This window comes from Pseudoflavonifractor sp. (assembly GCF_050943825.1).
GTDB lineage: Bacteria > Bacillota > Clostridia > Oscillospirales > Oscillospiraceae > Pseudoflavonifractor.
The window spans coordinates 284,413-342,083 of record NZ_JBMNPX010000002.1 but is presented as its reverse complement, the minus strand read 5'-3'; the positions used below and the strand labels follow the sequence as shown (position 1 = coordinate 342,083).

Sequence of the window (57,671 nt, the reverse complement as noted above, 5' to 3'; positions counted from 1 at the left end):
CGGTCATGCCCACGTCGCCGATCCACAGCACTGCGTCAATGCCGTAGTCGTCCACAAAGTCCAGCTGGAGGCTGTTGGAGGAGTTGAGGAGCACCACGATCTTCTTGAACACGCCCTGCTCCTTCAAGGCCTCCAGATTCTCAAACATCTCCACCTCTTCCTTGCACAGCCGGAGGTAGTCGCCGTCGGTCATATAGGGCTCCAGTTCGGGCAGGCCGCTGGGCAGGTCAGCGCCCTCGCCGCCGGAGCGGGCCAGCACCACAAGAGCCACATCGCCGTAGTTGGACCAAGTGGCCTGGAGGGCATCGGAGTACTCGCTCCAGGGCACCTCGTTGATCCGGTACTGAGTCTGATTGCCGCCGGTGGTGTCGGCATTCACCCGCTGATAGCCGCAGGTGGCATAGAACTTCCACTGGTCAGGGTTGACGGAGTCCTCGCCGAACGCCCTGTCCAGGGCGGCCTTCAGAGATACCGCGTCATTGGCGGACACCTGGCCGGAGCCGGTACCGCCGTACAGCAGATTGAAGCTGGACTGAGAAAAGGGGGTGAACTTCGTGCCCTCGGCCAGAGGCAGAGTATTGTCCCGGTTCACCAGGAGAGCAGCTCCCTCCTCCTCGATCTGCTCGCACAGTTCCTTCTCGTAGGCCACCAGGTCCTCTTCGCTCTCGTAATCGCTCCAAAAGTAAATGGTTGCGTTGGGGTCAGGTACAATTTCCTGGGTCTTAGCGTTCAATGCCACGTTGATCGCCGTGGCAAAAGCTGATGTCACGGGAATAGCAATGATGCAGACCACAAGAAGAGCAGCTGTGATCGCGGTCATCACCGCCCACAGCTTACTGCCTTTCTTTCGCTTCATGGAAAACTTCCTTTCTGAACAAGGAGCTCCGGACAGGTCTGTTTGCCCGGAGCTCCCTCTTCGCTGTTAAAATCTTTCAGGGATTAGCGACCACGCTTAGCCTGCCTTGGTGGCGGTGTTGCCGTCGATGGTCCAGGTCTCGCCGCCCATGGCGGACCAGATCTGGCTGAAGGCACCCAGCTCATCCTCGCCCGGGGCGGTGACCGTCAGGGTGTTTCCGTCCAGCACATAGGTAAAGCCGTCGCGCTCCATATCATACTCAGGGAACTTGACCTTCATATTGGTGTCGTCCAGGAGCACCAGCACCAGGCCGCCGGCATCATAGGAGGCAATGCCCTCGGCCTCAGTCTCACCGCCCTCGGAACCGGTTTCGCCCGCCGCAGGGGCAGAGAGCGCAGTCACGTCTTCGCAGACAAAGGTATAGGTAGTGCTGTATCCCTCAGCCATAGAATAGTCATAGGAGAAGGTGGCCTTATTGCCGTCGGCAGTTACATTGACTGCCGCGTCATTGATCGTAACAGTCAGAGCGCCGTTCTCCACGTTCCAGGTCCCCTGAGCCACGTTGTTGTAACCGGCATAGATCAGCAGGGTGCCGTCGGGCTGCAGGTAGGCGGTGCCGCCATTCGCCTCATCGGTCAGAGCAGCCACGTTCTCCGGGGCCACAAACTCCGCCTTAAATGCCTGGATAAAGGCGTTGGCATCCTCATAGGTCTTGCCCTCAGTGCCCTCCATGGTCGCAGTACGGGTATAGGACATGCCGGGCACCACGGGGAAGGTCATATCAAAGGAGTACACACCGGCCACATCATAGGCATAGGCGGTCTGACCATTGGACTCGTTGCCTGCCTCATCCACATAGGCCAGCTTGATCTGCAGGCAGGCCACACCGTCCCGCTCAGCCTCTTTCCAGGTGCCGGACATATAGCTGGCGGTGTAGGTGGGGTTGGTGGCGGCATCGGAGTCGTCGTAGTTGTCGAACATATAGCGGTCGGCCACGGCAGTGCCGTCCTCGTTCAGGTTCAGCAGGAAGGCGGCGTTGAGCATGGAAGCATTGGCGCTATCCTCCTCATATTTGCCAGTGAACTGATAAGTCTTGGACCCGGTATTGTTCTCCTCCCCGGCTGTGGCAGAAGGAGAAGGGGTCGAGTCAGCGGCATCGTTGCCGCAGGCCGCCAAGGTCAGGGCCATGACCAGAGCAAGGCCCAGAGCAAGGAACTTATTCCGTTTCATCATGTTTTCCTCCAGACTTTTTTATTGCCGCCCGGCATCCGGCCGGGCTGCGGACATAAGTAATGGCTCAACTGTGGTGGGCCATGAAGGCAGAGACTACGTTGAGCAGTGCCACCACGCCGAAAACCACTGAGAAAACAATCGCCAGCACAGGATCGCCGCCAAAAAATGGCACTCCGGTCAGCACATCGGCCAGAGGATAAGCGGTCTCGACCAGGTGATTGGCCAATGCGACGGAGAAGCAGGCTCCGCCCAGAATGGGGGTGAAAGGCAGGCGGAGAAACTCACCACCCGCAGTGATCACAGCGCCCCCAATCATCAGGCCGAAGGTGAGCCAGGAAAACACCCGGTCCACCTCTTCTGCGGCAGTGGCCATATAGACAGCCACATATACCACAGCGCCCACGAGAGCAAGAACAGCCGCGGCCATGCTCAGCCAGAGGCCAGCCTTTGCATTTTTGAACAGGGACATCTCACTTGCCCCCCTTTCTGGACTTCACCTCAGAGAGGATATACAGCACAGCAGTGCCTGCGGCCAGGACGCCCAAAGCCGCATTCAGCCCGATCATTGCGGGCTTCCACCAGGGGGTGAAGTTCTCCACTGCAACTTCCTCGCTCAAGCCGTTCACCAGGTTGGTGCGGCTCATGGTGTAGAAATAGTACTTGGCCAGCTCTCGGACCTTACCCCAGATAAGGCCATCCCGGTCCTTGACCAGCAGGTTCGACACTTCGGGCACGCGGCCGGGGTCGTTGTTGAATTGGGTGGTGCCGGCCTGGATAGCATCGGCGGTGCCCATGTAGCTAGCGGAGTCCTTGGACGAGTCGGTCATATTGATGCCGGTGAAGCCCCACTCCTCCCGCAGGACGGTGGTCATGGTGGCATAGTCGCTGGCGGTAGGCACACAGCCGATGCGGTTGTAGGCAGTCATGGTGCCCAGGCTGTGATCCTTCTGCAGGCCGCCCTCAAATCCCTTCAAGCACACCTCGCGGTAGGTCTGCTCGGTCATAAAGGTGGCCACGCCGTGGCGGTTGGTCTCCTGATCATTGCCGCAGAAGTGCTTGAACATTCCCGCCACGCCCTTCTCCGCCATCGCCTTGGTCTGGATCTCACCGCAGATGTAGCTGAGGATTGCATCTTCGGAGTAGTACTCGAAGTTACGACCGGAGTAGGGGGTACGGTGAATGTTCCCACCAGGGGCGTAGATCTGACGGAAGCCTATCCAGTAGCTCTCCTCACCGAGGTAGTAGCCCCGCAGCCGCAGCATCTCTTTGCTGAAGGTGGAGGCGCAGAGCATCTCCGCATTGAAAAGGGTGCCGCCCTGATGGCCGTCCGGACCGTCGCCGCCGGAATAGGCCGGGAAGTTCACCGCGGGGATGGCATCCATGCTCATCTTGTCGCCGGTAATCTGGGCCAGCTCGGTGGCGCTGAGCTGATCGATGAACTGCTCCCACTTGGGGTCGTCGAAGGGCACGTCCTTCATTTCGATGAAGGAGATGCCGTTATCCTGGTTGTAGTTATAGGTGGAGATATCGGGGGCATCCGCCGGCTTTTCGTACTGGAAGTTCTCCATCAGGTCCTGGATCTCCGGCGTGGCGGTCAGCGTAACCACCGTGTCGGGGAAGGTATTCCAGTCCGCGCGGGTCATATAGGTCACCGTGCCGGGGATGAAGTAGTTGATATCCCGGTCCTCAAACAGATTGGAGACCACCACGCCGGTATAGGGAGAGACGGCATAGGTGGTGTTGTCCAGACTGTCCAAGGTGTCTTTGCACGCCTTTGCCGCATCACCGTCCACCGGATTGCCTTCGGCGTCGAACATACCGGTCACGCCCCGGGCCGCCAGGACGTTGTTCAGGGCGTCATGAGCGTCGTCGCCGATGGCGAAGTAATAGTCGCCTGCGTCAAAGACGTAACAGCCGGTCTTGGTGCTGTCCGCGCCGTTGACCGCATTCTGGTCGTAGGTGGCAAAGATGTAATCGGAAAACTCCAGGGTCACTGTCTCGCTCTCACCTGCGGCCAGGTCGCCGGTCTTGGCGAAGTCCACCAGCTGGATAGCGCTCTTTTCGGCCTGTCCGGTCTCCCAGGGCAGCTGGACATAGAGCTGGACCACATCCTTGCTCACGCCGCTGTAAGTAGGCGATCCGTTGTTCGTGACCTTTACCTCCGCCGTGACGGTGTGAGAGGACTTATCCCAGTTCACACTCAGCAACTCCTGGGTAAAGTCGGCATAGGATATGCCTGCACCGAACGTAAAGACCATCTCGTCGGCATAGTCCCAGCTGCCGTTCTCGCTGGCATAGACACCCTTGGCGCCGGCGGCATTGTTGATCCCAAGCACCTGATCCTGATAGCGGGTCTCATAGTACTTATAGCCCACATAGATGCCCTCGGCGTACACCAGGTACTTGTTCTTATACAGGCCGGTCAGGTTGTCAAAGGTGAAGTCGCCAGCGTTCTGCATGGCGGCGGAGCTGAGAGAGTCGGTGGCGTAGGTGATCACGTTGCGGCCGGAGGGGTCGGCGTGGCCCAGAAGGGCCTGGGCCACGCCGGTCATGCCGTAGTTGCCCGGATAGCCAACCCACAGGCAGGCATCCACACCATAGTCGCCCAGCCAGCCCAGGTCCATGGCATAGCCGGAGTTAATCACCACGATAATATTGTCGAAGGCACCGGAATCCCGGATCATGTTGAGCGTGTCAATCTCCTCCTGATGGAGGCTCAGCTCGTGCACGCCAACCGGGCCCTCCTGCCAGTCGCCCTGAAGGCCATGGTTCAGGTCGCCCTCTTCGCCTCCGAAACGGCTCATGACATAGATGGCCGCATCGCCGTAGCTGCTGAAGGAGCTTTCCGTTCCGGCATAGGCACTGGCCGGGATCTCGCCGATCAGGCCGGTCTTGGTCCGGTTGCCGCCGGCAGCCACGATGGCGTCGTAAACCGTCTGGTTGACCTGGGCGCCCTCCTCTTTCAACGCGTCAAAGAGGTTAATACCGGTATTGGGAGGGCCGCCAGAGCCGCCGTGGTATACCGGAGTAGCCGCAGCGTAGCCGAACAGAGTCACACTGGCACCGGCTGCCAGGGGCAAAGCATTGTTTTCATTGCGCAACAGTACGCTGCCCTCGATCTGGCTCTGGATCAGATAGTCCTTCTGGTCCGCGCGCATCTCCTCCATAGTGGCGTAATCCGACTTGTAGTAAGTAGTGTCGTCAGTGGCCTGAATGGTGGGCGGCGTGGTGCCCAGGAAGAGGTTGATGTCACCCTCGCGGGTGAAGGCTAGGCTCTGGCCAAACATGGTCAGGGAAAACACCAGTACCATGGTAGCGCAGAGACCCCGCCAGAGGTTTTTCTTTTTCATACCAAGCCTTCCTCCTCAATACCCAGGATTAACCCTGGACGAGGAAGCCAGGCGTGAAATCAAAGGACGCAGTCTTGGTGTTGAGCTGCACCGTAGTCTCAGGATAGGCAACGCTCTCCAGGTACTGCTCGGCAGTCCAGGGCGTGGCATTAGGATCGGCGACCGCGGCGCCTGTGCTGGGATCAATCTGAGCAGGAATCACGGCCTTGCCCATATCATCATTCCAGTTGTCGGTGTCCAGCCAGTAGGTCTGATCGTAGCTGCTCACCACGCGGGTGGGGGTGGAGAGCGTCACGTCCAGCAGATCCTCGTCCAGGTCGTTGACCTGGGAGGTATAGGTGCCGTAGAACTTGGTGATGTAATTGGTACGCTCGTTGCCCTTGGCGTCGTTGGTGCTCTCGGCCAGCTCCAGGGCGGAGAAGCAGGCACTGGAGAGGATCAGGCAGTAGGTGTTATCATCCATCAGGGTGATCTCCTGCTGGTCAAAGGTGGTCAGGTAGTAGTTGTACTGGGGGCGCATGTTTGAATAGCCGAGCTGGGCCGGGCTGAGGTAAACGCCGGTGACCTTCCCTCCGCCGCTACCGCCGCCGTTGCCGCCGCAGGCGGCAAGACTCAGGACCATCAGGGCTGCAAGAGCCAGCGCCGTCAGTCTTTTGGCATACTTTTTCATAATTGGTATCCTCCTTTTCTTTTCCCGGGCATCCCGGTTTTCAGTTCACAATTTATTCATTCTCAACATAGTTTTCAATGGATACAGCACAACCTTCTTTTCATACCGCACAACCTTACCATTTCCATCTCCCCTTCCTTGACTTTCCTTGTCTATATTGCTATATTATCTAGGAGGGAACAGATAGGAAGGAGGAACATCCATGCTCGGAATCGCCATCGTAGAAGACGACCGGGAGCAGGCCGCACTCTTGGAGACGCACATCAAGCGCTATGCCGCAGAGCACCAGCTCGTGGTGTCCGTATCTGTTTTCTATGACGCTGTGACCTTTTTGGAGAAATACACCCAGGGCTATCAGATGATCTTTATGGACATTAAAATGCCCATGCTGGACGGGATGGACGCCGCCCGGTTTCTCCGGGAGCGGGACCAAAAAGTCGTCCTGGTCTTTGTCACCACCATGCGACAGTACGCCATTCAGGGCTATGACGTGGATGCCGCCGACTTTATTGTCAAGCCGGTGAACTACCCGGAGTTTGCTTTGAAATTTACCCGCCTGCTGGGAAAAGTGGAACGGCCGGAGGCCGTCTCGCCGGACGTGTTCATCAAAACCGAGAACAGCTTTGTCCGGCTTGCCCCCAGCGATATTTTCTATGTAGAGGTCAAGGGCCATTACTGCGTATACCACACCGCCAGCGGGGAGTACCGCCGTTATCAGACCCTCAAAAACGCGGAGGCATCCCTCCCCTCCCGCTCTTTTGCCCGGTGCAACAATTTTCTTCTGGTCAATCTGGAGCACGTCTCCAAAATCGACGGAATGAGCGTATTCGTGGAGGGAGAGGAGCTGCAGATCAGCCACCCAAAGCGCAAGGCGTTTGTGGAAGCATTCAGTCAATTCATGGAGAGGTTGTAACATGACTGTTATCTTGTCCGTCCTCTCTACTGCGCTTGGCACATATACTTTTCAGTTCTTCAGTCTCCTCTTCACCTTTTTGCAGTGCGCCGTCTGTATCGTCTTTTTCACCCCTGGTCTGCCCCGGCGTGAGTTTTTTCTCCCCCGCGTCCTCATTGCCCTGCTGGAGGGGATGGCGCTGTGCTACCTGCTGTCCATTCTCTACACTGAGGTGGAGACCCTTTTGGTCCGGGTGCTGTGCTACCTCGCCGTCACGCTGCTCAATTTCGGTGCTCTGCTCTTCTGCTGGAAGGATGCACTCTCCGACCTGCTGCTGACCTTCTGCTGCGGCATGGCGACCTACCAGCTGACCGGCAAGCTCTACCCCCTCATCCAAAACCTGCTCGGCATCAACGACAAGGAGACCATCTCTTTTTTTCATACCGGCTCAGGAGGGATGACGAACTGGGATTGGCTTTTGTTCTTCGTATTCCATCTGGGGATGTATCTTTTGCTCTCCTTTCTCTTCCGGCCTAAGAACCACCTCTCCCACGGCCGGTATGTCTCCTGGGGCGTGGGCGGGATATCGGTCTTTACCGTGCTCACGATCAATGTCCTCATCTGCGTCTCCCGGGTCTATGAGCAGGAGAGCTGGGTGCTCAACATCGTGGTCAAGGTGTTCTGCGTCGCGTTTGGCCTAGCTGTTCTCTTCATCTGCTCCGGCCTGCTCTCTCTGAGCGAAAAGGACCAGCAGCTGGAGGTGCTGCACCACCTGTGGAGGCAGGACAAGATCCAGTTTGAGTCCATTCGGGACAATATGGACGTCATCAATATGAAGTGCCACGACCTCAAGCACATTCTGGACAAAATCGAGGGCAAGCTCACCTCAGAGGAGATCAGCTCTCTGCGGGAGGCTATCCAGTTCTACGACGCCAATATCAAGACCGGCAATGAGGTTCTGGACGTGGTCCTGTGTGAGAAGGCCATGACCTGTCAAAAAAACGGCATCACCTTTTCCTGCCTGGCCGACGGCACAAAGCTGACCTTTCTCACCCCCGTCCAGACCTATACGCTCTTCGGAAACATCATTGACAATGCCATTGAGGCCGTCAAGCAGCTCTCCTCTCCTGAGGACAAGATTATTTCTCTCATCTGTCGAGAGACTTCCCAGGGGCTGGAAATTGAGGAATCAAACTATTTCAGCGGCGAGCTGCAGCTCGCCGGCGGCTTGCCCGTAACGGTCAAGGAGGACCGCTCCCACCATGGGTTTGGCACCAAAAGCATCCAGTATATCGCTGAACAGTATGGGGGCGCTCTGGATATTCACATTCTGGATAACATGTTTTTCCTCAAGGTGCGTTTTCCCTTTAACAGCCGCACCTCCTGCAGGTCAGAAAGAGCCGCCCGGCCATAGCCGGGCGGCTCTCTTTTTACCCTGCGGCTTCCAGCAGGGCCTCCTCAAATTTGGGCAGCCACCACTCCCGGTAGCCCGCCTTTGTCGGATGGATGCTGTCGGACATATAGAGGTCCCACTCCTCGTCGGCCAGGTCGTTAAACGCCTCATCCCGATATAGGTCGATGATCCCCACGTCCCACTTGGCGGCAATCTGTTCCAGGGCGTCTACCATGGTCCCGTAGTTCTCATCCCCCATGGGAGGATTCGTGTAGAAATAAATGGGACAATCCCAGGTTTCCCGGGCTGTGGCGATGATGTACTCCATGGCTCCAAACGTGGTCGTCCGGTCAAATGCGGAGGCGTCGCGCACATCGTCCCCGGTCACCGTCCCGAAGCGGTCCGGAAAGCCCTTGTCATTGGTGGACAGCTGGCAGACAAAGGCATCGACCTGATCCGCTCGGTCCGGAGAGGCCAGATAAGCGTCCAGCCGCTCCACATAGCTCTCCTCGTTCACATCGGCCAGGGTCGTCCCGGACACCGCCTCCTTGATGCACACCGCGCCGTGCTTCTTCGCTATGAAGTCGGCCATGGATTCCCCTCCCGCGCTGGCCCCGACCGTGACCGAGGATCCCAGCCAGTAGATCGTCTTTCCCCGCAGGGCGCTGTCTGCCAGCTCTTCTGTGTTGGCGACAGAATATTCATCCCGATTGCCGATAAGGGTGACGTTGATCTTCTGCTCTGCTGTCTTTCCGCCGTACACGAATTTGGCGTACAGACTGGTGCGGGTCAGAGGTGCGTCCACAATGACACCCTCATAGGGAACGTCCCCCAGCACACTGCCATCGCGCAACTGTGCCTGAATGACAACCCCCGTGGGGTCAAACGTCTCTCCCTCTTCGTAGTCCAGCTTCTCCGGTGGCTGGACGATGCTCAGCTGCCAGACCTCCTTCTCCCCGCCGGCGGACTGTGCATCGCCGGCGGCGGGGAGCCGGGCGTCCTGGTTTTCTCCGCAGGCGGTGAGCGACAGCATCAGGCCCACCAGCAGCGGCAACATCCATTTCTTCATAAGGTTCTTCTCTCCTCTCACTGGACCGTGATGACGTACTGTCCCGTCTGGGAGAAGGTCACCCGGTTCCCATCCACAGCGGCGTCTCCCCCGGTCACCGTAATGCTGCTGCCCATCTGCTCCGGGATAACCACAGTACCCTTGGCATCAATGGCCGTCACAGTGAGTACATGAGCTCCATCCACGGTCTCCAGGCTAGCTTTCAGCTCTCCCTTGGGCGTCCAGACGGAACAGGAAAAGTGATCCAATTCATCAGAGGGGGCAATTTCATAGCATTCAAAGCCAGCCTCCGTGGCCCGGATACCCGCCACATACTTGGACAGGATGTACAGCGGCGCGGCGGTCCAGCCGTGGTTGACCGTGCCCGTATCATCGTTGAACTGCTCCCACAGGGTTTCATATTCGTCGTGGAGCATGGGGTCGTACCGTTCCAGCATCCGCTGAAGCGCCAGGTCGGTCCTGCCCATAATGCACAGTGCCTCAAGCACATACTTCTCCATGAACGGGCTGGCCTCATAGGTGCTCATGATAACCTGGGTTATGAGCTCGTAATCGCGCTCCTCCGCCAAGCCTGACAGCGCCAGCATGGCGTTGGCCCGCTCGTCGATATAACTGCTCTCTGGGCTCCGGAAACCCGCTTGCGTATAATAGGCATCGTGATAGGCCGCCTTCATGGCATCCATCCGCTCTGTCAGGAACTCCACGCCCTCCGTGATGCCCAGTTCCTCCGCCAGCTGGCGGGTGACATTCATGGCGTAGTAGTAAACTCCGGCCTGGAGCAGCTCCCGGTCGATGCACTCGCCCCAGTCGTCCCACGTCCAGGATCCGTCCCGGTAGACTGGCAGGCCGTCCTTCATCTCAAAGAGCTGAAGGTAGTTCAAAAACGCCTTGCAGTAAGCGGTCATGGTTTCCGTGTCTCCGGAGTGGAGCCAGTAGTGGTAGGCGCTGGTCATAAAGATCAGACTCTGGTTAGGAATCTCCTGGGGTTTGACGCTGGGCGCACGGCTGGGGATGGCCCCGCTTTGCGTGGTCCACGCCACGCAGGCCAGGATCGCCTTTTTGGTCAGGTCCAGACCCGCCTGATCATAGCTGTAAAGGGCGGCGTCGATCTCATTGGACGCGTCTCCCATGTAGGGGCCCCGCTCCCGTTCCGGGCAGTCCATGTAGGTATCCCGCATGCAGATGGTGATGGTGTTGAGAGCCTCCTGCCACAGCTGGTCCAGGTCGTCGTTGGAAGAGGAGAAAGAGCCGGCCCACGTGCCGTTGAACCCACTCCTCCGGTAGCCCAGGCGGGTGAAGGTCACACCTGCCTCTGCCTCGATGATGAGCTTGCTGCCGCTGCGCCAGGGGTAGTTTTCATAGTACCGCTCCCCCTCAGCCGTGATATAGGTATCCTTAAAGTTCGCAAGTCCCTGCCGGTCTGTATAGGTGTCAGTGTAAAACGTCACCTTTTTCCCCGCCGGGGCCTCCAGGGCAAAGCAGGCGGTGAACTGGATGTTTCCCGGCAGGTCCAGCACCAGGATCGTGTCCTCGTCCAGGGTCTTGCCCACATAATCGGCGGCGTTGGCAAAGTCCTCTATCTCACCGAAGGCGGGAGGTGCGATCATAGCGGAGTACAGGCCGCCGAAGGGCAGATCCCCGGCTTTTGAGATGAGAGATGCGTTCTCCCAGGTACTGTCGTCGTAGTCCGGCGCGTAGAACTCCCCCAAATCCTCCCGGGCATCAAAATAGACGTTCCGTTCCGCCAGCATGGAGGACTGAGTATAGTTGGGATAGTCCGCGCCGGCGGTAACCCTGTTTTTGTAAGCAGTATGCCTGGCTGCTTTCCAGGTCTGGTCGGTTGCGATGACCGTCCCGTCCACCTCCATCTCAAAGATTAGTCCCGCCTGAGGGTATTCGTCCCCTTCCTCGTCAGTGATGATAGGCACGATGGAGCCGTCTCCGGAGCGGCCGTTAAAGGCTACTAGCAGGGCGATGACATTCTCCCCTTGCCGGAGATTGGGAATCTCCACCGTGTCATAATAGCTGTCATAAGGAGTGGGTCCCCGCTTCACGGACCCATCCAAAACCACCATCTCCCCGTTGACCCAGAGCACATACTTGTCCACTGCGGAAATATAGGCAGTGGCAGACTCCACAGCTTTTTCCAGAGAAAAGGTCTTTCGGAAGGCCACATAGCTGTCCTCTGAACAGCCCTCAGTCCAGATCCACTGCGCTGTCCAGTCCGTCTTCTTATACTCATCAATGGCGTCCAGATACATCAGGTCAGAGCGGTCCGGCGTTCCCTGGTCGGGAGCGACCTCATTTGCCGCATCAGGGCTCGCTGCAGACGTCACATCGGCTCTCCCTCCGGTGCAACTCGCCAGCAGTGGGAGCAGAAGTACCCCGCACAGCAGCAGGCTGCATGTCCTAGTGAGCAGTTTGATATTCATTCTACCATCCCCTTGTATAAAAATAGCGCTCACTTCATCCCTTATAATTATAAGAATTCACAAAAATCTGGGAACCACATTCGCACAAGCTTGCCTCCAAACCGCATAACCTGCAGATAACCCACAAGTCCATCTCTTGTGCAGTTTACAAGCAGAATGTAATTATATTCCAATTGTATTTTTTCATTTGCCCGTTAATTGAATCAACTCAAAACTCGTATACAGTAATGGTACAAAACCGCACTTGTACGGATTACCAGGAATTCACTTCCAAAATCTGTCTTCTGCTAACTGATACTTGATATACTCTGCAATCCGTTCCGCATTTTTCCCTGCCGTATCCACATAATAGCCCCGGCACCAAAATTCTCTGCTCCGGTATTTATACTTCAGTTCTCCACATTGTTCATACAGCATCGCACCGCTCTTCCCCTTCAGGTATCTCATAAATCCAGACACAGACACCTTCGGCAGAATCTCTGCCAGAATATGAACGTGGTTTTCTTTATACAAAAAGCCAGCGTCCGGCAGATCACTTTACCGGACGCTGGCCTTATTTTTTATGTATAGCCGTTATCTCTGGCCATAGTAGGCGTTGGGACCGTGTTTGCGGAGAAAATGCTTGTCCAGCATGGCCTGAGGCGCCACATGCGCAGAAGGGCACACCTGCCGGGTAAGGATGGCCATGCGGGCTACCTCCTCCAGTACCACGCTATGATATACCGCCTGTGCCGGGCTGTTTCCCCAGGTAAAGGGGCCGTGTCCGGCGCATATGACTCCGGGGACGTGGGCAGGATTGATGTTCCGCTTCCGGAAGGTCTCCACAATCACCCGGCCTGTGTTCCTCTCGTAGTCCCCGTCTATCTCTGTCTTGCTCAGGCATCGGGCGCAGGGGATGGAACCATAAAAATAGTCGGCGTGGGTGGTGCCATAACAGGGGATATCCTCCCCCGCCTGAGCCCAGGCCACGGCGTTGGGGCTGTGGGTGTGGACCACGCCGCCTAAAGTGGGGAATTCTTTGTAGAGAATCAGGTGGGTGGCGGTATCGCTGGAGGGGTTCAGGTCTCCCTCCACCCGATTGCCGTCCAAATCCACCACAACCAGGTCCTCCGGCTTCAGAGCGTCATAATCCACGCCCGAGGGCTTGATGACCACCAGGCCCCGGTCCCGGTCAATTCCGGACACGTTGCCCCAGGTGTAGGTCACCAGGCCACGGCGGGGCAGCTCCAGATTAGCCGCCCATACGGCCTGTCGCAGTTCTTCCAGCATGCCGCTCACCGCCCTCTCAGCTTCCAGGCCAGGTCAGAGAGGAAGAGGTCGTGCTCCAGATTCTCCAGCGTGGTGTCCTCGGTGATGTGGACAAACTCAATGTCCATCATCCGTGCCCAGTCCCGCATCTGTTCGGCCGTCACATCGTAGCTGAGGACCGTATGGTGGGCGCCGCCTGCGGTGATCCAGCACTCCACGCCAGTGGTCAGGTCAGGGAGAGGCTGCCACATTACCCGGGCCACCGGCAGGTTGGGCATGGGGAAGATGGGCTTGACGCAGCGGATATCCTGGCAAATGAGCCGGAAACGGCCACCCATGTCCACCAGACTGACTACAATGGCCTCTCCCTCGTGGCCCTCAAATACCAACCGGGCAGGGGGTTCCCGGTCGCCGATGCCCAGGGGATGGACCTCAATGCGGGGCCGTTCCGCCGCCACCGAGGGACATACCTCCAGCATATGGGCGCCCAGGCTGTACTGGTTGCCCGGCTCCAGATGGTAGGTGTAGTCCTCCATAAAGGCGGTGCCGCCGTTCTGTCCCTCGCTCATGGCCTTCAGAATAGCGGTCATGGCCGCCACCTTCCAGTCTCCCTCGCCGCCGTACCCGTAGCCCTGTGCCATCAGGTGCTGGGTGGCCAGGCCGGGCAGCTGGCGCATGCCGTACAGGTCCTGGAAGGTGTTGGCGAAGGCCATGCAGCCCTCACCGTCCAGCATAGCCTTCATGGCCAGCTCCTCACGGGCCTGATAGCGGATTGTCTCCAGGTCATCGGGGTTCAGGTCATAATTCTGCCGGTACTCCTCTACCAGAGCATCAATCTGTTCTTCCGTGACGGCCTCCATGGCCTCCACCAGCTGGCCAACCGGCCAGGTGTTCACCTGCCAGCCCAGCTTGATCTGGGCCTCCACCTTGTCGCCCTCGGTGACGGCTACCTCACGCATGTTGTCGCCGAAGCGCATCACCTTCAGCGAGCGGGAGAAGGCCACGCCCACGGCAACCCGCATCCAGTCCCCCAGGCGGCGCTGGACGGCCTCGTCCTGCCAGTAGCCGGCGATGACCTTCCGGGGCAGGCGGAGCCGGGCACCCAGAAAGCCGTGCTCCCGGTCCCCGTGGGCGGCCTGGTTCAGGTTCATAAAGTCCATGTCGATCTGCTCGTTGGGGATGTCCCGGTTGTACTGGGTGGCCAGGTGGCAGTAGGGCTTGCGCAGATCCACCAGCCCATTAATCCACATTTTGGAGGGGCTGAAGGTGTGGCACCAGGCCACAATGCCGGCACAGCGGGGATCGTGGTTGGCCTCCCGCACCAGGTCGGTGATCTCGCCGCAGGTCTTGGCTGTGACCTTATAGATCAGCGGGCAGGGCAGGCTGCCGGAGGCGTTGAGGGCTGCGGCCATCTCGGCTGCCCGGGCGGCAACTGTCTCCAGCACCTCCTCGCCGTAGAGGAACTGACTTCCCACCACGAACCAGAATTCATAATCATGCATGCTCATGGCAATTGACTCCTTTTATAATGCGTTTACAGCGGTCCGTTCCACCGTCAGTGCGGCACAGTACCCGTCCAGGAAGGCGGCGAAGCCTGCCCGATCCTTGGGGTTGGGCGACAGGCAGCTTTCGCGGACATTGGAGAACACCCGCCGGGACAGATAGTCCGTCAGGGACTCACCGGGTGCTCTGTTTACCGCATAGGCGGCCAGCAGCGCCATGCCCCAGGGTCCTCCCTCCCCTGCCGTGTCCATCACCGCCACCGGCACGTCCAGCGCGGACGCCATCAGACGCTGGGCCACGCCCTCCACCTTGAAGAGGCCGCCGTGGCCTGTCAGCCGATCCAGGGCCACCTGCTCCGGGCCGGTGAGAATGTCCATGCCCAGCTTCAGGGTGGCCATGGCGGCGTACAGGTGAGCACGCATCAGGTTGGCCAGGGTCAGGCGGCTGTCCGGGCGGCGCACCAGCAGGGGGCGTCCGCCAGACAAGCCGGTCACCGGTTCGCCGGAATAGTAATTGCAGGCAATCAGGCCGCCGCAGTCCGGTTCTCCCTCCAGTGCCTTGCGATAGAGCATGGTGTAGAGCGCCGTGGTGTCCAGCTCAGCACCGGCGGCAGCCGCCGCCTCACCCATCACATGGACCCAGGCGTCCAGGTCGGGAGTGCAGGTGTTGCAGTGGACCATGGCTGCCGGGGCTCCCGCCGGAGTGGCTACCATATCAATTTCCGGGTATACCCTGGACAGGGGCCGCTCCAGCACCGCCATGGCAAATACGGAGGTTCCGGCGGACACATTGCCCGTCCTGGGGGCCACGCTGTTGGTGGCCACCATACCAGTTCCCGCGTCCCCTTCGGGAGGGCAGCAGGGGATGCCGGGCTCCAGCGCTCCGGTGGGGTCCAGCAGCCTGGCTCCGCCGGTGGTCAGGCTGCCTGCGGCAGCACCTGCCGGGAGCACCTTGGGCAGCACCTTCCCCAGCGTGAAGCTGTGGCCGTGGGCCCGGAGCAGGCCGTCAAACCGGTCCAGCATGTCCTGGTGGTAATCCCCTGTTTCCGGGTCGATGGGGAACATGCCGGAGGCGTCCCCCACCCCCAGGACCTTCTCTCCGGTGAGCTGCCAGTGGACATAGCCCGCCAGGGTGGTGAGAAAGTCCAGCTGTCCCACATGGGACTCGCCGTTGAGCACCACCTGGTACAGGTGGGCGGCACTCCACCGCTGGGGAATGTTGAAACCCAGACAGTCGGTCAGCTCCTCCGCCGCCTGGGCGGTGTTGGTATTGCGCCAGGTACGGAAGGCTGCCAGCTGGCGGCCCTCTCTGTTAAAGGGCAGGTATCCGTGCATCATGGCGGATACACCCAGTGCCCCCGGGCGGCTCAGCGGGACGCCGTACCGTTCTTTGACCTGGGCGGCCATCTCGGCGTAGGCCGTTTGGATGCCCCGCCATACGTCGTCCAGATGGTAGGTCCACAGTCCATCCTCCAGCCGGCTCTCCCAGCTGTACGCGCCCGACGCCAGCGGGGCGTGGTCCGGGCCGATGAGAATCGCTTTGATACGGGTGGAACCCAATTCAATGCCGAGGGCCGTTCTGCCGTCGAGTACGTCCTGAGCAGTTGTCTCCTGTTCCATAGAAAATGGCTCCTTTGTGCTGACCACTGTCGGTCAGCTCTGGGATTTGCTTTCGGGAAAAATGATTTTCATAATGGGGAAGAATACCCAGAAGGCGATGCAGCACTGGAGGAAGGCGGCCACCAGACCGCCGGGGCCCTCGCCGATGGTGCTGTACAGCCAGGGCTGATATACGCCGTACAGGGCATTTGCTCCCACGGTAATGACGCAGAAGGCCAGGAAATACCACATAGCCTGCCAGGCCACGTTGCCGTCGGACTTGAAGGTGACCTTCCGCTTCATGAAGAAGCTCACCACCTGGGAGAGAATCAGAGGGATAAAGGTGGCCAGGAAGTAGGCCAGGCCGCCGTGTGCCAGATAGTCGCCGGTGATACCGTTAAGTGTTGTGTGTACCAGAGTATTCACCGGCCCGGCAGTGAAGTTGAATACATAGTAGGGGTTCAGGCCGGTGATTGTCTCACCCGCCACCGTCACCGTGGTGACAGCCGCCGGGTCCCCGATGGGCCCGAACAGGTGCAGATTCACGTCCACCAGCCCTGTGGCTCCAAAGACGGGCTGGAGCACCGGAATGAGCACCACCTGCACCAGAGTGGCCAGGTTGCCCACCAGGAAATAAGTAATAAACTGGGCAATTTGGGGATGGCTCCGCCACAGCTCCACCAGCTTGCGGATGGGGCCGGACTGGCCCAGCCTTTTTACGCTTCCGCTCACCTGGCGCCCTCCTCTCGGCAGGAAATATGGACCTGGGCGCTGCCGTAGGGACTCTCGGCCCGGAGCACAAGCTCCCCGGGGCCCTTGGGTTTGACAATGGCCAGCGCCTGGCCGTAGTAAGTATCGGTGGTGTCGGTGAGGTAGCCCCGCTCGTTGTAGGGGCAGGCGCTGCCCAGAGCCAGTAGCCTTCCGCCCTCCACCGCCACCCGGATATCTCCACGGGCCAGCGGCTTGAGCAGGCCGTTTTCATCGGTGTAGCGCAGCCGGACATAGCACAGTCCTTCAGCGGATACCCGGGGCTCCTCCGGCTCTGCGGCAAGGCGGGTCTCCTCTCCGGCGCTGGACAGGCTGGTGCGCCCCAGCTCAGCTCCGTCGGCGCCGTAGACCACGGCGGTCAGCTCACCCGGCTGCCAGGTAACCCGAAAGACCGCCCTGCTGTCCCGGTCCGGTTTTTTCTCCCCCATGGGCCTGCCGTTAAGGAAAAGGGCAACTTTAGCGCCTCGCGCGTACACCTCTACCCTGGTTTCTTTTCCTTCGCAGCCGTTCCAGGCCCAGCTCTCATAGGTATTGCTCATCCGCCAGGCGGAGGGAGAGTGGGGCTCAAAGGCGTGATCGGCGGGGACCACGCCGATACGGATGGGGCACAGCTCAAAAGCCACCTGAGTATAGGCGGTCTGGCCGGTGGAGGCACCGGTCAGGTCCAGCACGCCCGCGCTGGCGGTAATCCAGCCAGGCCCGTGGTCAAAGTCAGGGGCGTAGTCCCGGTACTCCATGGCCCCCAGGCCCACCTCGCCCAGATAGTCCATGCCGGTCCAGACAAAGTCGCCGATAAGGGCGGGGTGCTTCTTGGCCAGCTCCCAGAACCGTGCCGCATCCGCGCAGAAGGTCTCGCTGCCCAGGATGACCCGGTCGGGGTACTTCTTCAGGTCCCGCACATAGCGCTTTTCTCCGTAGTTGTATCCGGCCACGTCCAGTTTGGCAAAGGCGTCTCTGGTTTTCACGTCGCTGCCATGGAGGGTGGCGCCGAATTTCATAAAGTCCGCGCCCAGCAGTCCAGCCAGATTGTTAAAGAACTCGCTGCCCACCGCCTTCTTCTTGGCCGATATGCCTTTACGCCGCTCCGCTTTGGCCGCCTCCTGCTCCGCCTTTTTGTCGCTGTACACTCCGAAGCCCATAGAGCTTAGGAAGTTGAAGAAGATGTTGATGCCGCAGGTCACAGGGCGGTTGTCCAACTGGTGCAGGTACTCGGTCATCTGCCCGGTCAGCTCAATGCCCCGCTTCTGGGCGGTCTCGGACACCTCGTTGCCGATGGAGTACATGACCACGCTGGGGTGATTAAAGTCCTTGTCCACCAGGGAGGACAGGTCCTCCCTCCAGCGCTCGGGCATGTACTGGGCATAGTCGTACCGGGTCTTGTGGATATACCACATGTCGGTGTACTCGTCCAACACCAGCATGCCCAGCGTGTCACAGGCATCCAGCAAAGCCTTGGAGCATGGGTTATGGGCGGAACGGATGGCGTTATAGCCCGCCTGCTTCAGCAGCCGCACCTTCCTCATTTCGGCGTCTGGAAGCGTAATCGCCCCCAGAATACCGTTGTCGTGGTGGATGCAGGCACCACGGAGGATGACCCGCACGCCGTTGATGCAAAAGCCGTTTTTGCTGTCGCAGGTGATGGTGCGAATGCCAAAGGACTCCTCCCGGACATCCTCTCCGAAAACTACACGGCAGGTGTAGCACTTGGGGTTGTCCAGACTCCACAACTCCGCGTCAGGGAGAGGGATGTCCACTGTACCGCCGGGCTGGCACTTGCATGCTGCCTGAGTCAGCTCCCGGTCTCCGTCCAGAATAGAGACCTGAGCCGTGCCGGGGCAGGTCAGGGAGAGAGCTACGCGGACGGAGGGGCGAACGTGGTCCAGGGTTTGAATCTTCAGGCCGTTAAGCGCGATGTGCTCTTTGGGCAGAACGTGGAGCCACACCGGGCGGTAGATACCCGCGCCGGAGTACCAGCGGGAGTTGGGCTGGTCGGCGTTGCGGGAGATGACCCGGATATGATTCTCACTGTCTGTTCGAAGCAGGCCGTCCAGAGCCACGAAAAAGCCAGTGTAGCCTCCGGGCTGAAAGGCGGCCTTGCAGTCGTTGACAAAGACCTCCGCATCCCGGTACACGCCCTCAAACTCCAGGAACACGGCCCGGTCCGCCCACTCCGCCGGGACGTTGAAGGCCTTCTGGTAGACGTAGTCATAGCCCTCAAACCAGCCAGTGTTGGTCCCGCCGGCGGACTGCGCCGTCCGCGGCTCGGAGAGCATGGCGTCGTGTGGGAGCGTGACAGCGATGGACTTGTCTTCCTCGCCCATGCGGGATACAAACCAGTCGGAGTTAAATGGTAATTTGGGCATCTGTTCACCTTCTTTGGAAAAGCTGGCCAGACTGCTTATCTAGCCATTTCTTCCTTATTTTTTAAGTTCTCCTGTTAAAATTACTTTATCAAAGCACATTAAGTAGCACAACACAAATTTATCCCAATATAGCACTTTTTTATTTTTTAAACATACAAATATATATTAGTTCTATTTTTTACATACAAGCAAAAAATAGAACTAGTATATTTAAAAAAATATCAAAAAATTGAAATAATTAAACTATAAAATGCAAATTGATAATTTCATTTTGAGTGCTATAATAAAGAAGTTGTATTCTTTTATATAGCCAACCCCTGAAATATTACATTTGAGGAGAAACTTATGGCCTATAAATACCTTCTGCTGGCAGCTCAACTTCAGGAGAAAATCTCTAACGGAACTTTTTTGAATAAGTTACCCACCGAGCAGGAGCTAACACAGCTCTACTCGGTCAGTCGTCAGACGGTACGGCAGGCACTGGATAAGCTGGTGGAATTAGGTATTATCGAGAAGCGGCAGGGTTCTGGGTCCTGGATACTCAAACAGGCACAGATCAGAGGAAGTGATAGAATTGCCATTGTGACCTCCTACGTCAACGACTATATATTTCCCACCGTCCTGCAGGACATCCAAGCGGTAATCAGTCAAAAAAACTACTCCACGCTCCTCTTTTCCACTCAGAATAAAGTGTCGCTTGAACGAGATATCCTTCAGGGACTGCTCCACCAACCAGTAGGTGGGCTGATCGTGGAGGGCTCTAAAACCGCTCTTCCTAACCCTAATTTGGACCTATATGAAAAGATGGATCTGGCCGGCATCCCGGTAGTCTTCATCCACGGAAGCTATAAAGCACTACCGGGGTCTGTGTGTGTATCTGACGACAACTTTGGCGGTGGGTATCAACTGGCACGTCACCTCATCACCCGCGGTCACACAAAAATTGCCGGCATCTTTAAGAGTGACGACATTCAGGGACACCAGCGGTACTTAGGCTATTTGGCAGCCATGCGGGATGCCGGGCTGCCTATCCCGGACGATCGGGTCCTGTGGTACACCACAGAGGAGCGCCACTACCTGCTAGACTACGGCCATAACGACTTGCTCAACCACTTTATCCAGTTCTATCTTAAGGACTGTACCGCGGTCATCTGCTATAACGACGAGATCGCAGATCGGATTATCCGTATGCTTCTGGGCAGTGGCCACAGGGTCCCCGCAGATACTGCAGTAGTCAGTTTTGACAACAGCTATTACAGTGACCTATGCCCAGTGCGCATTACCTCCCTAGCCCATGAAGCCCACCGGTTGGGCAGCATAGCTGCTGAGCTGCTGTTGGAGCGGATGGCAGGTCGGCAGGTTGAGTCCCAGTCAATTACTTGGCGTCTGATCCAGAAAGAAAGCAGCTGAATAATTATGTACGAGTTTCCCATCGAGGGTGCGGACCTGGGCGACTCCCACTCTTACAAGCATACCAGATAGCAGGTTGTAAATAATATTCTGGGATGGGAGCACTTTTGGCCTTATTCGCAATTACTACAAGCCTTGTTTCATCGTTCCGATATTAGAATAATTAAACATCATATTTCGTTTGTTTTTTAGATTTAAAAACATATCCATAACTTTTACCGAGACAAGTCGTTGACAAATCTGTGCAAATATGCTACTCTGTTTCCATAAAAGTCTCTCTTAGGTGAACGCCCGCTAGCTGGTGGGTAACCCACCACGTCTCTCTTTTCCCTTACCCTGGGGAGCGTCTCTCTAATGGAATCCATATGACTGTCATGCTTGCTGCACGGAAGTCATAGGGTTTACCACTAAACCACATAGGTTAAGTCGATCTGCAATCGGCTCAATTTTAGAGTATTTTGACGGCATCATTGCCATCAAAATACTCTTTTTTCATTCAGAGGCCAGGAAGCACCCTAGGCCTATGCTCTATCATTCTCTATACCGCAGCCAGCGGCAGCAGAGAGCCTGTATTCTCTATCACGCACTATGATTCTCGACCTACTCGCTCACCCATCCGCCTTGGGTGCTCGATACCCTGCAGCCAGCAGGGGGCGCAGCACTCGTCACACCAGCCGCGCCTTTCGCATAGGTACGGCATGGGTCAAAATCAGGAGGTACCCCTTGTCCAAAAAAGGAATGGATAAAAAAGTGGTCGAGACCCCATATACTGATATTTATGTCACAGTCAGAACAACTCGCTCTGCAGACGGGAGCACATGCCGTATTGCCGCAATCGCCTCTGATTGCAGAGGCAAAGGATTGCCCGGTGCCAAACAGCGGGTCCAAAAGCTGAATTCAGCTTCCGAGCGTCAGGACATAGAGCGTGCCACAGCATTTGTCATTGCACGGGCATTAGATGCATATATCCAGGCGTATCCCCAACAACAGGCCCCCGCTCTTTCAGAGAATATTGCGGCAGATACGCTTCTAAGCCTGTATCAGCAATTCCACGAAGCCGGGTATCCGGTTCATCCAGATTGGCGCCCAGGCACAAATCATTCCGCCAAATTGGCCTTTAAGCGCACTATACCTCACATCTGTGCTGCCCTAGCTGATGGATGTGATCCCCAAAATCTTGCTGTTGCCATACATGACCGTGTACGAGACGATGTACAGAGCAATGCCAACGCCAGGGATAGGTCCAGCATAGATAAAACCGTACGAAAAAATATGTTGTGGTGCGATGCGGTGCTAAACGCAATGCGGCTTGCGTATCCCGGACGGCCGGAATTGAAGATTCGGCTGAATGTTCCGGACGGCCATGGATTGTCGGTTCTGAGAGAGCAAGCCAAGGCATTACCGCAGAATATTAGGGAGGCTCTTGCCGAGTACCTGACTGACTGCTGCAGGCTGTACGATGCCAGGCTGGCGCTGACCTCTCCTGACTGCGCCAATCCAGAAGAACTCAGGCATCAGATTCAGATGCTGGAGAAGGTTATACCCGACGAAAACCCCCGCTATGTCCTGGTGATGCTGATGATGTATGATGCCGGTCTGCGCACCTCTGAGGCTGCCGCTGTCACGGGTGACAGTCTGCGCCCCCTGGACTGTGCAGGCCATCACACCACCTCTTTGGTTCTTGTTCAGTGTCAGGCACGGGATGGCAAACGATGCAAAATTTTAAAGAGCGAGAACGCCTACCGCACGACTGTTCTGTCCCACTGGGGGCACGTGATGGTTCAGAGCGTACTGCGCTATCTGGCAGTCTTTGATTCTCAGTGGCCCCAGCATGTGACGGATCCAAAGGGGGCGTCCGCATGGATCTTGCAGCGGCTCCGGGTACTTGGTGTCTCCGATTGCTGCCTGAGCAATACAGCCGCATCGCTTATGGCTGCCGGAGAACATGGGCTCTTGGCCAGCGAAGATTTGTCCGCATATATTTTGCGCCGGGATTGCGCCACCCGCTGGGCTTTTCGTTGCGGACTTTCTCTGGACACCATCGACATTTTGCTCGGACACGCAAGGTACGGCCGCAAGAGCGGGTGCGTGGAGTACCGCGACACCAGATGGCTGACAGAAATTGCGTATGCGATTGAGCGATATGTGCATGTGCCTGAGTACAGCGCAGCACCCAAGTATATGCCCTATCTGCTGCCTTGCGGGACGATTGATATCCAAACGCCATACCCCACTTACTGTTATCGCAATATAGGCAGTCAGCCTGTGCAGATCAGCATTGCAATTACTGCACAAGAACCCGGAGAGGCAATCACACTCTGCTGTTCTGGTGCAGTAGTCCACGCCATCCATGCGCAGGATGTGGCAGATGCACCGGACAAGCGTATGGAACGTACAATTTTTACGACTGGAGATAATCACGATGGATCATAAGATAAATGACGGCTGGCATAATCCCTTAACCACCATCGCCGTAAACACAGAAATGCGCAAAGAAGACGGTTTGCTGCGGTTATATTATAGCGGCTGGTTCTGGTATAATGGCATCTGCTTTCATTTCTATATCTGTCAGCGGCTTCCGCCGCTCCCCGGTAACATCCAGGCTACCATGGTAACCATCACATCCGAGGAACTTGTAGCGGGCCAGTGGCCAACCGCAGACCTTGGGTGTCGTGGAGAACTCTCAATCATAGATCCGCAGAGCGGATTTACGCTCAAACTGACAGGCTCTGCAAAAAGAGCGCGTATTAAAAAATCCAAACAGCTTTCAGCAAAGCGATGCGGACTAAGTGCCGAAGAGGTCGAAGCAGAAGTGGATGTTACGGTGCGTAAAAATATCCGTACAGCAACATCCAATCTTGAGGTTATCAAGGATGCCATTGAAAAAGCCGCGAAACGAGCTTACGCCGAACACGAAGGACTGCTGGCCCGCAAGCTTGGAAACATGACTGCACCGGATACAATCACTCCGGCGCAAACGTACAATCTTTATCACACGCAGTTTTTTGATCATCAGTATCTCTATAAAGAGAAGCCGTCACCTGAAACGTTTGCGTCATATCGGAGTGCACTCAAGTCACTTTGCTATGAGCTTCCCGTCATTCCAATGAAAGATATCCGCAGAACTCATATAGAGCAGCTGTTTCAGAAAAAGAACACATGTGATTTTCACAAAGGGCTTCTCCGGTCTTTTTGGGACTTTTGCAGGAACAATGGCTATTGTACTGGCGAGGACCCATTTTCAAAGCCTACCGGGAAGAAAAAGCGTACTGCAGAAACGCTGGCTCAAAATTCGGTCACGCCAGAGTCCCTGTCCCTGGAAGACTGCAACAGAGTATATAAACGGTGCATGGAACAGGTGACGGATAGCGGGCTTCCCTGCGCCGTAGCGCTCTCCTTGTTTGGCGGCTTCTCCTTTGATAAAATTGGGTCCAAAACATGGGGCGACATCATGTTCAACCCCAGTGATCAGGATGATGTGCGGGTACAGGATCGCAACGATACGGCTGCAGGCGCAACCCACGACCGGACTCGCCCTCTGTTGATCCAAGGCGCCCGTATCCTCACGAGCCGCTATCACCACCTTCTCACAACGCACACGCCGAATCAACTTGCCGATATGCCGGTTGTCGTACAAAAGAATGCAAAGCTTCGTCCTACGGCAACGCAATTGACACAATATTGCAATACAATTTTGTATCAGAGTGGGATCGCCGTGGGAGAATATTCCGCAATCAAAGAAGGCCGTGAAGCAGTGTCCAAGAGACTGTTTCGGAACACCTATGCTCATTTGATTGATTATGAGTGCGGCTTGCAGAAGGAATTTGGTACCCGCGAATATCTCCACGGAACGTCTCTGACCGCCAACACTTCTGCCGACCACTATATTGGCTATTCCAGCGAGGATGGGCAGCGGGCTATGGTAGAACTTCTGCATCGGGTCGGTCCCAATGAAGAAATTCCGGAAAGCGGCGTCCACAAGCTCCATAGTGGTGGCGGTTCTGGCTATATATGCCGGCCTGCTGCAACCGCACGTCTAGTGGTGCTCACCGCCACGGTAGAGATTCCACCGGGGGGAATCCTGGAACTCTCCGCCCCTCACGGAGTAAGTGGGAGTTTGGCTTGCACTTACGTATCCCCGTCGCCGAAGCACCGTAAACGGCGAAAAAACGAGGAGTCTTCCCTACCCTCCCCTCCTGACTCCAGCGAAGGCCAGGAAGTGCCGTCTGCCGTGGGCAGCAAGGCACTCCGCAAGCGCCGGAAAAAGCAGCAGTGCAGGAACTGTACAGAGCCTGAAGCCAGCATACCTCCTGTCCCCGGTTCAGCAGAACTTCCACACGAGGAACTGTCAGAAGAGAATACCCAGCTCTGTTTGTTCTGAAGCAAAGAAATACGGTCCACTCTTATATCATAACGGGGACAGAACATAACAGATTTCTCCTTCCTGCGGCCGATTTTGGGAAAAATAAAAGCAGGAAACCATCTCTGATTTCCTGCTCGGTTGCACCCGCCGGTGGCCGGTTGATGTTTCGTTAATCAAAATAGAATAATTCTTCAAACTTCTTATCAAGGGCAATGCACAAAATGAGTGCAAGTTTGGCTGTCGGGTTAAATTGCCCTGTTTCAATCGAACTGATGGTGTTGCGGGAGACACCTACCATTTCCGCCAATGCTGCCTGCGATAATTTTTTCTCAACACGGGCTTCTTTAAGACGATTTTTAAGTATCAATTCATTGTCCATAGAGTTTAAGCCCCCAGTATGCCCGTTAAGTACTGCATTTCTTTCTAGCCATTGTTCCAACAACACTCCCTATCGGCATTCCAAGAAATAGAACCGGCACTCCGCAAAGGAGCAGCTGCACATAATCCGGGAAATTATACCACCCGTTGCCCGAGCCCAGGAAATGTGTATCCGGAAGGCGGATGACGCTGAAAGTTGCCAACAGGAGCAGTATCTCCGTTATCAGAAGCAAGCATGGGAGAACCCATTTGCTCTGGTGCCTCTTGCACTTATAGACAACAAAAGCTTGAATGCCAGCAAAAATAACAGGAACAACAAGGAAGAGAATAATCCCCACAAATAAATCTTCCATTGCAGTCCCGGGCTCTACTCCGAACATACTGCAGGCAACCTCAATTAAAGACAAAACCGTCATAAAGCCGGCAGCAATGGATAAAAGCAAAGACACCTTACTCTTTTTGAATCTCCATTCAATAAATGTTTCTCCTGCAAGGTATCCCAGAAACATTGCGCGCACTCCATAGTCAATCTTGTTCTCAGTGATCATCGCAAGGAGTGCAATGACAACAAACACGAAACAGAACATTACTTGACCAATCAATCTCCCATGGTTTTTCATCTGTTTCGTTCCCTCATCTATGCCAAGCATGCCTTCGCGTTGTGCCTTTAGCAAAATATCTTCTTTTTTCATAAAACTCATCTCCTTACTCACGGGTGCCAAGTTTACTTTGCGCTTTTATCATAGTGTTGCCAAGTGTTCTTGTCAATAGTATTTCAGAATCTTCTGTACAAACTTACTGCCTCGGAACAGCTTACAGCGAAAATATTCCCGCGAGGTGAGAGCGGTATCCCTTTCAGGCCGCAGGGTGTGCCTGAAGGACGTTGTGGGTTATTGCAGAGACGAAAGCAGCGCCTGCGATTCCTCGCAGACGCCGTCAAAATAAACTGCTATCAGGTATTAACACTGAGTACTGCTCAGCCGCCGGTTACAATCTGCGGCTCCATCAAATCTTCCATCCTGCAGTTCAGCGACCTGGCCAGTCTGCTCAAGGTGGACACCTGGGCCTTGTTGATGTCGTTTTGTCTCTGCTCATACAGCTGGATCATCCGCAACGCAACACCGGAGACTTCCGCAAGCTGTTTTTGGGAAAAGCCGTTTGCTCTGCGGATACGCTTCAGATTCGTCTCTCCGTCACTGATACTTTTCTGAATCACCTTGTCCGCTGCCTCTGCGAACTTACTGATGTCCGCTTCGTGCAGCAGATACATGGAACAGACTTCGCTCACAGTCAGTCCGTGGGAGACGATCTCGCGAAACGGCATCCCACTCTCCCACTGGTAGTAGGCGAGGCTCCACCCTGCCCAGTACTCCGGCGACTTCTCCCCGTATGCGCTTGCGTCCACATCGGGTATCTGGCCGGTGGTCCGGCGAAACACCTCAAGGGCGAGCTCCACACCGGACATACCGCCCACAAACTTCGGGTTGCCACGCTCAAACTGTTCTGCTACTCCGGAAGAGAGAAACTGCGTGAAAAACGAATCTCCGTCACACCCACAGTCACGGACTGCATAGTCCAGCATCTCTCCCATGGCGCGCATGGCGTCATTGAGGTACATTTCCTCGTAGGCGGGCGTCATCGTTCTTCCACTCCTCTCTGAGAATGTCGATCATGTATACTGCATCCAGTACCAGAGCCGTTTTGCTCTCCGCACGAAAGGCTGCGCGTGTCTTACTGTCCCTGATTGCTTTCCTGGGGTAGTAAATGGTGCGCTCCGCTGGGATGCTCTCTTCAAAGTGCAAGTGTGAAAATGCCTGCTCCGATTTCAGGACCACCTGTTCTCCCAGCTTTCCAAGGGACATGGCCCGCTCAAGCTGTGCCAGAGAGATGGTGTTGTTCAGAAATGCGGAGGCAAAGGAGAAGTAGGAGTCGTCGGCACGATAGCCGATGATGACATCGTAGTTCTCATAAGGAGGCAGGAAGTTGCTGGCCAGATACTCCTTACCCTGGGCGGCAACGTCGATGCTTAGGTTGAATTTGCGGTTCACGAGAAGGATGGCGATCCAGTTCAGGATGTTGTAATTCCTATCCGTGAGATTCAAAATGGAGAGGCCGTCGGTCCGGAAAGAATACCGATTGGCAAAACCGTCCTGCCCCATGGAACAGGCCCACTCTTTTGCCAGTTCCAAAGTCTCAGTGCAGTAGAAACCAAGGCCGTAGTCATTAAACGGATTTCCCTTTCCAAACTCAGGCCGTTCAATGATGAAAGATGAGCCGTGGTACAGCGGCATCGTCTTGTCCATGCCGGTTCCCTCCTCACAGGAGCATCGTCAAAGCGACACTTTTCTATTAAACATCAGTATATCGCTGAAACGATACTTTTTCAATCACAAAGAATCAACCCGGCTCGCGCTCACAAAATGCTAATAGAATGCTCATACTTTTCCGAAAAATCTGCTTTGACGGAAAACATCCCAAAAGCTTTATCAAAATCTTCATCCGAATGGTCTTCTGATACGCCCATTGATAAAAGTATAGTAGCGAAGGAAGGGGATGCAGTCCGAACCTGCAGCCCCCTCCTTCATTCAATATGGGCCAGAGCATGAAACCGGCACAGCAATTGCGCGCTCGGTTCAACAGATATTCAACACGAAGAACGCGAAGAAAATAATGCACAGATTTATTTGCTCTCAGGCAAAGAAAAAAGTCCTGAAATCTTGCGATTTCAGGACTTTTTTGGTGGAGATAAGCGGGATCGAACCGCTGACCTCTTGAATGCCATTCAAGCGCTCTCCCAGCTGAGCTATACCCCCATGGATTCACTTGTCATCCGCGCTTGTCCCGTGCGGAACGAATGTTATAATACCAAAGCCGTCGCAAAATGTCAAGCGTAAATTTCAAAAATTCCAAAAAATCTTTTTCTTCCTCTCTCTGACCCGTGATTGATTTTTCAATGGGTCTGTCTTATAATAAATGTCCCGGCGGAGGTCATCATACTAGCCCGACATATATCCATTCTCCTTTTTCTGGGAGCATTTTATTTCTATCTGTGCCGCAGGCGCGGCGGAACGGGGGATTTACATGAGATATCACACCGCGGTCTTCGACCTGGACGGCACCCTTCTGGACACCCTCCAGGACCTGGCTGACAGTACCAATTACGCCCTCGCGGTCAACGGCCTGCCCGGCCGGACCGTGGACGAGGTCCGCCGCTTTGTGGGCAACGGGGTGGGCAAGCTCATCGCCCGGGCTGTGCCCGACGGCACGCCGGAGGCCCTGACCGCCAAATGCCTCAGCGATTTCCGGGCCCACTACTTCCTCAACATGGAGAACAAGACCGCCCCCTACCCTGGCGTCATGGAGATGCTGGATCGGCTGGGAAAGGCGGGCTTCCATCTGGCCATTGTGTCCAACAAGTTCGACAGCGCCGTCAAGGGCCTGTGCCAGACCTATTTCGGGGACCTGATTCCCGTGGCCATCGGCGAGTCTGAGGGCGTGGAGCGCAAACCCGCCCCCGACACCGTATTCAAGGCGCTGGCCGAGCTGGGGGTCTCCGCTGAGGGGGCCGTGTACATCGGCGACTCTGACGTGGACATCGCCACCGCCCGCAACGCGGGCCTGCCCTGCATCTCGGTGAGCTGGGGCTTCCGGGACGAGGACTTTCTCCTGGCCCATGGTGCCACGGAGATTGTGGCCGACCCCGACGGGCTCTACGCCGCCCTCACCGCTGAGTCCTGAGCCAAAAAACAAAACGCGCGGAACCGACAGCTCATGCCGGTTTCGCGCGTTTTTTCATTATCCCCGCAGCAGGCGGGACAGAGCGCCGGTATGCAGCTCCACCGCCTTGTGGGGACACAGCTCGTGGCAGCAGTAGCAGCGGATGCACTTGCCGGTGTCAATCCGCGCCCGGCGATTTTTGACCGTGATGGCCTTCACCGGGCAGGAGGCGGCGCAGATGCCGCAGCCCACACAGGCCTCCCGCACCCGGGGCGTGGCGGACAGGGCGCGCCGGGCCAGGTCCACGAAGGGATTGAGTATCGCCGGAAGCCCCACCATATTCCCCTTGGGCGCGGGGGGCAGCCTGTACCCGGGCACCGGCAGCTCCGCCTTGTCCAGGCCGATGAGCTCCACCTGGTCCAGGTCCACCGGGCCGAGGCCCCGCTGCTCCGCCGCCAGAAGCAGCGGATTGTTGGCCTTGCTCAGGCCCATGATGGCGCCGGCTACCACGTCCAGGGCCAGGGGATTCTCCGACGCCAGCAGCAGCCCCACAGGTCTGGGGGTACCGGACGCGCCCGGTCCCTCCCCCTCCATGGCCACCACCGCGTCCATCACCGACAGCCGGGGCGCCGCCAGCGCGCACAGGTCCAGCAGCATGTGGGCGAACTGCTCCTTGCTCTGGAACCGGGTGTGGCATCCCGCCTTGGCCAGGCCGGGAATCAGACCAAAGGTGTTCTTCACCGCGCCGGTCATCATCATGAACATGTGGGTTTTCAGCTTGCACAGATTGAGGATGCCGTCGGCCTGAAAGGGCGCGGACAGCACCTCAAAGGAGCGCACTAGCTCTCCCTGGGGGAAGGAGCGCTGCTCCCGGCTCATGTCGTAGTTGAGGGCTGCACCGGACTGCCGGGCGGCCTCCGCCATGCCGGTGACGTTATAGAGCTTCTCCAGGGCGGCGGGGCTGTTCTGCCAGTGGCCGCCGCCCGGGCTGTCCAAAATAACCGCCTTTGCCCCTGCTTTCACCGTCTGGGACGCCACCGCCGCCACCACCGACGGGTGGGTGGTCACCGCCCGGTCGGGGGCAATGGACTCCAGTAGGTTGGCCTTCAGGGCCAGGGTCTCCCCTTCCCTGGCAAAGCGGCCCATGCCGCCCATCATGTCCAGCAGCAGCCCCAGCTTCTCGTCCGCCTGGGCGTAGTCGGTGCAGCGCACCGCGTACACTTTATTGTCCATGGATGTTCATCTCCGCTCAGTATCCGTTTACCAGCGCGTCCAGCACCTGGGCGGCCACAGAGCCCGCCACATCCGCGCCGCTGCCGCCGTTCTCCACCAGCACCACAAAGGCGTAGGGCGCATCCTCATTGCGCAGGAAGCCGGTGAACCAGGCGTTGGGGGCCTTGCCGCCGCCCACCTCCGCCGTGCCCGACTTGGCGCAAATGTCCATGTTGGGGAAGCGGGAGGCGCCGTAGGTCTCAGTGACGTTGCGGGCCATCATGTCGGCCAGAAGCTCCGCCGTGTCCGTCTCAATGAGGCGGCCTGTGCTGTGCTTCAGGTAGGGCATGCTCCAGCCCAGGCTGTTCTCCGTGCGGAGCACCAGCTGGGGCACCGCCGCCTTGCCGCCGTTGGCCACGGCTCCCATGTAGACCATCAGGGCGCAGGGGTTCACCGCGTCGCTGTACTGGCCCACACCGGCCCAGCCCTGGTCGTTGACGGTGGCGCTGGTCAGGTCAAAGCGGCCCCTGGCGGTGGAGATGCCGCTGACCTCATAGCTGGAGGTCAGCCCCGCCTTCTCAGCGTAGGCGGTCATCACCTCCGGCCCCAGCTCCACGGCCAGCTGGGCAAACACGCCGTTGCAGGAGGAGGCCAGAGCGCCGTATATGTCCATGTCCCCGTGGGCGGAGGGACAGGTGACGGTGCCCTCCCCCACCTGGGCGGAGCCGGTACAGGTCCAGGTGCGGTCAAAGAGGTCGGGGATGTTCTCGATGGCGGCGGCCAGGGTGACCGTCTTGAACACCGAGCCGGGCACAAAAGTGCCCGAGAGGAAGCGGTTGATATACACGCCGTCAAACTGCTCGTCCCCCTCCTGGATGTCAGGCGGGTAGGCCGGGTCAAAGGTGGGGGTGGAGACCATGCAGAGAATCTCGCCGGTCTTGTAGTTGTACACCCCCACCGCCCCCTTCCGTCCGTTCAGGGCGTTGTAGGCGATGTAGTTGTACCGGGCGTCCAGGGTCAGGTACAGGTCGTTGCCCGTGCCCTGGAGACTGTATGCGCCGGTGAGCAGGTTGTAGCCGGACAGCTGGTCGGCAAAGGCCACCAGAGCGCCGGTGCCGATTTTGCCCGAGGCGTCCCCCACGGCATGTAGGGTGGCCTTACGGACGGTCTCGCCGTCGTAGTAGCACCGGTTGCCGTTCTCGTCGGCCCAGGAGAGCACGTCCCCGTCCCGGTCCAGCACCCGGCCCACTGAGAGCTGTCCGGCGCTGTTGTAGAGGTGGCGGTTGGCGGCCAGAGAGACCCACTTGCCGCCGTAGAGCGCATAGCGCAGGACATAGAAGCACAGACCCAGCACCAGGGCGGCGGCCAGAATCAGGCACACACCCGCCCGTTTTTCAATTCGTTTCACGCCTCCTCATCTCCTTCCTCCCAGTCGGGTTCTTCCTCCGGCCGGACGGGCGCCGCCAGCCGCTTTCCCTGTTTTTTGGAGGGCAGACGGATGGCGAAGCTGGCGTTCTGGCGGGTGTCGGTGGCCTTGAGGAAGGCCAGCAGGCCCCAGGAGCCCATCATGGCCGAGCCGCCCACCGACACAAAGGGGAAGGTGACGCCGGTGAGGGGCAGGATGTCCACCGCGCCGAACACGTTCAGGCAGGTCTGGACCACCATCAGCCCGGCGGCGCCGCAGGCGGCGATGGTGTAGAAGCTGGAGCGGCCCGCCCGGCAGGACCGGACGGCGAACACAGCCAGGGTGACAATGGCGGCCACCGAGAGAGCGGCGATAATGAGGCCCCACTCCTCGCAGAGCATACCGAAGACCAGGTCGGTCTCAGCGGCGCTGACCCGCTGGAGCCAGCCCTCTCCCGCGCCCACGCCCACCAGACCCCCGGATGCGGCGGCAGACATGGTGCGGGTCTGCTGGAAGCCGCCGGAGGAGGCGTACTCCCAGGCGTGGCCCCAGGTGGCGAAGCGGCGGAGGATGTAGGGCTTCAGGGTGACCACCACGGCGGCTGCACCCACGCCGGCGGCGGTGATGAGGCCCAGGGTGGCCCAGTCGCCGGAGCGGAGGTAGGCGATGACCAGGAAGGCGGCGAAGAAGATGGCCGCGGTGCCGAAGTCGCTCATGATGGCCAGGCAGCCCATGCAGGCGCCGGTGAGGACGATGAACAGCCCCAGGTTCCGCTTGCGGAAGAGCCGGTCCAGGGTGGCGGCTCCGGCGAAGATATAGCAGATTTTCGCAATCTCAGAGGGCTGGAAGGACATGCCGCCCAGCACAATCCAGTTTTTCGCGCCGTTGAGGCCGGTGCCCAGTACCAGAGTGGCTCCCAGCAGGCAGATGGCGGCGGCGGCCATGAGCCAGCGGATTTTCTTCACCCGCTCCAGGTCCCGCATAAAAACCCCCAGCACCACAAAGAGGGCCAGGCCCAGCAGGATGGCGGCAAACTGCTTGAACAGTCCGCCCGGGTTCTTGGAGGCGGTGACCGCCAGGGAGAGGGTACACAGGAAAAAGGCGATGGTCTCCATCTCAAAGCCAACCCGGCCCGTGGCACGCATGAACATGAAGTAGCCCCACATGACGGCGGTCAGGCACAGGTAGGTGGTGGGGATGGCCACAGAGGCCCCCTCCCCTTCGGCCACAATGAGCTGCACGGCGGTGAGCACCTGGAAGACGGTGAGCAGCACCAGCCCCAGCCAGGGGGACACGGGCCGCTGGGCCTTCCGGGCCTTGCGGCGGGCCTCCAGCTCCTCCTGGGACACGGCCAGCAGGACGGTCTCCACGCCCCCCAGAGACAGCACGTCGCCGTAGGCCACGGGGGCCTGGCCCTCCACCTCCCTGCCGTTGACGGCCACGCCGCCCTTGGAGTCCAGGTCGTACACCGTCCAGCTGTCGTCCTCCGCCCGGATGAGGGCGGCGTGCTGCCGGGACACGGTGGGGTAGCCCAGCACCACATCGGACGCTCCTGCACGGCCCAGGATGTTCTCCCAGTGGGTCAGGGGCTCGCTGGCCCCGTTGGGCAGGGTGAGATAGGCCCACACCTCGGGCACATGGGGCACCGTCAGCAGGGACCGGATGGTACGGATGAGAATCAGCAGGGCCAGCACGGGAAACACAAAGCGCACAATGGCGGTATACCATGCCCCCAGCTCCGGATTGGCGGCCAGCAGGGCCGTCAGCTGGTCCAGCAGAGCCTGGGGAAAATTTGCTGCGTTCACAGGCGGAACCTCCTCCTTTCCTGGTCAGCGGTTCATGGAAGATGGAGCGCGGCGGCTGCCCCGCTCCGTTCCGAACATTATAGCACAAATCCGGGAGAACGCAAATTGAGATATGGCGAAAAGAAAAAGCCCGGAAGCAGCTGCTTCCGGGCTTTGGGGTTATGCGAAGAAGGCGTGGGCGCCGATGGTGGCCACATAGGGCCGGTTGCGGGAAGCCCAGCTGTTGGGGGCGACATAGGGGTTGACGAAGTAGAGGCTGGCGCCGGCGGTATTTGCGCCGTCCAGGCAGAGCTTGGCGGCAATCACGCTCTCGGCGTTGGGCTCCCGGTAGATGGAGCCGTTGGACACCGGGGTGAACTGGTTGCGCTGGAACACCACCTCATACACCGTATTGGGGAAGAGGGGGCTATTGACCCGGTTGAGCACCACATTGCCCACCGCAATCTTGCCCTCCAGGGGCTGATTGCCGCTCTCGGCGTTGATGATGTGGGACAGCCAGTAGAGGCTGTCGGCGTTGTAGTACTGGTCGCCGGAGAGGATGGGGCCGGTCCCCGACTGGATGGCCACCGAACCGGAGGCCTTCTCCCAGGTCACCGAGGCGCCAAGGGCCTGGGCCAGGGTGCGGATGGGAACCATGATGTTGCCGTCCTGCAGGAGGGGGCCGCCCTCAAAGTAGAGGTAACGGCCGTTGGCCACCAGATAGGGCGCGCCGATCTGGATGGTCAGCTCCAGGCCCTGGGCACGGACCACAGCACGGTCATTCTCCCAGGTTGCCACGGCGTCGGGATACATCGCCTTGACGACGGGCCAGTAACAGACATAGGTGGTACGGTTCACCACCATAGGGGCCACTTCCATCTGAAGGGCAGTGCCATCCAACGTAAAGCTGGGTGTCTCCGTGGCTGCAGCCTGGCTGGCAAGGGTGAACACCAGCGCCAGACACATGGCTGCGGAAAGCAATCGCGTCTTCATGATAACATGTACTCCTGTTTTCTGTTTTGTTCTTTTTTGTAACCGTATTGTAACCGCTTCTCTCGTGAATTGCAAGAGAAAGTTTTGTCGCAGGCTTGTTTCGACCACTTTTCGTGCAGTTTGACGGTTACAAATGGTTACGATGAAAAGTGCGTTCATCTGGTATTTTACCCATTTATTCTCACTTTATTCTATAAAAAGGAAATCAATCGTTTCTGACCCATCTATTCGGCCTGTAACCCGCCTCTGCACAACAGCGCCGGGACAGGGACAGAGGGCGGTCAATCCCTTGTCCCCCAAGGGTTTTCACTATTTCCAGTTTTCTCCTTTTCCCTCCCCTACCTCTCCGCCTGACCCCCCATTTTTCCCGCTCTTCCGCCTCTTCTATTTTCCATAAATATCTATATTTTGTATTTATCTTGTATAGTTTCCTGTTTGAAACTGGGAGTTAGTTCCGTCTTACTTGTTTCCAAAAATTTTAAATCAGAAAATGAAAAAATTTTCTCGTTTTCACGCAAAAACAAGCGGCCCGACGGAATTTCCGTCGGGCCGCTTGGGTACAAAAATCGTCTTTTGTCCTCTTTTTCTTCAGCGGTAGAACCAGTGGGCGCCGATGCGCATGACAAAGGTCTTGTTCTCCATAATCCAGTGGTTGTTGGTGAGGGCGGGCGCCAGGAAATACAGGCTCTCCCCTGCCACGTCGGCGCCGTCCAGCACCAGCCGGGCGGCCAGAACGCTCTCCTCCGTGGGGGTCTGGTACACGGTGCCGTTGCTGACCGGCTCAAACTGCCCGCCCCAGCGGTTGTCAAAGATAACGCCATAGATGGTGGCCGGGAAATCTTTGTGCTCCGCCCGGTTGAGGACCACGTTGCCCACCGCGATTTTGCCCGTTATCGGCTCTCCCCTGCTCTCGGCGGAGATGATGCGGGAGAGCCAGTAGAGCTCGTCTTCCTTATAATATAAGGAGGCGTCCTCGATGGCCCCGGTGCCCGAGGTGAGGGACACTGTGCGGCTCCCTCCGTCCCAGTCCACCCGGGCGTCCATGGCCTTGGCCAGCACTCGCACCGGCACCAGCACCCGGCCATATACCGCCTGCACACCGTCGGCTATGTACAGCGCCCGTCTGTTGGCCTCCAGATAGATGGCCCCGGGAGAGGCGGTCAGCTCCAGGTCGTCCCCCGCCCGTACCACAGCCTGACCCTCCCAGGTCACCACGGCGTCCTCCCGCAGGGCCTCCGCCGCCGCCCGAAGGGGCACATAGGTGGTGCTGTTGATAATGACCGGGTCAATGTCGCTCTCCAGCGGCACGCCGTCCACCATCACGCTGACTGCCCCCGCTGGGACGGCGGTCAGAAGCAGACACAGGAATAAGGTTACAATTTTTCGCATTCTGTTCACTTCCTTTTGCTGAATGATACCAAAATTGTAACGGATTTTACCCTTATGGCACAAGGCACAAGTTCTGGAAACAGACCGCAAACGGCGGGAGGCCAACGCCTCCCGCCGTTTCATTTTTTATTCAAACAGCCCGCTGGGCACCACAATATCCGTCCCGGACACCTGTTCCCAGGAAAAGCGCTCCGCCAGGGCGGCAGGGCTCACCGGCTCCGGTGTGCTCTGAAGCCCGGCCAGCAGAGCCAGACGCCCCACCAGCTCCTCCGGCGTCCAATGCGCCCGCAGAGCCCCCATGTCCAGGTCCCGGTCCCGCTTGGACAGGCGGCGGCCATCCTCCGCCAGCAGAAGGGGCACATGGCGGAACTCCGGCGGCTCCAGGCCCAGCAGATGGTAGAGATAGCACTGCCGCGGGGTGGAGGAGAGCAGGTCCATGCCCCGCACCACCTGATTGACCCCCATGGCGCCGTCGTCCACCACCACAGCCAGCTGGTAGGCGTACACCCCGTCGGACCGGCGGATAATAAAGTCCCCGCAGTCCCGGAGCAGGTTCTCCCCGTAGGGGCCCATGTGGCCGTCGTTCACCGTCCACACCTCGTCGGGCACCTTCAGCCGCCAGGCGGGATGGCGTCCCGCCTGCTCCAGCGCTGAGCGCTCCTCCGCCGTCAGATTCCGGCACCGGCCGCCGTATACCGCCTGACCGTCCGACCGGTGGGGCGCGCTGGCCGCCAGCCGCTCCGCCCGGGTGCAGTAGCAGTGGTAGACCAGCCCCATCTCCTCCAGGCGCCCAAAGGCGGCGGCGTACTGCTCCGTGCGCTCGCTCTGGAGATAGGGGCCGTCCGGACCGCCCTTTTCATAGCCCTCGTCCCAGTCCAGACCCAGCCACAGCAGGTCCTCCGCCAGCTGCGCCGCGTACTCCGGCCGGCAGCGGTCCGGGTCCAGGTCCTCCATCCGCAGCACCAGAATCCCGCCCGCCGACCGCACCGACAGCCAGGCCAGCAGAGCCGAAAACAGATTCCCCAGGTGCATCCGCCCGCTGGGGCTGGGGGCAAACCGCCCCCGGATGTTCTTTTCCATGGTCTTCCCTCTCCATCCGCCGCTCTGAGGCGGCGTCTCCTACCTTTATAATATAGTGATTTTACCACATCCCCGCCCCTGTGACAACGTCCGGCAGGGTCCGGCTCCCTTCGCTTCCCTGTTGTAATTTCCTCTGGTTTCTGGTATACTTTTTCTGTCGGACCGCCAGACGGCGGTCCATTTTTTCTGGAGGTGGAGCGCATGAATCCCATCCCCCGTCCCCCCGCTCCACCTGACGTCATCCGGGAAACCCCCGTGGTGGTGGCAGTCTGTGGCCCCGAGGGGTGCGGCAAAAGCTGGCTCATCCGCAGCATCCTGCCCCGGCTCACGGCGGCAGGCATCAAAACAGCCGTCATCAAGCGGGAACGCCATCCCCTGGACCCATCCGGCCCCGACCGCTACTCCACGCCCTTCCGTCAGGCGGGCGCCAGCGCCGTGGGCGTGTTTGACGGGGAGCTGTCCATGGTGGTACAGCGGCGCAGAATCACCGAGCAGCACCTGATTGCCCAGTTTCAGGACGCGGGTCTTATCCTCATGGAGGGGTTTGACCGCAGCTTCTGGCCCAAGCTGGAGCTGGTGCGCGCTGGTGTTTCCAACGGGCCGTCCTGTGACCTGTCCACCGTGCTGGCCCTGGTGACCGACCTGTCCCTTCCCCACTGCGATGTGCCCCAGCTGCCCTTTGACTGCCAGGCTGTGGCAGATTTTCTCCTGCACTACTATTATCGCGAGATTGGAGTGAATGTCATGGAATCCTCTTCCGCCAACAAGACCGTCTCCGTCCCCCAGGGCGTGCTCCGGGCCGCTCTCATCACCGTCAGCGACAGCATCTACGCCGGTACCAGCTCCAACACCACCGCCCCCGCCGCCTCTGAGCAGCTGACCAAGGCCGGCTTTGAGCTGGTGTCTACCTCCCTGCTGCCCCGTGACCGGGCCATGCTGTCCGCCGAGCTCACCCGGCTGGCCGACAGCCGTCTGGCCGACCTGGTTGTCACCATGGGCGGTACCGGCTGCTCCCTCTACGACTGCACCCCCGAGGCCACGGCCGACGCCACCGAGCGGGCCCTGCCCGGCGTGTGCGAGGCTCTGCGCCGCACTCTGGCCGACCTGTCCGACGGCGCCATGCTGGACCGCTCCACCTCCGGCATGCGCAAGCAGACGGTGCTGGTCAACCTGCCCGGCGCACCGGAGCAGGCTCTGCCCTGTCTGGAGCGGCTGCTGCCCGGCCTGAAGGCCACGGTGGAGGCCATCCGCCAGGACGGCTGAGGATTCCTTCTCTCCTTATATAATAATAAGAAAAGCGGAGCCGCGCCTGCGGCTCCGCTTTTTTGTAACGCTTATTCCACTGTCACCGATTTGGCCAGGTTGCGGGGTTTGTCGATGTCGCAACCGCGCATCAGGGCCACATAGTAGGCGAAGAGCTGGAGGGGCACCACGTCCAGAGATGGCAGCAGCATGGGGTGGGTGTCGGGCACGGAGACGGCGTGGTCCACGGTCTTGGCCATCTCATCCGCCAGGGACGCGGTGGTCACGCCCAGCACGTCGGCCCCGCGGCTCTTCACCTCCACCACGTTGCTCATCAGCTTCTCAAAGAGCTTGCCGTAGCTGGCCAGGGCCACCACCAGTGTGCCCGGCTCGATGAGGGAGATGGTGCCGTGCTTGAGCTCACCGGCGGCGTAGGCCTCCGAGTGGATGTAGGAGATCTCCTTGAGCTTGAGGGAGCCCTCCAGACCCACGGCGTAGTCGATGTTGCGGCCGATGAAGAAGATGGAGGGGTGGTTGAAGTAGATGGAGGCGAAGTACTGGATGTCCTCCCGGTGGGAGAGAATCTCCTCCATCTTGTCGGGGATGCGCTGGAGCTCCTCCACGATTGCCGTATACTCCTCCGGAGCGATGGTGCCCATCAGGTCGGCGAAGCACAGGCCGATGAGGTAGATGACCGCCAGCTGGGTGGAATAGGCCTTGGTGGTGGCCACGGCAATCTCCGGTCCGGCCCAGGTGTAGAGCACGTCGTCGCTCTCCCGGGCGATGGTGGAGCCCACCACGTTGACGATGGACAGCAGTCTGGCCCCCAGTCTGCGGGCCTCCCGCATGGCGGCCAGGGTATCAATGGTCTCGCCGGACTGGGAGATGACCAGGGCCAGGGTTCTGGGGGTGACGATGGGGTCGCAGTACCGGAACTCAGAGGCCAGGGTCACCTCCACCGGCTTGCGGAGCAGCCGCTCCAGGGTGTACTTGGCGGCCATGCCCACGTGGTAGGAGGAGCCGCAGGCGATGACATAGATTTTGTCCAGCGCCTTCAAATCCTCCGCCGTCAGGTTCAGACCCTCCAGCACCACGCGGCCGTCCTGAATCCGGGGGGAGATCGTGTCCCGGAAGGCCTTGGGCTGCTCCATGATCTCCTTGAACATGAAGTGCTCATAGCCGCCCTTCTCAGCGGCGGAGATTTCCCAGTCCACATGGTGCTGCTCCTTGTGCACCGGCTGGAGGTAGGGGTGGTTGTAGACCTGGATGCCGTCGGCGGTGAGCACGGCGATCTCCCCGTCGTCCAGATAGTAGACCTCGCGGGTGTACTTGATGACGGCGGTCACGTCGCTGGCCAGGAAGTTGAAGCCCTCCCCCAGGCCCAGAATCAGGGGGCTGTCCTTGCGGGCGGCGATGAGGCGGTCGGGACAGTCGGAGCAGATGACGCCCAGGGCGTAGGCGCCGTTGATGCGGTGGAGCACCTTGGTCAGGGCCTCCAGAATGTCGCCCCGGTAGTAGTACTCCAGCAGCTGGGCCACCACCTCGGTGTCGGTCTGGGAGACAAACTCCACCCCCTTGGACTGGAGGAACTCCTTAATCTCCACGTAGTTCTCGATGATGCCGTTGTGGACCACAGCGATGTGGCCGCTCTTGCTGACCTGGGGGTGGGAGTTGACGTCGGAGGGTGCGCCGTGGGTGGCCCAGCGGGTGTGGCCCAGGCCCACGGTGCCGTGGATGGTCTTGCCCCCCTCCACCATGTCGGAGAGCACCTGGAGCCGTCCCTTGGCCTTGGCTACCTGGAGCCCTTCGTTCTCCGCCCACACGGCGATGCCCGCCGAGTCATAGCCCCGGTATTCCAGCCGGCTCAGGCCGTCCAGCAGAATGGGCGCCGCCTCTTCTCTTCCAATATATCCTACGATACCGCACATGGCAGATCTCCTCCTGTCACCTGGATGTTTCGTCCCATTTGTTCCATATGCTTCATGTTATGAATCATTTTGAACGATTTTTACTACTTTTATGAAACAACGTTTTTATTATAGCGGCATGGGCCGCCTGTGACAAGAAAAAATTTTCCGTGCACGTGCCCATTTTCTCTGTTACCCGCACAGCAAAGACAGTCCCTGCCCCGCAGTGTGCGGGACAGGGACTGTTCTTGTTTCGTATGATTTTGTTTACACCCTTGCCGCCAGACGGAAGGCCGCTCGGTTGGCCTCCAGAACCCGGCCGCCGGCAAAGCTGTCGCCGATGTTGTAAATCTCCGGAGCGGCATTGGCCGCTAGAGCTTCAAAGTATGCCGCGTCGTCGGGACGGCCGCCCATGGCCAGCACCACCAGATCCGCATCCAGCGCCACCTCCTGGGTCTCGGGACCCAGCTTGGGGGCCAGGGGGTTGGGGATGTTCTCAGGCAGCAGGGGCTGCCAGGTGTTGTAGGGGTTGGGCGCTCCCTTGGACACGTTGCGGCTGATGTGGACCTTGCCCGGCTCAAAGGAGGTGACCTTGGCGCAGTTGTACAGCTCCACGCCCGCCTTCTCCATGTAGTGCAGCAGGTGGCCCCGGTTGGCGGTACACACGCCCTCCATGAAGTTGGGCAGCATCTCCACCACCTTGACCTCCCGGCCCTGCTCATACCGCAGCCAGTAAGCCGTCTCGCAGCCCACCACGCCGCCGCCGGCCACGACCACCTTTTTGGCGTCTCCCAGCAGGCCGGGATTCACCAGCAGGTCCACCGCCTGGACAGCCTTCACCTTGTCCAGGCCCGGGATGGGCGGGCAGGCGTTCCTGGTGCCCACGGCAAAGACGATGGTGTCGAATTTCTGCTCCGCCAGCCACTGGGTGGTCACCGGCGTGCTCAGCCGCAGGGTGAAGTTGGGCAGCTGCTGGGCCTGGCGCACCTGCTCATTGAGCCAGTCCAGGTAGTTCTTGAAGTCGAATTTCACAGCGGGCACGCTGCCGGGCACCACACGGCCGCCCAGCTTGTCGCTCTTCTCCAGCAGCTCCACGGTATGGCCCCGCTTGGCGGCCTCCACGGCAAACATGATGCCCGCCGGTCCGCCGCCCACCACGGCGATTTTCTTTTTCTTCTCCGGGGCGGGTCCCCGCTCGGGCAGGCTGTCCTCAAAGCCGGTGCGGGCGTTGACGGCGCACTGGATGTGGCCGCCCTCCACGAACTCGTTGACGCAGCCCTCCTGGCAGCCGATGCAGGGACAGATATCCTCCACCCTGCCCTCATAGGCCTTGTTGCACCACTCCGGGTCGGCCAGCAGCGGACGGCCCAGCATGACCATGTCGCAGTCGCCGCCCCGCAGGGCCTGCTCGCATACGTCGGGGTAGCCCAGCTTGCCCACGGCCACCACGGGCACCTCCACGCCTGCGTTGGAGCGGATGCCCTTTTTGGCAAAGTGCTCCTTCACGATGCGGGACACGGGCAGGAAGCAGCCCGCCGGCATACCGGCAGGGGGATGGGGCAGCCACCAGTTGTCGTAGCAGCCGATGTCCACGTCGAAGAGGTCCACGCCCGCCTTCACCAGATTCTCCATGTAGTCCAGGGTCTCGGCCACGCTGCGGCCGTTCTTGAACTTCTTCAGGGAGGCCACCTGGTCCATCCGGTCGCCGTAGGTCTCGTTGAGGGCCAGGGACAGGTCAATGCGGTACATGATGGGGTAGTTGGGACCCACACGGCGGCGGATCTCCTTCACCATGTCCAGACCGAAGCGCTGCCAGTCGGCGTACTTGCCCAGCTTGCGGCGGTTGAAGGCCCGGTTGGTCATCTGCTCCAGCAGATAGCCCTCGTGGCCATGGAGGTACACGCCGTCAATGAGGCAGGCCTTGGCGTCCGCCGCCGCCTGGCCCGCGTTCTTGATGATGCGCTTCAGCTTCCGGTCGGAGAGGCGGAGACAGGGCAGCTCGGGGATGTAGAAATTCCGGTTGAAGGAGGCGGACACGGGGAACTTGGTCTGCTGCACCAGGCAGGTGGGCGGACCCACACGGCCCAGACCGGGGGTCAGCTGGATGAAGAAGCGGCTGCCGTACCCGTGGCACTGCTGGGCCAGGTCCCGCCAGCCCGACATGAGGGTGCGGGCAGGGCTGATGCGGGGCATCATCACCTTGCCGCCAATCTCGGTGACGGTGGGGTCAATCTTGTCGCTGATGGGGATGAGGCCAGAGGTAATGAGGCCCACGCCGCCCTTGGCACGGGCCACAAAGTAGCGGATCATCTTCTCGCTGGGCCGTCCGTACTCCTCGCACATCATCAGGTTGCCCATGGGGGCCATGACCACCCGGTTCTTGATGGTCATGCGGTTGACCCGGATGGGGGAAAAGATGGACGTATAGGGGTAGAGCTCCTTGGTCATGCGGGCGCCGTTGCCCGCACAGTTCTTCACGCCGCCCTCAAACCAGTCGCCAAAGTGGTCGCACAGCTCCTGGATGGGCGCGTCCGTTCTCAGTTCGCTCAAAGCCAAAGTACCTCCTTGTGTAGCGCTCCGGGCTCAGCTGCCCCGGCGGCGCCGGATTCCGTGCATCTCCTTGAGGCCTTCCACCTCGTCGCACACCGGCTTCCACTCGCAGGCCTTGCAGTCCATGTCCACATCGTCCAGGATGTGGTTGAGGGCGCCGGTGATTTTGTTGGTCCTTGTGGCCAGGCCGTCCAGGTCCCGGTAGGGGGCCTGGGGCAGGGTGATGAAAATCACCTTCACCGCCTGGACAAACCGGCTGCGCCGGTACTGGCGGATGAACAGGTTACCTACCTGCTCAAAGGTCAGGCCCTTGTCCAGGGCCTTCCGGGACACCCGGGCCTGCTCCCGGTTGGAGAAGGCGGCCGCCCGGATCATGTACCCCTCGGGGTACACGCCGTATTTCTTGGTCTCAATGCCCTTGATGATGGCAAAGGCGGCCTGCTCCCCGTCCTTGGTGATGTCCTCGGTGCGGAGGACGGTGATGCGGGCAAAGCTGCAATCCCCTTTTATCTCGGGCAGGTCCGGGCCGTAGAGCACGACCTCGTCCCGGGGGACCTGCTCCGCATCCTCGGTGAGGAGCAGGCAGCTGACGCTGTCGCAGGACAGGGCCCCCAGCTCATAGGCCGCCTCGCTGCCCAGAATCAGCTGGTTCTTGCCACCCTCCCTGGCGGCCCGGTCCGGGTTGGCCGTCCAGACCTTGGGGGTATAGGGGGCAAGACAGCGGTTCACGTCGGCAATGACGGCGTCATAGACATTCATCACAGCTTCTCTTCCACATCCTTCGAATCGTGGTAGGCAATGAGCTTGTTATAGAGCTTCTCCGCCATCTTCATGTCCGCGTTGGTGATGTACATCAGGAAGGACAGAACGAAGAGCACGGCGATGACAATCAGTACAATCCAATACCAGGCCATATTGCGGTCCTCCTTACTCCAACCCCTTCTGCCGGGCGTACTCCGCGGCGCCCAGGGCGCCCATCAGCTGGGGATCCACCGGCAGGTCGATGACCTTGACACGCAGCACGTTCTCAATGGCGGCCTTCAGGCCCTTGTTCTTGGCGCAGCCGCCGGTGAGGGTGATGTGGTCCTTGGCGCCCGCCTTCTTGGCCATGACGAAGCAGCGCTTGGCCACCGACTGCTGGATACCGGCGGCAATCTCGTCCCGGGGCTTGCCCTCGCCCACCAGGGTGATGACCTCGCTCTCGGCAAAGACGGTGCACTGGGCGGTGATGGGGATGACGTTCTTGGCCGACAGGGACAGCTGGGAGAACTCGTCCAGGGTGCACTCAAAGGCACGGGCCATGGCCTCGAAGAAGCGGCCGGTACCAGCGGCGCACTTGTCGTTCATGGCGAAGTTGAGGACGGTGCCGTCCTGGTCGATGGCGATGCCCTTCACGTCCTGGCCGCCGATGTCGATGATGGCCTTGACGGTGGGGTCCACCACGTGGACGCCCATGGCGTGGCAGGAAATCTCCGAGATGTTCTCCTGGGCCTGGGGCACCTTGTTGCGGCCGTAGCCGGTGCCGATGAGGTAAGTCAGGTCGCCGATGGAGGACAGGCCGTCCACCTTGGCCACCGCCTGGTCCAGGGCCTCCTTGGCGCTGATTTCAGAGTTGATGCGGCTGCGAATGGTCACGTCGCTGACCATCTCGCCCTTCTCATTCACAATGACGCATTTGGTGTAGGTGGAGCCTACGTCACACCCGCCGAAATATTTCATCTCAATATCCCCCTTTTACCAAGTCAGGTCGTCGTCATAGTCCACCAGCGTGGGGTCCAGAGGCTCAGCCCGGAACACGGTGGTCATGTAGCGGTTGACACGGTCACGCATGGCCTTGCGGGACACGGTGCGCGGGTCCATCAGGTCGTGCTCAATCCAGATGAGGTGGATGCCCCGCTCTCTGGCCTGCTCCTCAAAGAGGCCCTGGAGTCCGGCGAAGTTCTTGCAGGAGACGTGGTTGTACATGAACACGATGTTGGCGTTGAACTTCTCGCACATCTTCCAGCACTCGTCCAGGGCGTTGATGTAGCCGCCGTTGGAGTGGGAGCGCATGGTCATCCGCTCGTAGCCACGGGCCATGTCCTCCAGCACCTTCTCCTTGTCGTGCTCGTCGTAGTGGTGGTAGGCCAGCATGCACTCCATGTCCACCAGGGTCTTGATGCCCCAGCAGTTCTGGGCCCAGTAGGTGAAATTGGAGTAGTAGTGGGCGGGGCAGCTCCAGACGATGGCGCGGTAGCGGGGCTTGTCGTCGGTGGCCACCGAGTGGGCGTAGCCCTTCTTCATCAGCTTGTTGACCTTGGCGTCGTACATGCACATCTTGGGGTCCAGGGAGCTGGCAATCTGCATCTCATACTCCCGGTGGAGGGCCAGGGCGGCGCCGCAGATCTGGGGGTAGTCGGTACAGTTCACGTCCCACTTCTCAATCATGTAGTTGGACTCCTTGTTGTACCGCTTCACGCCCTCAAAGAAGGCGTTCCAGTCGAACTTGACGCCGAACTGCTTCTCGATGAACTCGATGCAGCCCCACAGGTTCTTTACCGCGTACTTCTGCACCTCAGGCTCGTTGAAGCGCTGGGGCGGAGTGACCTGGTAGTTGGGCAGCTTGAAGTAGCGGTTGCTGTACATGGTGCTGGCCACGGAGCCGTCGCAGGGCATGGAGCTGGAGATGTAGGCCGCGCCCACCTTGGGGTAGTCGTCCACCACGCAGCAGCCGGCCTCGGCAGCGGGCAGGGGGCACACGTCGGAGGCCAGGCCGTAATGCTCGATGGCGTCGATGTAGTAGATGTTGGCCTGCTGGTCCACCTCGCCCACCAGGAAAACAGGTGCCATCTGGATGGTGATGCCTTTCAGGGTGGGGAAGCCGTTCATCAGCTGGATGGGCATCATCTCGTCAAAGAGCACGGTCCTGGACCGCAGCTCCGCCGCCTTCTTGGAGTTGGGGTTCAGGTTCTCGTCCCGCTCCAGCAGGTCCCGGATCATGCCGGCGGAGTTCTGGAGCACGGCGTAGAACTGCTGGTGGGTGTAGCGCAGCTCATAGCCCCGCAGGCCGATGGTGTGCCGGTCCAGGAAGGCGGGGGTGGTGATGTAGGACACCAGCCAGCGGTACCGCTTCAGGCCCCTGAAAAACTGGGGCAGCACCGGGCCCAGCCTAGCGCCCAGCATGCCCAGCAGCTTGAGCCAGCGGAAATAGTCGTACAGGGTGTCCTTCAGGCCCTTCCACTCCCGGCGCTTGGTGCACCGGTGCCCGGCGGAGTACAGGTCGCCCAGACCTTTTCCGGTTTTGGGATTGTACGCCATCTCACTTCACCTCCTGGCCGCGCTTGGCTTTAATCTTCTTGATCTCAATGCTCTCCACAAAGGCCTGCACCCGGGTGCGCAGCTGACCGCTGGTGCGGGACATGTAGGGCCGGTCGATGGACAGCGTGGGGATATTGTACTCGTTGTGCATGATGTGGCTGGCCAGAGCACGCTCGTAGGACCAGTAGGTGCAGAACTTGATCTGCTCGTAGATGATGCCGTCGGCGTGGTAGTCCTTGGCCAGCTGGGCGGCGAAGTCCAGCCGCTTCTGCACCTTGTGCTGGGCCGAGTGGCGCACGCACAGGGTGGTCTGGAGATAGTTGCGGCACACCTGGGTGAGGGCGTCCTCGTCGTCGGTGAGGACAATCTCCTGGCGGCCGGGGAAGCTGCCGTAGCAGAACCGGTCGGCCACCACCAGCGCGCCGCTGTCCTCAATCAGGCTGATAAGCTCCGGGTCGTCGATCTCGGAGCCTACCACCACCACCTTGGCCCGGAAGTTCTTCTTCGGGTCAGGCTCTCTGGTCTTCAGCTCCTCCAGGGTCTCACGCAGCTTCTCCACCACCAGGTCCTTGGGGCAGACGTAGGTGGCCAGGGTGAGGACGTGGAACTCATAGCCGGTGATGGTGGGATTGTCCAGCTTGCGGTAGTTGCCAATCTCGGTGATGAGGCGGCAGACCTCGTTGTGCCTGGCCACCGCGTCCCGGATGGCCTGGTCCGAGGTGTCGATGCCGAAATTCTCCCGGAGCGGCTTGAGAATCTTCCGGGACAGCTGCTCCCGCAGATGCTCCACGCAGTCCTCGTTGTCCGAGCAGGGGGAGTCCAGGTTGCACCAGAAGAAATTCTTCTTGTCCGGGTCGTTGACCCCCAGCAGCTCCATGTTCTCCATGCTCCGGTTCATGCACTCGCACACGTCCACGCCCGCCATGGCGTCCAGGAACTTGTAGCCGCCCTCCAGTCCACGCTCCAGCAGAGCACGGGCGTACTCGCAGGTGGCGTTGGACATATAGTAGGTGGCTACCTCCATGGAGCCGGTACGGGGCGCACGCAGCCGCACCGAGAAGCAGCCATCCAGGTTGAGCAGTACCTCGGGCATGTGGTAGCAGGTGTAGCCCAGAGCCAGGCGGCCGTCCGCCTTGGCCTGACGCACCAGCTCGTTGTTGGCGTCGTCCAGCAGCTTTTCAAAGTAGTAGAGATGTTTTAAGTCCCGCATATCGCACCTTCCTTCCGTCCGGCGGCGTCAGGCGATGCCCAGGGCCTTCAGCGCCCGCTGCACGCCCAGCACCAGATTGGAGTCGTCCGGCAGCTCCATCACGCTTCTACCCTGCACGTCGCACAGTGCCAGGTTTACATCGTCGGGAATCTCGGAGAGCACCGGGATGCCGCCCGTATCCACGTAGCGGGCCACCTCGGGGTCGTTGAGCCGGTTGACGATGACGCCGATGGCCTGGTACATCACCAGCTCGTCGGCCACCTTCTTGATGGTCTGGATGACCTGGGTCCCCTTCTTGCTGGGGTCGGTCACCAGAATCAGATGGGTCACACGCTCCATCACCCGGCGGTTGACCTGCTCGATACCCGCCTCGCCGTCAATGACTACGTAGTCAAACTCGTCGGACACCATGCTGATGACCGCCTTCAGGTAGGAGTTGATGCTGCAGTAGCACCCGGCCGCCTCAGGCCGTCCCACCGCCAGGAAGGCGAAGCCGTCCTGCTCCACCATGGCGTCGAAGATGCGGAATTTGGACTCGCCCAGCAGCTCGATGGCGGTCTTTTTGCTCTTGTCCTCCTCGCCGGAGGCGGTGATGGCCTTGCGGATGTCGTCGATGGTCTCCTTGACCTGCACGGCCAGTGCCGTGGCCAGGCCCACCGCCGGGTCGGCGTCAATGGCCAGAATCCGGGCGCCCGGATGGTCCCGCACCAGCTGCCGCACGATGGCCGCCGAGATGGAGGTCTTTCCCACCCCTCCCTTCCCGGCGACGGTGATAACTGCGTTTCCCATGTCTGCTCCTCCTTTGTCTCTGTGTTGCTTCCGTCTAATCTGTCAGTCTCTCTGACATTTATGGGCCTGAAAAAACGGCGTCCGGCTTTCCTCCCAAAAGCCTGCCTGAGTTTCGCCTTATATTAAAAAATCTCCCCGGAACGCGGCGGTAAAGATGTCGCACAGCTGGTCCATCCGCTGCTCGGCCTCCTCACGGCTCAGCTCATACCTGCTCCAGCTCATCTTCTGCATCACGCCCAGAATAGAGTCGTAGGCGTTGTAGTAGAGGCTTCTCACGTCCACCTTGTGGGACACGCTTCCGTCGGCCAGCCCCTGTCCGATGGCCCGCACCAGAGGACTGCTGGACCGCTCAAACTGCTCCGGCGGCCAGTTCACGTCGTCCCGCTCCCGGCCTGCCCGGCTGAGGATGACCTCCGCGTCGGCACAGAAGCGAATCTGCTCCGGGTAGTCCAGATACATGTGGGAGTAAAACCGCAGCATCTGGTGAATCTGCTCCAGCCCGGTCATGCCCGGACGGCACATCTCACGGCTCCGCCGGTCCGCCTCCTTGGTCATCTTGTCGTAGTAGAGATAGACCGCCGCCTGAATCAGGTCCACCTTGGTCTTGTAGTACCGGTAGATGGACCGCTCCGTCAGGCCGCAGGCCCGGGAGATGTCCGCCACCGTGGTGTTGGCCGCGCCCTGGCGGGTAAAGACCTCCAGCGCCGTCTCCGCCACCAGCTGCTTGTTCTGTTCCCGGATCTCTTCCAGCGACATATCCCGCTCCTTTCCGTCCCATGGGACCATTACAAATTTATTGAAGCACAGTTTCTTTCAGAACGCAATGCTTTGGCGGAACATCGTTAAATTTTTGTCGTTTTCTCTGTTTTTGACTCGTCTAATTTGTGCATTTTCACTTTACTTACCCTTTATATTTCTTGCTATTTTATCAGATATGACATTTGTCCAGTTGATTTTCCATAGAAAAAGGCCGCGGAACAGGTGTTCCGCGGCCTCGGATATGTGCTTGTATCAGCCCTTGAGCTGCTGGCTCATGGCCTGGTCGAAGTGCTCGTTGATCTGCTTGGTGAACTCCAGAGCGGCGTTGTAGCCCATCTTCTTGTGGCGGTTGTTCATGGCCGCCACCTCGATGATAACGGCCAGATTCCGGCCCGGCTTCACCGGCACAGTGAGGGAGGGAATCTGCACATCCAGAATGGTGGTGTACAGGTTCTCCAGGCCCAGGCGGTCGTACATGGCGCCGTCCTTCCACTGCTCCAGGTTGATCACCAGGTCGATGTCCGACTCCTCCTTGATGGCGGACATACCGAACAGGCGGCGCACGTCAATGACGCCGATACCCCGCAGCTCGATGTAGTGGCGGATGAGCTCGGGGGCGGTGCCCACCAGGCGCTTGGTGCCCGCCCGCTTGATCTCCACCGCGTCGTCGGCAATCAGGCGGTGGCCACGCTTGACCAGCTCAATGGCGGTCTCGCTCTTGCCCACGCCGGACTCGCCCAGCAGCAGCACGCCCTCGCCGTAGATCTCCACCAGCACGCCGTGGCGGGTGATGCGGGGGGAGAGCTCGGTGCGCAGATAGGCGATGAGGGCGCTCATGAAGGTGGAGGTGGTCTCCTGGGTACGCAGGATGGTGCGGTCGTACTTCTCCGCCATCTCCATGCACTCGGGGAAAGGCTCCATGCCCCGGGAAATAATGAGACAGGGGATATCCCTGTCCATCAGGCTGTCAAAGCACTCCAGACGGGCTTCATGGGTCAGGCCGGTGAGATAGGTGGTCTCCACACGGCCGATCATCTGAATCCGCTTGGGGTCAAAATAGTCAAAAAATCCGATGAGCTGAAGGCCGGGACGGTTTACGTCCTCGGTGCGGATGGCCCGGGTCTCATAGTCCTTACCGCCCCGGATGACCTCCAGATTAAATTCACTGATAAGCTTCCCCAGCGGGACGCTGTATAAACTCTCCACTGAGCGTACCTCCCTATTTTCGTTTACAGCTTGCGCTGTTGGCATCATACACACGAAGCAAAGCCAATGCTCACATGAGCGGCTTTGGAAGAATTGTGCGGCTGCGCCCCGCGAATAAACCGCGCAGCGGTTGATTCATCAGACATTAGTATACACACTTCCCCCCTGTTTGACAATGCCCTTCTTCCCAAAATATCCAGCGTTTTCACGGATACCTCTCTCTTTCAGCGTTCTCTGTTGTGCATTAATCCCCTACCAATCCCATAATATACCATATCATTCGTAAAAAACAGCCGCGGAGCAATATCCGCGGCTGTTTGGCACTTATGGCCTTTTATTCGCTCAGGGGCTGGTCCAGGGGCTTGATCAGCTTCCGGTAGGTACGCACAAGGAAGATGGTACTCAGTGTCAGGGAGGCCAGCTCCGCGATGGGGAAGGAATACCACACCAGGTTCACATCCCCCAGCTTGGCCAGGAGCCAGGCGGCAGGCAGCAGCACCACGAGCTGGCGGATAATGGATACGATCATGCTCTGGATGCCCTCGCCCAGGGCCTGGAACACAGAGGAGGCCACCACGCAGTAGCCTGCAAAGACAAAGCTCAGGCTGATGGTCTTCAGAGCGGGCACACCGATGGACAGCATGTTCTCGTCCGCCTGGAACAGGAGGAAGATCTTGTCCGGGATGGTCTGCATCACCACCAGGCCGATGACCATGATGCCGATGGCGTACATCATACCCAGCTTCACGGTTCTGAGCAGGCGGTCCTTCTTGCGGGCGCCGTAGTTGTAGGCAATGATGGGCACCATGCCGTTGTTCAGGCCGAAGATGGGCATGAACACAAAGCTCTGCACCTTGAAGTACACACCCAGCACGGCAGTGGCCGTCTTGGTGAAGGTGAGGAGAATCTGGTTCATGCCGAACACCATCAGGGAGCCGATGGCGTTCATGATAATGGAGGGCGCACCCACAATGTAGATCCGCCGGACAATCCAGCCGTCAAAACGGAAGCCCTTGAGGGAGAGCTTGATGTCATGGTTCTTGAAGTGATTGCACAGAATAGCCAGGATGGCGGCCACAAACTGGCCCATAACCGTGGCCACTGCGGCGCCCGCCACCTCCAGCCGGGGGAAGGGCCCGATGCCGAAGATAAACAGGGGGTCGAAGATGATGTTGAACACCGCGCCCACACCCTGGGTAAACATGGTGTACATGGTCCGTCCGGTGGACTGGAGCAGCCGCTCAAACATGACCTCCATAAAGATGCCCGCGGAGAAGAGGCTGCAAATCTGCATGTACTGGGTGCCGTATTCCACGATAACGGGTTCGTTGGCCACCTGGATCATATAGAAGGGACGGGCCAGCAGAGTGCCCAGCACCATAAAGGCCACGCAGGTGATGGCGGCCAGGAGCACGCCGTGCTCGGCGGTGCGGTTGGCCCGCTCAAACTCCCGCTCGCCCAGGCTCTTGGACAGCAGGGCATTGACGCCCACGCCGGTGCCCACCGCCAGGGCAATCATAATGTTCTGAATGGGGAAGGCCAGAGAGACCGCGTTGAGGGCGTCCTCACTGAGCTGGGAGACAAAGACGCTGTCCACCACGTTGTAGAGCGCCTGCACCAGCATGGCCAGCATCATGGGCACGGACATGCTGAGCAGCAGCCGGTTGACCGGCATGACGCCCATCTTGTTCTCCTGAGGTACACTGTTTGACATTACTTGCTCTGTCCCTCCCTGGCCAGCGCCGCCGTGCGGATGAGCTCCACGGCGGTGTCCAGGCCCAGGGCGGAGTTGATGCACAGATCATAGCTCTTCCGGTCGCCCCAGCGGACGCTGGTGAAATAGTTGTAGTAGGAGGCGCGCTGCTTATCCTTGCGGGCAACAAAGCTCTCCATGTTCTCTTCCTTGTCGCCGTACTCCTCCACGGAACGGCGGATGCGCTCCTCCATGGGCGCATAGATGAACACCCGCAGCAGGTCCTTATGCTCCCGCAGGATGTAGTCGGCGCAGCGGCCCACGATGACGCAGCCGCCGTTGGTCGCCAGCTCCTTGATGACGCCGGACTGGGCGATGAACACCTGGTCCTGAGTGGACAGGGACTGGGCGGAGAAGTAGAGGTCGTAAATAAAGCTGTTGGTGGGGCGGCGCTCAGCGTCGCGGACAAAGTTCTCGGCAAAGCCGGTCTTCTTCACCACGCCCTGAATGACCTCCTTGTCATAGAAGGGGATGCCCAGCGCCTCGGACAGCTTCTTCGCCACAAGGCGTCCGCCGGAGCCATATTCACGGCCAATGGTAATTACGGTTTTCATTCCACACACACCTCCAAAATTTCGCAAAACCCATTTACAGATGAAAAAAACCGCCTGGCATGGCGGCGCTTCTGGTTCACTTCTATTATATCGGAGCAACTCCCCATCGTCAATCGCCGCGGTACTGTTTTGTGGAAAAAGTCATGTTTTCAGCCGGGTACGTCTCCCTCTTCTGTTTCTCCTTGACAGCGCTCCTCCCCTGTTTTACCATAAAGACAGCAGAAATGCGAAAGGAGCGGATTGAGATGAACAAAATTGCGTTTATCGGCGTGGGCATCATGGGCAAGTCCATGGTGCGCAACCTGATGAAGGCCGGCTATTCCCTCACCATATACAGCCGCACCAGGTCCAAGTGCGAGGACGTCATCGCTGAGGGTGCCGTCTGGGCGGATACGGTGGCCGACTGCGTCAAGGATGCGGATGCGGTGTTCTCCATCGTGGGCTACCCGAAGGACGTGGAGGAGGTCTACTTCGGTGACGGCGGCGTCATTGCCAACGCACAGCCCGGCGCCCTCATCGTGGACATGACCACCAGCTCCCCCGCCCTGGCCGGGCGCATCTGGGAGGCGGGCAAGGCCAAGGGCCTGCGGCCCCTGGACGCGCCGGTCACCGGCGGCGACACCGGCGCCAAGGCTGGCACCCTGTCCATCCTGGTGGGCGGCGACAAGGCCGACTTTGACGCCTGCCTCCCCCTCTTCCAGGCCATGGGCAAGATTATCGTCCACATGGGCGCCGCCGGTGCCGGTCAGCACGCCAAGCTGGCCAATCAGATTGCCATCGCCGGGGCCCTGTCCGGCGTGTGCGAGGCCCTCACCTACGCCAGAGCCAACGGTCTGAACCTGGACGACCTGCTCTCCGCCATCTCCGCCGGAGCGGCCGGCTCCTTCCAGATGCAGAGTCTGGGCCCCAAGATGGCGGTGGGCGACTTTGCCCCCGGCTTCATCATGAAGCACTTCATCAAGGACATGAAGCTGTCGGTGGAGCAGAGCGAGGCCATCGGCCTGACGCTGCCCGTGCTGACCCAGGTGCTCTCCGAGTGCCGCAGCCTGGAGGAGGCCGGTCTGGGCGACCTGGGCACCCAGGGTCTCATCCGCTACTACGAGAAATAAGTCCGCAGACAAAAGCGGGGTGCGCAGTGCGCACCCCGCTTTTTCTCTTTACCACTCCCCTGCCGGGGCATCCAGCAGCGGCAGGGTGCGGAACACCTCCGCCACGGCAGACTCAAAGTCAGCGGTGTCCGACGCCCGGCGGATGCGCCGCTCCAGCTTCTCACTGTCCCCGAAGAGGTGGATGAGGTAGACCCATATCTCCTTCATCCGCAGCATGGCGTTCCGTCGGCTGCCGAAGGTCTGGGCATAGGTCTCGTACAGCTCGTGATGGAAAGCCCGCAGGGTGTCCAGCCCGGCAGGCTGCTCCCCCTTCAGCCGCCCCGCCAGGGACGGGTCGGCCACCAGACCACGGCCTATCATCACCGCCTCCACCCCGGGCCAGCGCCGGGACGCCCTCTCCCAGTCCCCGGGTGTGATGATATCCCCGTTGTAGCACAGGGGCGCACGGCTCATGCGGACCGCCAGGTCAAAGTACTCCGGGCGCACCGGCTTCTTGTAGAAATCGCTCCGGATGCGGGGGTGGACGGTCAGCTCGGCCACCGGATAGCGGTTGTACAGCTCCAGCAGAGGGCCGAACTCCTCCGGGTCGTGCATGCCCAGCCGGGTTTTGATGGAGATGGCCACGGGGGCGGCGGCAAAGATGCCGTCCAGCAGCCCCTCCAGCTCCTCCCGCCGGGCCAGCAGGCCGGAGCCCTTGCCCTTGGCCGTCACCGTCCCCGAGGGACAGCCCAGGTTCAGGTTCACCTCCCGGTAGCCCATGGCGGCCAGCTCCCCCGCGGCCCAGAGAAAGTCCTCCGGCTGGCGGGTCAGCAGCTGGGGCACGGCGTGGACGCCCTCATTGTGCTCGGGGAGGATATCGTCCAGCTCCCGGCGGGTGAAGTTGTGGTCCTGCCGGGGAGAGAGAAAGGGCATGTAGTACCGGTCCACGCCGGGGAAATACCGGCTGTGGCAATTGCGGAAAATATGTCCCGTAATGCCCTCCATGGGGGCGAAATAACATCTCATATGGTTCACCTGTCCGCTGAAAATCTTCTGTCACGCAGGCAACATTATAGCGGGATTTCTCCCTCCCGTCCACCCCGCCGAGCAAAAACAGAGGCCGGAGCGCCATATTGCGCTCCGGCCTCCCATTCTGTTAAACCTGTTGCTTTCAACTGTTCTCCGCCCGGTACACGGTCCGGTACCCCTGGGCGGTGACCTCCACCGCCTGCTCCACCTCGTCGCTCCAGGCGTCCGACGGGCAGGGCTGCTCCCCCTCGTAGCGCACGCAGGTGCCGCAGCTGCTGCTCAGGTCCCGGGGTACGGGCATGATTCTGGCGGTCATCTTCCGGGCCTCACACTGCTTTTTAAAGTGCATGGCCCCGAAATGGGAGTAAAACGTGGCGATGTAAGTCATATCACTTGGTGATGGACAGGGTGAACTCCCCGTCCTTCTCCTCTACCGACACCTGGTAGCCCTGGTGCACGGCGTAGCGGGTCACGTTCTCCTTGGCGGTGGGGTTGTCCACCACAACCTGATAGGCGCTCTCGCCGGTGGCCATGGCCTTGCGGGTCATAATGACAGGCTCAGGGCAGGAGAGCCCTCTGGCGTCCAGCAGTTTCATGGTACATTCTCCTCTCTTACGCTTTCGCGGTGTCCTTGCGGAAGGTGTTGAAGCAGGCGATGAGGGCCACCACCACGATGCCGATGATAACGGCGATCTTGCCGTTGGCAGTGGGGCCGTTGCCGCTGGAGGCCAGGCCGAAGTTGTGGGCAAAGGCGGCGCCCGCCACCAGGCCCAGGACGGTGATGGCGCTGTCGGTGTTGCCCTCGCCGGAGAGCACCAGCTGGCGCATGGGGCAGCCGCCCAGCAGCACGCAGCCAAAGCCGGTGAGCAGCATGCCCAGGGCGTTCCACAGGCCGTCGGTGTGGGCCACAGGCTGGCCGGCAAAGCCCAGAGTGAAGTAGGTGCTGCCAGTGGCGGCGGTAAAGATCAGGTTGCACACCAGGGCGCTGACGAAGATGGCCACAAAGCCGATGAGCAGCTTCCACTCCCGGAAGAGCACCACATCGCGGATGCCGCCCACCATGCACAGGCGGGTCTTCTGGGCCACGGCGCCCACGATGAGGCCGGCGGCCAGGCTGATGATGATGGGGGCGTGCTGGGCGCCGGGGCCGCCGCCCGCCTCGGTGAAGTAGATGAAGGCAGGCGCCGCAACCAGCAGCACCAGCAGCACCACCTGGATGATGGGCAGCAGACGGCCCTCCAGAGCGGGCAGCTGATAGGTCCGCTTCAGGGAGTAACCCTTGGTGAGGAAGAACACGCCCACCAGGATGCCGCACACAAAGCCCACCAGGCCGAAGATGGCGTTCAGGTCGCCGCCGGCCAGGCGCAGAATCATGCGGAAGGGGCAGCCCAGGAACATCAGGCAGCCAATCATGACGAAAAAGCCCAGCACAAAGCGGGTCAGAGGGGCGCTGCCGCCCTTGGGGGAAAACTCCTTGCGGAAGGTGGCCAGCAGGAAGCTGCCCAGCACCAGGCCGATGATCTCAGGCCGGATGTACTGCACGTTGGCCGCCTGGTGGAGACCCAGCGCGCCGGCGGTGTCCCGCAGGAAGCAGGCGATGCAGAAGCCCATGTTCACCGGGTTGCCGAAGAGCACCAGCAGCGCGGCGATGACGCCTATCCCCAGGCCCACCAGCAAAATTTCCGTTTTTTCCTTCTTCAAACCCATACACACACACTCCTTATTTGTCGGGTATGGGTTCAGTATAGTAGAGTTTCATAAGATTTTCCAATATCAATTATTAATGAATTAAAAGTTGTTATTTGAAATTTTGATAAGTATATGATAGAATGATGGAACATCTTACAGGCGGTTCCTGCCGGTTTTCCTGTCTTTCGGGCGGAAAATGGCGTCCGGCGGGCCGAATCACGTATGAATTGGAGCGGATGGAATGGATACCATCTATTTTGACAACGCCTGCACCTCCTTCCCCAAGCCCCAGGCGGTGCCCGACGCCATGTACGACTATATGACCCGGGTGGGCAGCAACATCAACCGGGGCTGCTACAGCCGGGCCTACGACGTGGAGGAGCTGGTCTACGACACCCGGGAGCGGCTCTCCCGGCTCTTTGACGGCCCGGAGTGCAGGAACGTGGTGTTCACCCGGAACATCACCGAGAGCCTGAACGTGCTCCTCAAGGGCTTTCTCAAGCCAGGCGACCACGTCATCACCTCCTCCATGGAGCACAACGCGGTGATGCGCCCCATGGTGCAGCTGGAGCGCCAGGGGGTGTCCTTCACCCGTGCGGCCTGCCGTCCGGACGGCACCCTGGACCCCGCCGCCCTGGAAGCTGCCCTGCGGCCCAACACAAAGGCCGTGGTGATGACCCACGGCAGCAATGTCTGCGGCACCCTGCTCCCCATCAGGGAGGTTGGGGCCTTCTGCAAGGCCCACGGCCTGCGCTTCTTTGTTGACTGCGCCCAGACCGGCGGCGTGTACCCCGTATCCATGGCGGACATGGGCATTGACGCCCTGGCCTTCACCGGCCACAAGGGCCTGCTGGGTCCCCAGGGTGTGGGCGGCTTTCTGCTCAGCCCCGAGCTGGTGAGCCAGATTACCCCTCTGCTCTCGGGCGGCACCGGCAGCATCAGCCACACCGAGGAGGTGCCCGACTTCATGCCCGACCGCTTTGAGCCGGGCACGCCCAATCTGCCCGGCATTGTGGGCCTCCACGCCGCCCTGCTCTGGCTGGAGGAGACGGGCATGGATGCCATCCGCGCCCACGAGCTGGGCCTTACCGCCCGGTTCCTCTCGGGGGTAGATTCCCTGGGAAAAGCGGGCCGTGTCGTCCGGGCGGTGGGCCTGCCGGGGACGGAGGGCCGCACCGGCGTGGTGTCGGTGGTGACCCCGGACCGGGACATGGCCGGGGTGGCCTACGAGCTGGACAGCACCTGGGGCATCATGACCCGGGTGGGGCTCCACTGCGCCCCCTCCGCCCACAAGACCCTGGGCACCTTCCCCGCCGGGACCATCCGCTTCTCCTTCGGCTGGTGGAACACGGAGGAGGAAGTGGACCGGGCCATTGACGCCCTGGACGCCATTCTGAGGGAGGCCGCCCGCTGATGGACATGAAGCAGCTCCAGTCCTTTACGGCGGTGGTGAAATACCGCAGCTTTACAAAAGCCGCCGAACGGCTCTATC

48 protein-coding genes, 1 tRNA gene and 1 pseudogene (2 of these 50 only partly in view) are annotated in these 57,671 nt (G+C 59.5%); 10 read left to right on the top strand and 40 right to left on the bottom strand.

The genetic code is table 11. From position 1 onward, the window contains the following. The 5 genes from ACOX7T_RS03990 to ACOX7T_RS03970 form a co-directional block, all read right to left on the bottom strand. A protein-coding gene (locus ACOX7T_RS03990) for a glycoside hydrolase family 3 C-terminal domain-containing protein (protein ID WP_433440093.1) crosses the window boundary here: on the bottom strand, positions 1 to 856 show its beginning. Its footprint begins 2,117 nt before the window's first position; 856 of the gene's 2,973 nt are visible here — the first part of the coding sequence; it begins with the start codon at positions 854 to 856; its stop codon lies off the left edge, out of view. A gap of 96 nt (positions 857 to 952) precedes the next feature. After that, on the bottom strand, positions 953 to 2,089 hold the full coding sequence (locus ACOX7T_RS03985; protein WP_433440091.1) for a hypothetical protein: 1,137 nt from the start codon (positions 2,087 to 2,089) through the stop codon (positions 953 to 955). Positions 2,090 to 2,153: 64 nt separating this feature from the next. Continuing rightward, positions 2,154 to 2,558: a hypothetical protein gene (locus ACOX7T_RS03980; protein WP_294552822.1), complete on the bottom strand. Its 405-nt coding sequence runs from the start codon at positions 2,556 to 2,558 to the stop codon at positions 2,154 to 2,156. Position 2,559: 1 nt separating this feature from the next. After that, complete coding sequence (locus ACOX7T_RS03975) at positions 2,560 to 5,439, bottom strand: glycoside hydrolase family 3 C-terminal domain-containing protein (protein ID WP_433440089.1); 2,880 nt, start codon at positions 5,437 to 5,439, stop codon at positions 2,560 to 2,562. Positions 5,440 to 5,467: 28 nt separating this feature from the next. Beyond that, positions 5,468 to 6,109, bottom strand: coding sequence for a hypothetical protein (locus tag ACOX7T_RS03970; protein ID WP_294552817.1), 642 nt, complete (start codon positions 6,107 to 6,109; stop codon positions 5,468 to 5,470). 202 nt (positions 6,110 to 6,311) lie between these two features. Here ACOX7T_RS03970 and ACOX7T_RS03965 point away from each other — a divergent pair, with 202 nt between their 5' ends. Continuing rightward, on the top strand, positions 6,312 to 7,022 hold the full coding sequence (locus ACOX7T_RS03965; RefSeq protein WP_320853762.1) for a LytR/AlgR family response regulator transcription factor: 711 nt from the start codon (positions 6,312 to 6,314) through the stop codon (positions 7,020 to 7,022). Position 7,023: 1 nt separating this feature from the next. Further along, the gene (locus ACOX7T_RS03960; RefSeq protein ID WP_433440086.1) at positions 7,024 to 8,415 is read left to right on the top strand and encodes an ATP-binding protein; all 1,392 of its coding nucleotides are present in this window, start codon (positions 7,024 to 7,026) and stop codon (positions 8,413 to 8,415) included. Between the two features lie 16 nt (positions 8,416 to 8,431). Here the strand turns inward: ACOX7T_RS03960 and ACOX7T_RS03955 are convergent, their stop codons facing one another. The 8 genes and pseudogenes from ACOX7T_RS03955 to ACOX7T_RS03920 all read right to left on the bottom strand — a co-directional run bounded on the left by ACOX7T_RS03955 (position 8,432) and on the right by ACOX7T_RS03920 (position 19,375). Next, a complete protein-coding gene (locus ACOX7T_RS03955; RefSeq protein WP_433440084.1) occupies positions 8,432 to 9,463 on the bottom strand; it encodes an SGNH/GDSL hydrolase family protein in 1,032 nt (343 codons plus the stop codon). Between the two features lie 17 nt (positions 9,464 to 9,480). Further along, entirely contained in the window at positions 9,481 to 11,799 is a 2,319-nt protein-coding gene (locus ACOX7T_RS03950; protein WP_433440082.1) for an alpha-L-rhamnosidase N-terminal domain-containing protein, read from the bottom strand. Positions 11,800 to 12,159: 360 nt separating this feature from the next. Beyond that, a pseudogene (gene tnpA / locus ACOX7T_RS03945) lies at positions 12,160 to 12,396 on the bottom strand (IS200/IS605 family transposase); the annotation flags it as partial. A 72-nt stretch (positions 12,397 to 12,468) separates the two neighbouring features. Beyond that, on the bottom strand, positions 12,469 to 13,164 hold the full coding sequence (locus ACOX7T_RS03940; protein WP_433440080.1) for an L-ribulose-5-phosphate 4-epimerase: 696 nt from the start codon (positions 13,162 to 13,164) through the stop codon (positions 12,469 to 12,471). A 5-nt stretch (positions 13,165 to 13,169) separates the two neighbouring features. Next, on the bottom strand, positions 13,170 to 14,651 hold the full coding sequence (gene araA, locus ACOX7T_RS03935) for an L-arabinose isomerase (protein ID WP_433440078.1): 1,482 nt from the start codon (positions 14,649 to 14,651) through the stop codon (positions 13,170 to 13,172). A 15-nt stretch (positions 14,652 to 14,666) separates the two neighbouring features. Further along, positions 14,667 to 16,265 carry a xylulokinase gene (locus ACOX7T_RS03930; protein WP_433440076.1) on the bottom strand — a complete coding sequence of 533 codons (1,599 nt, stop codon included), beginning with the start codon at positions 16,263 to 16,265 and terminating at the stop codon, positions 14,667 to 14,669. A 33-nt stretch (positions 16,266 to 16,298) separates the two neighbouring features. Further along, positions 16,299 to 16,976: a GtrA family protein gene (locus ACOX7T_RS03925; protein WP_433440074.1), complete on the bottom strand. Its 678-nt coding sequence runs from the start codon at positions 16,974 to 16,976 to the stop codon at positions 16,299 to 16,301. Beyond that, entirely contained in the window at positions 16,973 to 19,375 is a 2,403-nt protein-coding gene (locus ACOX7T_RS03920; protein ID WP_433440072.1) for a glycoside hydrolase family 2 TIM barrel-domain containing protein, read from the bottom strand. The genes ACOX7T_RS03925 and ACOX7T_RS03920 overlap by 4 nt, the downstream gene beginning before the upstream one ends. A 345-nt stretch (positions 19,376 to 19,720) precedes the next feature. Between ACOX7T_RS03920 and ACOX7T_RS03915 the strand changes: the two genes are divergently transcribed. From ACOX7T_RS03915 to ACOX7T_RS03905, 3 genes are all read left to right on the top strand, one after another. Next, positions 19,721 to 20,785, top strand: a complete 1,065-nt coding sequence (locus tag ACOX7T_RS03915) for a GntR family transcriptional regulator (protein WP_006574213.1) — start codon at positions 19,721 to 19,723, stop codon at positions 20,783 to 20,785. Positions 20,786 to 21,508: 723 nt separating this feature from the next. After that, a complete protein-coding gene (locus tag ACOX7T_RS03910; RefSeq protein ID WP_433440070.1) occupies positions 21,509 to 23,218 on the top strand; it encodes a hypothetical protein in 1,710 nt (569 codons plus the stop codon). Further along, on the top strand, positions 23,208 to 25,166 hold the full coding sequence (locus ACOX7T_RS03905; protein WP_433440068.1) for a hypothetical protein: 1,959 nt from the start codon (positions 23,208 to 23,210) through the stop codon (positions 25,164 to 25,166). Before ACOX7T_RS03910 ends, ACOX7T_RS03905 begins: the two co-directional genes overlap by 11 nt. A 151-nt stretch (positions 25,167 to 25,317) precedes the next feature. On the opposite strand, the gene ACOX7T_RS03900 is transcribed toward ACOX7T_RS03905, so the two are convergent. The 5 genes from ACOX7T_RS03900 to ACOX7T_RS03880 all read right to left on the bottom strand — a co-directional run bounded on the left by ACOX7T_RS03900 (position 25,318) and on the right by ACOX7T_RS03880 (position 28,339). Next, the gene (locus ACOX7T_RS03900; protein WP_006574210.1) at positions 25,318 to 25,527 is read right to left on the bottom strand and encodes a helix-turn-helix transcriptional regulator; all 210 of its coding nucleotides are present in this window, start codon (positions 25,525 to 25,527) and stop codon (positions 25,318 to 25,320) included. Positions 25,528 to 25,552: 25 nt separating this feature from the next. Next, on the bottom strand, positions 25,553 to 26,218 hold the full coding sequence (locus ACOX7T_RS03895; RefSeq protein ID WP_277215858.1) for a DUF6442 family protein: 666 nt from the start codon (positions 26,216 to 26,218) through the stop codon (positions 25,553 to 25,555). A 284-nt stretch (positions 26,219 to 26,502) separates the two neighbouring features. Then, positions 26,503 to 27,165, bottom strand: a complete 663-nt coding sequence (locus ACOX7T_RS03890) for a helix-turn-helix domain-containing protein (RefSeq protein ID WP_433440066.1) — start codon at positions 27,163 to 27,165, stop codon at positions 26,503 to 26,505. Next, complete coding sequence (locus ACOX7T_RS03885) at positions 27,131 to 27,829, bottom strand: DUF3990 domain-containing protein (RefSeq protein ID WP_433440064.1); 699 nt, start codon at positions 27,827 to 27,829, stop codon at positions 27,131 to 27,133. The genes ACOX7T_RS03890 and ACOX7T_RS03885 overlap by 35 nt, the downstream gene beginning before the upstream one ends. Before the next feature lie 434 nt (positions 27,830 to 28,263). Continuing rightward, a tRNA-Ala gene (locus tag ACOX7T_RS03880) sits at positions 28,264 to 28,339 on the bottom strand. Between the two features lie 268 nt (positions 28,340 to 28,607). On the opposite strand from ACOX7T_RS03880, the gene ACOX7T_RS03875 reads away from it, so the two are divergent. After that, positions 28,608 to 29,264 carry an HAD family hydrolase gene (locus tag ACOX7T_RS03875; RefSeq protein ID WP_433440062.1) on the top strand — a complete coding sequence of 219 codons (657 nt, stop codon included), beginning with the start codon at positions 28,608 to 28,610 and terminating at the stop codon, positions 29,262 to 29,264. Positions 29,265 to 29,321: 57 nt separating this feature from the next. Here ACOX7T_RS03875 and ACOX7T_RS03870 read toward each other — a convergent pair whose 3' ends face one another. The 6 genes from ACOX7T_RS03870 to gluQRS form a co-directional block, all read right to left on the bottom strand. Further along, positions 29,322 to 30,476, bottom strand: coding sequence for a DUF362 domain-containing protein (locus ACOX7T_RS03870; protein ID WP_433440060.1), 1,155 nt, complete (start codon positions 30,474 to 30,476; stop codon positions 29,322 to 29,324). 16 nt (positions 30,477 to 30,492) lie between these two features. After that, positions 30,493 to 31,863, bottom strand: coding sequence for a penicillin-binding transpeptidase domain-containing protein (locus tag ACOX7T_RS03865; protein WP_433440058.1), 1,371 nt, complete (start codon positions 31,861 to 31,863; stop codon positions 30,493 to 30,495). Next, positions 31,860 to 33,665 carry an FtsW/RodA/SpoVE family cell cycle protein gene (locus ACOX7T_RS03860; RefSeq protein WP_433440056.1) on the bottom strand — a complete coding sequence of 602 codons (1,806 nt, stop codon included), beginning with the start codon at positions 33,663 to 33,665 and terminating at the stop codon, positions 31,860 to 31,862. The genes ACOX7T_RS03865 and ACOX7T_RS03860 overlap by 4 nt, the downstream gene beginning before the upstream one ends. Before the next feature lie 159 nt (positions 33,666 to 33,824). Further along, on the bottom strand, positions 33,825 to 34,637 hold the full coding sequence (locus ACOX7T_RS03855) for a cell wall hydrolase (protein WP_433440054.1): 813 nt from the start codon (positions 34,635 to 34,637) through the stop codon (positions 33,825 to 33,827). Between the two features lie 588 nt (positions 34,638 to 35,225). Continuing rightward, entirely contained in the window at positions 35,226 to 36,026 is an 801-nt protein-coding gene (locus ACOX7T_RS03850) for a cell wall hydrolase (protein ID WP_433440052.1), read from the bottom strand. Between the two features lie 126 nt (positions 36,027 to 36,152). Then, positions 36,153 to 37,106, bottom strand: coding sequence for a tRNA glutamyl-Q(34) synthetase GluQRS (gluQRS, locus tag ACOX7T_RS03845; protein ID WP_433440050.1), 954 nt, complete (start codon positions 37,104 to 37,106; stop codon positions 36,153 to 36,155). A gap of 201 nt (positions 37,107 to 37,307) precedes the next feature. On the opposite strand from gluQRS, the gene ACOX7T_RS03840 reads away from it, so the two are divergent. Further along, a complete protein-coding gene (locus ACOX7T_RS03840) occupies positions 37,308 to 38,369 on the top strand; it encodes a molybdopterin-guanine dinucleotide biosynthesis protein MobB (protein ID WP_433440048.1) in 1,062 nt (353 codons plus the stop codon). A gap of 71 nt (positions 38,370 to 38,440) precedes the next feature. On the opposite strand, the gene glmS is transcribed toward ACOX7T_RS03840, so the two are convergent. The 12 genes from glmS to ACOX7T_RS03780 all read right to left on the bottom strand — a co-directional run bounded on the left by glmS (position 38,441) and on the right by ACOX7T_RS03780 (position 52,373). Continuing rightward, positions 38,441 to 40,276: a glutamine--fructose-6-phosphate transaminase (isomerizing) gene (gene glmS, locus ACOX7T_RS03835; protein ID WP_433440046.1), complete on the bottom strand. Its 1,836-nt coding sequence runs from the start codon at positions 40,274 to 40,276 to the stop codon at positions 38,441 to 38,443. A 246-nt stretch (positions 40,277 to 40,522) separates the two neighbouring features. Beyond that, positions 40,523 to 42,805 (bottom strand): FAD-dependent oxidoreductase, encoded by a 2,283-nt coding sequence (locus tag ACOX7T_RS03830; protein WP_433440044.1) that lies wholly within the window; start codon positions 42,803 to 42,805, stop codon positions 40,523 to 40,525. A 33-nt stretch (positions 42,806 to 42,838) separates the two neighbouring features. Next, positions 42,839 to 43,564 carry a hypothetical protein gene (locus tag ACOX7T_RS03825; protein WP_433440042.1) on the bottom strand — a complete coding sequence of 242 codons (726 nt, stop codon included), beginning with the start codon at positions 43,562 to 43,564 and terminating at the stop codon, positions 42,839 to 42,841. After that, a complete protein-coding gene (locus ACOX7T_RS03820) occupies positions 43,564 to 43,719 on the bottom strand; it encodes a hypothetical protein (protein WP_433440041.1) in 156 nt (51 codons plus the stop codon). Before ACOX7T_RS03820 ends, ACOX7T_RS03825 begins: the two co-directional genes overlap by 1 nt. A gap of 13 nt (positions 43,720 to 43,732) precedes the next feature. Then, the gene (locus ACOX7T_RS03815; protein WP_006575192.1) at positions 43,733 to 44,524 is read right to left on the bottom strand and encodes an acyl-CoA dehydratase activase; all 792 of its coding nucleotides are present in this window, start codon (positions 44,522 to 44,524) and stop codon (positions 43,733 to 43,735) included. Positions 44,525 to 44,539: 15 nt separating this feature from the next. Further along, positions 44,540 to 46,102: a 2-hydroxyacyl-CoA dehydratase family protein gene (locus ACOX7T_RS03810; RefSeq protein WP_433440039.1), complete on the bottom strand. Its 1,563-nt coding sequence runs from the start codon at positions 46,100 to 46,102 to the stop codon at positions 44,540 to 44,542. A gap of 1 nt (position 46,103) precedes the next feature. Next, the gene (locus tag ACOX7T_RS03805; protein WP_433440037.1) at positions 46,104 to 47,312 is read right to left on the bottom strand and encodes a 2-hydroxyacyl-CoA dehydratase family protein; all 1,209 of its coding nucleotides are present in this window, start codon (positions 47,310 to 47,312) and stop codon (positions 46,104 to 46,106) included. Positions 47,313 to 47,339: 27 nt separating this feature from the next. Further along, positions 47,340 to 48,101 (bottom strand): AAA family ATPase, encoded by a 762-nt coding sequence (locus ACOX7T_RS03800; protein WP_433440036.1) that lies wholly within the window; start codon positions 48,099 to 48,101, stop codon positions 47,340 to 47,342. Between the two features lie 117 nt (positions 48,102 to 48,218). Continuing rightward, entirely contained in the window at positions 48,219 to 48,857 is a 639-nt protein-coding gene (locus ACOX7T_RS03795; protein ID WP_433440034.1) for a TetR/AcrR family transcriptional regulator, read from the bottom strand. A 255-nt stretch (positions 48,858 to 49,112) separates the two neighbouring features. Next, positions 49,113 to 50,066 carry an HPr(Ser) kinase/phosphatase gene (hprK, locus tag ACOX7T_RS03790; protein WP_433440032.1) on the bottom strand — a complete coding sequence of 318 codons (954 nt, stop codon included), beginning with the start codon at positions 50,064 to 50,066 and terminating at the stop codon, positions 49,113 to 49,115. Positions 50,067 to 50,400: 334 nt separating this feature from the next. Further along, positions 50,401 to 51,780: an MATE family efflux transporter gene (locus ACOX7T_RS03785; protein WP_433440030.1), complete on the bottom strand. Its 1,380-nt coding sequence runs from the start codon at positions 51,778 to 51,780 to the stop codon at positions 50,401 to 50,403. Next, entirely contained in the window at positions 51,780 to 52,373 is a 594-nt protein-coding gene (locus ACOX7T_RS03780) for an AAA family ATPase (RefSeq protein ID WP_433440028.1), read from the bottom strand. The genes ACOX7T_RS03785 and ACOX7T_RS03780 overlap by 1 nt, the downstream gene beginning before the upstream one ends. A gap of 143 nt (positions 52,374 to 52,516) precedes the next feature. Between ACOX7T_RS03780 and ACOX7T_RS03775 the strand changes: the two genes are divergently transcribed. Then, on the top strand, positions 52,517 to 53,482 hold the full coding sequence (locus ACOX7T_RS03775) for an NAD(P)-dependent oxidoreductase (RefSeq protein WP_433440026.1): 966 nt from the start codon (positions 52,517 to 52,519) through the stop codon (positions 53,480 to 53,482). A gap of 48 nt (positions 53,483 to 53,530) precedes the next feature. On the opposite strand, the gene ACOX7T_RS03770 is transcribed toward ACOX7T_RS03775, so the two are convergent. The 4 genes from ACOX7T_RS03770 to yedE form a co-directional block, all read right to left on the bottom strand. Beyond that, positions 53,531 to 54,487 (bottom strand): tRNA dihydrouridine synthase, encoded by a 957-nt coding sequence (locus tag ACOX7T_RS03770; RefSeq protein WP_433440024.1) that lies wholly within the window; start codon positions 54,485 to 54,487, stop codon positions 53,531 to 53,533. Between the two features lie 145 nt (positions 54,488 to 54,632). Next, complete coding sequence (locus ACOX7T_RS03765) at positions 54,633 to 54,878, bottom strand: DUF3343 domain-containing protein (RefSeq protein WP_148318616.1); 246 nt, start codon at positions 54,876 to 54,878, stop codon at positions 54,633 to 54,635. Position 54,879: 1 nt separating this feature from the next. Then, on the bottom strand, positions 54,880 to 55,086 hold the full coding sequence (locus ACOX7T_RS03760; RefSeq protein ID WP_433440022.1) for a sulfurtransferase TusA family protein: 207 nt from the start codon (positions 55,084 to 55,086) through the stop codon (positions 54,880 to 54,882). Positions 55,087 to 55,102: 16 nt separating this feature from the next. Beyond that, positions 55,103 to 56,197: a YedE family putative selenium transporter gene (gene yedE / locus ACOX7T_RS03755; RefSeq protein WP_433440021.1), complete on the bottom strand. Its 1,095-nt coding sequence runs from the start codon at positions 56,195 to 56,197 to the stop codon at positions 55,103 to 55,105. A gap of 223 nt (positions 56,198 to 56,420) precedes the next feature. Here yedE and ACOX7T_RS03750 point away from each other — a divergent pair, with 223 nt between their 5' ends. Together ACOX7T_RS03750 and ACOX7T_RS03745 are read left to right on the top strand one after the other, a co-directional pair. Then, positions 56,421 to 57,593, top strand: a complete 1,173-nt coding sequence (locus ACOX7T_RS03750; RefSeq protein ID WP_433440019.1) for an aminotransferase class V-fold PLP-dependent enzyme — start codon at positions 56,421 to 56,423, stop codon at positions 57,591 to 57,593. Next, positions 57,593 to 57,671, top strand: partial view of a selenium metabolism-associated LysR family transcriptional regulator gene (locus ACOX7T_RS03745; protein ID WP_433440017.1) — the 5' end (the start) only. Its footprint extends 827 nt past the window's final position; 79 of the gene's 906 nt are visible here — the first part of the coding sequence; it begins with the start codon at positions 57,593 to 57,595; its stop codon lies beyond the right edge, outside the window. The genes ACOX7T_RS03750 and ACOX7T_RS03745 overlap by 1 nt, the downstream gene beginning before the upstream one ends.

Coding starts and splice junctions, on each gene's coding strand:
- ACOX7T_RS03820 (WP_433440041.1), bottom strand. CDS start 43,719: ATGGCCTGGTATTGGATTGTACTGATTGTCATCGCCGTGCTCTTCGTT.
- yedE (WP_433440021.1), bottom strand. CDS start 56,197: ATGGGTTTGAAGAAGGAAAAAACGGAAATTTTGCTGGTGGGCCTGGGG.
- ACOX7T_RS03975 (WP_433440089.1), bottom strand. CDS start 5,439: ATGAAAAAGAAAAACCTCTGGCGGGGTCTCTGCGCTACCATGGTACTG.
- ACOX7T_RS03780 (WP_433440028.1), bottom strand. CDS start 52,373: ATGAAAACCGTAATTACCATTGGCCGTGAATATGGCTCCGGCGGACGC.
- ACOX7T_RS03970 (WP_294552817.1), bottom strand. CDS start 6,109: ATGAAAAAGTATGCCAAAAGACTGACGGCGCTGGCTCTTGCAGCCCTG.
- ACOX7T_RS03855 (WP_433440054.1), bottom strand. CDS start 34,637: ATGAAGACGCGATTGCTTTCCGCAGCCATGTGTCTGGCGCTGGTGTTC.
- ACOX7T_RS03815 (WP_006575192.1), bottom strand. CDS start 44,524: ATGAAATATTTCGGCGGGTGTGACGTAGGCTCCACCTACACCAAATGC.
- ACOX7T_RS03905 (WP_433440068.1), top strand. CDS start 23,208: ATGGATCATAAGATAAATGACGGCTGGCATAATCCCTTAACCACCATC.
- ACOX7T_RS03760 (WP_433440022.1), bottom strand. CDS start 55,086: ATGAAACTGCTGGACGCCAGAGGGCTCTCCTGCCCTGAGCCTGTCATT.
- ACOX7T_RS03930 (WP_433440076.1), bottom strand. CDS start 16,265: ATGGAACAGGAGACAACTGCTCAGGACGTACTCGACGGCAGAACGGCC.
- ACOX7T_RS03770 (WP_433440024.1), bottom strand. CDS start 54,487: ATGAGATGTTATTTCGCCCCCATGGAGGGCATTACGGGACATATTTTC.
- ACOX7T_RS03765 (WP_148318616.1), bottom strand. CDS start 54,878: ATGACTTACATCGCCACGTTTTACTCCCATTTCGGGGCCATGCACTTT.
- ACOX7T_RS03795 (WP_433440034.1), bottom strand. CDS start 48,857: ATGTCGCTGGAAGAGATCCGGGAACAGAACAAGCAGCTGGTGGCGGAG.
- ACOX7T_RS03960 (WP_433440086.1), top strand. CDS start 7,024: ATGACTGTTATCTTGTCCGTCCTCTCTACTGCGCTTGGCACATATACT.
- ACOX7T_RS03785 (WP_433440030.1), bottom strand. CDS start 51,780: ATGTCAAACAGTGTACCTCAGGAGAACAAGATGGGCGTCATGCCGGTC.
- ACOX7T_RS03875 (WP_433440062.1), top strand. CDS start 28,608: ATGAGATATCACACCGCGGTCTTCGACCTGGACGGCACCCTTCTGGAC.
- ACOX7T_RS03850 (WP_433440052.1), bottom strand. CDS start 36,026: ATGCGAAAAATTGTAACCTTATTCCTGTGTCTGCTTCTGACCGCCGTC.
- ACOX7T_RS03805 (WP_433440037.1), bottom strand. CDS start 47,312: ATGCGGGACTTAAAACATCTCTACTACTTTGAAAAGCTGCTGGACGAC.
- ACOX7T_RS03800 (WP_433440036.1), bottom strand. CDS start 48,101: ATGGGAAACGCAGTTATCACCGTCGCCGGGAAGGGAGGGGTGGGAAAG.
- ACOX7T_RS03900 (WP_006574210.1), bottom strand. CDS start 25,527: ATGGACAATGAATTGATACTTAAAAATCGTCTTAAAGAAGCCCGTGTT.
- ACOX7T_RS03980 (WP_294552822.1), bottom strand. CDS start 2,558: ATGTCCCTGTTCAAAAATGCAAAGGCTGGCCTCTGGCTGAGCATGGCC.
- ACOX7T_RS03825 (WP_433440042.1), bottom strand. CDS start 43,564: ATGAATGTCTATGACGCCGTCATTGCCGACGTGAACCGCTGTCTTGCC.
- ACOX7T_RS03885 (WP_433440064.1), bottom strand. CDS start 27,829: ATGGACAAGACGATGCCGCTGTACCACGGCTCATCTTTCATCATTGAA.
- ACOX7T_RS03965 (WP_320853762.1), top strand. CDS start 6,312: ATGCTCGGAATCGCCATCGTAGAAGACGACCGGGAGCAGGCCGCACTC.
- gluQRS (WP_433440050.1), bottom strand. CDS start 37,106: ATGGAAAAGAACATCCGGGGGCGGTTTGCCCCCAGCCCCAGCGGGCGG.
- ACOX7T_RS03840 (WP_433440048.1), top strand. CDS start 37,308: ATGAATCCCATCCCCCGTCCCCCCGCTCCACCTGACGTCATCCGGGAA.
- ACOX7T_RS03985 (WP_433440091.1), bottom strand. CDS start 2,089: ATGATGAAACGGAATAAGTTCCTTGCTCTGGGCCTTGCTCTGGTCATG.
- ACOX7T_RS03870 (WP_433440060.1), bottom strand. CDS start 30,476: ATGGACAATAAAGTGTACGCGGTGCGCTGCACCGACTACGCCCAGGCG.
- ACOX7T_RS03890 (WP_433440066.1), bottom strand. CDS start 27,165: ATGACGCCCGCCTACGAGGAAATGTACCTCAATGACGCCATGCGCGCC.
- ACOX7T_RS03940 (WP_433440080.1), bottom strand. CDS start 13,164: ATGCTGGAAGAACTGCGACAGGCCGTATGGGCGGCTAATCTGGAGCTG.
- araA (WP_433440078.1), bottom strand. CDS start 14,651: ATGAGCATGCATGATTATGAATTCTGGTTCGTGGTGGGAAGTCAGTTC.
- glmS (WP_433440046.1), bottom strand. CDS start 40,276: ATGTGCGGTATCGTAGGATATATTGGAAGAGAAGAGGCGGCGCCCATT.
- ACOX7T_RS03915 (WP_006574213.1), top strand. CDS start 19,721: ATGGCCTATAAATACCTTCTGCTGGCAGCTCAACTTCAGGAGAAAATC.
- ACOX7T_RS03810 (WP_433440039.1), bottom strand. CDS start 46,102: ATGGCGTACAATCCCAAAACCGGAAAAGGTCTGGGCGACCTGTACTCC.
- ACOX7T_RS03775 (WP_433440026.1), top strand. CDS start 52,517: ATGTTTTCAGCCGGGTACGTCTCCCTCTTCTGTTTCTCCTTGACAGCG.
- ACOX7T_RS03750 (WP_433440019.1), top strand. CDS start 56,421: ATGGATACCATCTATTTTGACAACGCCTGCACCTCCTTCCCCAAGCCC.
- ACOX7T_RS03955 (WP_433440084.1), bottom strand. CDS start 9,463: ATGAAGAAATGGATGTTGCCGCTGCTGGTGGGCCTGATGCTGTCGCTC.
- ACOX7T_RS03920 (WP_433440072.1), bottom strand. CDS start 19,375: ATGCCCAAATTACCATTTAACTCCGACTGGTTTGTATCCCGCATGGGC.
- ACOX7T_RS03895 (WP_277215858.1), bottom strand. CDS start 26,218: ATGAAAAAAGAAGATATTTTGCTAAAGGCACAACGCGAAGGCATGCTT.